Origin of the sequence: Streptomyces aureoversilis, from assembly GCF_042657885.1 — a bacterium.
Taxonomy (GTDB): Bacteria; Actinomycetota; Actinomycetes; order Streptomycetales; family Streptomycetaceae; genus Streptomyces; species Streptomyces aureoversilis.
In genome coordinates this window covers 1-55,480 of record NZ_JBHSKJ010000009.1, presented here as the reverse complement: position 1 = coordinate 55,480, position 55,480 = coordinate 1, and the positions used below count along the sequence as shown (strand labels likewise).

Here is a 55,480-nt window from a genome sequence, read left to right as displayed (position 1 = left end):
GCGGATCGACAGCGTCTCCCGGCTGCCCACCGGCCTGCTGATGCTCCAGGACCGGGTGCCCTACGTCCTGGGCTCGCGCCCCCGCTTCGTCCTCGACCGGATCGAGCCCGGCGGGCGGCGCGAGGTCTCCTACCGCGTCCGCTCCGATCTGCGCGGCCGCTATCCGCTCGGCCCGCTGCAGCTGCGGCTGACGGACCCCTTCGGCATGTGCGAGCTGACCCGCGGCTTCAGCGCGTACGACACGCTTACGGTCGTGCCCCACACCGAGCCGCTGCCCCCGGTGCGCCTGGGCGGCCCGGGCGCCGGCCAGGGCGACGGTCTGCGGCGCTCCCCCGCCCTGGCCGGCGAGGACGACGTCATCCCCCGCGGCTACCGCCACGGGGACGACCTGCGCCGCGTGCACTGGCGCTCCACCGCGCGCCACGGCGAGCTCATGGTGCGCCGCGAGGAGCAGCCGCGCCGGGCCCGCTGCACGGTGCTGCTGGACACGCGCCGCACCGCCCACGAGGGCAGGGGCCCCGGCTCGTCCTTCGAGTGGGCGGTCTCGGCGGCCGCCTCCGCCGCGCTGCACCTGCTGGGGCGTGGCTTCTCCGTGCAGCTGCTCACCGACACCGGGGCCGCGATCCCCGGTCCGGGCGCCCCCGGCGAGCACGTCGGGCTCCCCAACGAATCCGCGGACGCGGCGGGCCTGCTGCTGGAGACCCTCGCGGCCGTGGAGCACTCGGAGGGCACCTGCCTCTCCCCCGCCCTCGGTTCCCTGCGCGGCGAGGGCGGGCTGCTCGTGGCGTTCTTCGGCGGCCTCGACGAGCAGCAGGCGGCCCTGGCCGCCCGGATGCGCGGGCGCGGCGGCACCGCCGTCGGCTTCGTCCTCGACCCGGCGGCCTGGCGGGGGGACCCCCGGGCCCACGGCGCGGCCGAGCTGCGGCTGCAGGTGCTGCGCGCCGCGGGCTGGACGGCGCTGCCCGCCGGCCCCGGGGCCTCGCTGCCCGAGCTGTGGCGGCTGGCGGCCGGGCCCGGCCCCGCCGCCCCTGCGGGCGCCCCCGGCTTCCCCGGGGCGGGCGCGGCGGGAGGGCGGGCATGACCGGGCGCACCCGGCTCGCGGTGACCGCCGCGGTGGCCACGCTCGCCGCCTCCTGCGCGATGCTGCCGCTGGTGGACAAGTCCGCCTGGATACTGCAGGCGGCCTTCCTGCTGGCCCTGCAGAGCGTGGTGGGCGCCCTCGCCCGCCGGGTGCCGCTGGCCAGGCCGGTGACCGTGGCCGCACAGGCCCTGGTGACCCTGCTCCTGCTCACCGTGGCCTTCGCCGGCGACCAGGCGGTCGCCGGGCTGCTGCCGGGCCCCGACGTCTTCCGCGAGTTCGGCCAGCTGGTGCAGGAGGGCACCGAGGACGTCGGCCGGTACGCCATCCCCGCGCCCGCGACGGCCGGCATCCGGCTGCTGCTCGTCGGCGGCGTGCTGGTCGTGGGCCTGACGGTGGACGCCGTCGCGGTCACGTACCGCAGCGCCGCCCCCGCCGGGCTGCCGCTGCTCGCCCTGTACTCCGTGGCCGCCGGGCTCGGCCAGGGCGGTTCGGGGTGGCTGTGGTTCCTCGCGGCGGCGAGCGGCTATCTGCTGCTCCTCCTGGCCGAGGGCAGGGAGCGGCTCGCCGAGTGGGGCCGGGTCTTCGCCGGCCGCCGGACGGCTCCCCCGGCTCCCGGGCCCCCGCCGGGCCGCGCCTCCACCGGCCCCGTCCGTACGGGCCGGCGCATCGGCGCGCTGGCCCTCGGCATCGCCCTGGTGGTCCCGGCCGTGCTGCCCGCCATGGACAGCGGGCTCTTCGAGCCCCGGGGCCGGAGCGAGGCCGCGGGCTCCGGCCGCGGCGGGCTCACCTCCGTCAAGCCGCTGGTCGCCCTCCAGGACAACCTCAACCAGCCGGCCAACCGCGAGCTGCTGCGCCTGCGCTCCTCCGCCGAGAACACCCGCGACCTCTACCTGCGCATCGTCGCCCTCGACCGCTTCGACGGCGCGTCGTGGCAGACCACCGAGCGCGCCCTGACGGCGCTGCCCGCGGTCCTGCCCGCCCCGGCGGGGCTGGCCCCCGGCGTGCGCACCACACGCGTCGACACCACCGTCACGGCCTCCGGCACCTACGCGCAGAACTACCTGCCGCTGCCCTACCCCGCCGAGGAGGTGCGCACCGAGGGCCGCTGGCGGTACGAGCCGGAGGGCCGGATCCTCGCCGGCGAGCGCGGCCAGACCACCCGGGGCGTCCGCTACCAGGTCGCCAGCCTGCAGGTGGAGCCCACGGCGGCGCAGCTCGCGAGCGCCCCCGCTCCCCCGGAGCAGGTGCTGCGGGCCTACACCCAGGTGCCCCGGTCGCTGCCGCCGGTGGTGGCGCAGACGGCCCGGAAGGTGACGGCGGGCTCGGCGAACGCCTATCAGCAGGCGGTCATGCTGCAGGACTGGTTCTCGGTCGGCGGGGGCTTCCAGTACGACACCCAGGTCGCCTCGGGCACCGGCACGGACGCCGTCGCCCGCTTCCTGCAGGCCAAGCGGGGCTTCTGCATCCACTTCTCCTTCTCGATGGCGGCGATGGCGCGGACGCTGGGCATCCCCGCGCGCGTGGCGGTCGGCTTCATGCCGGGCACGCCCCTGGCGGACGGCTCGGTGTCCGTCGGGACCAAGGACGCCCACGCCTGGCCCGAGCTGTACTTCGAGGGCGCCGGCTGGACGCGCTTCGAGCCCACCCCCAGCCGCGGCACCACGCCCGAGTACGCGGTCGCCGAGCCGGCCGGCGGCGGTGAGGCGGGCGCCGCGCCGGCCCCGGCCCCGGAGCGGAGCGCCGCGGCCCCGGCGGCCCCGCGGGACACGGACGCCTGCCCGCCGGGGCAGAGGAAGCTCGGCGAGTGCCCGCCCGCCGACCGGCAGGCCGAGGGCGGCGGGCAGGCCTCCGGCGGCCCCTCCGCGGGCGCGGTGGCGGGCATCGCCGTGGCGGCGCTGGCGGCCCTGGGGCTTCCCCTGCTGCCGATGCTGTGGCGCCGGCGGGTGCGCGCCCGCCGCCTCGGCGGGCCGGGCCTGCACGCGGAGCCCTCCCGTCCGGCGGAGCCGGGCGGGGGCCCGCCGGATGCCGCCGCGGGTGCCCCGACGGCGGAGCGCACGCTGGCGGCCTGGCGCGAACTGACGGACTCCGCCTGGGACTACGGCATCCCGCCCGACGATTCCCGCACCCCGCGCGCCGCCGCCGAGCGGATCGTCGCCGCCGGGGCGCTGGAAGGGCCCGCCGCCGCGTCCGCGGCCCGCGTGGCCACCGCGGTCGAGCAGGTGCTGTACGCCCCGCGGCCACGGCCCGCGGCGGGCCTCGCGGGCGACGTCGAGTGCGTACGGGCCGGGCTGCACGCCGCCGCGGGGCGGGGCGCCCGGCTGCGCGCCGTGCTGCTGCCGCGCTCGGCGGCACAGCTGCTGTGGGGCCTCGCCCGGCGCCGCTCGGCCGCGGCCCGGCGGATCCGCGCCCTCCGGCTCAGGGCCTCCCCCAGAGCCTGAACGGCGCCCGCCGGAGACGGACATGGCGTGGGGTCAGGAGACCTGCTCCTGACCCCACGCCATGGACGAAGAAACGGATGAAGAAATCGGGAGGGCTCTCAGTGGCCCTGCTCGTCGCGGCGGCGCTGCCAGCGCTGCTCGATGCGGTCCATCATGCTGCGGCGAGCGCGCACCTGGCCGCGGCCGCCCAGGGGCCCCGCCGGGCCCGTCCCCTGCTGCGCACCGGGCCTGGGCGCCTTGCGCCAGCCGGTGACGGCGAGCGCCGCGCAGCCCAGCATGACGAGGAAGCCGACCACACTGATCCAGTACTGCCCCTGAATCATCACGCCGGTCATCAAGAGCGCGATACCCACCAGAAACCCGGCGACCGCCTGGTAGACCCGTCGCCGGGTGTACGTGCGCAGGCCGCTGCCCTCGAGCGCTGTCGCGAACTTGGGATCTTCGGCGTACAGCGCTCGCTCCATCTGCTCGAGCATGCGCTGCTCGTGCTCCGAGAGCGGCACGGAGTCCTCCTACTCGTCGGTCGCGGGGGGCGACCGGGTGCGACCCTTTCAGGATAGGCAGGGAATCGCCCCCGTGAAACCCGCCCCTCTGCGCCAATCCGCCCACCGATGTCCGTGTGGCGATCGGTGGTGTCGGGACGTACATTCCCGGTTCGCCGATCGGCCATGCCGGACGGCGTCCCCCGATCATACGGGGCGAACCAGCTGATCGGGTGGTGTGTGACCTACAGCGCGCAGTCAGCCACGCTCGGCCAGTACATGCAGTTGGGTGGCCACCGAGTGGAAGGCCGGCAGCGCGGCCGCGGCGGCCTCCAGCTGGGCGAGCGCCTCCCGGGCCCCGGGCTCCGCGTCGAGCAGCACGCCGGGCACCAGATCGGCGAAGACGCGCACGCCGTGCACGGCCCCCGCCTCCAGGCCCGCGGCGGTCACGAGCTCCGTCAGCTGCTCGGCGGTGAACCGGCGCGGCATCGGGTCGCCCGCGCCCCAGTGACCGGCCGGGTCGGTGAGGACCTGGCGGGCCTCGGTGAAGTGCCCGGCGAGCGCACGGGACAGGACGGCGCCGCCGAGGCCCGCGGCCAGCAGGCTCAGGGTGCCTGCGGGGCGGAGCGCCTCGATGACGTTGCGCACGCCCTCGGCGGGGTCGTCCACGTACTCCAGGACGCCGTGGCACAGCACCACGTCGTAGGCGCCGCGGTCCACCACGTCGAACAGGCCGTGGGCGTCGCCCTGGACGCCGCGCACCCGCTCGGCGACGCCGGCCTCGGCGGCCCGGCGCTCCAGCGCGAAGAGGGCGTTGGGGCTGGGGTCGACGACGGTGACGCGGTGACCGAGGGCCGCGACGGGCACCGCGAAGTGGCCGGAGCCGCCGCCGGTGTCGAGCACCTCCAGCACGCCGCCGGCCGGGCCGGCGGCCTTCACCCGGCGGTCCAGGGCGTCGCGCAGGACCTCCCAGACCACGGCGGTACGCAGGGACGCCCGGGGGCGCAGCGGGTCTGACACGGCGGGTGGCTCCTCGGCGGTGGCGAACGATTGCGTCCGCCCCAGCCTAATGGGCCGTGCCCGGGGCCGGGACGACACGGCCGCCCGGCCCGGCGCGGCGCCGTGCGGGGTGCTCCGGGCAAGGGCTCCGGCCTGCGCGAATACCCGTGCGGCCACGCGAGGTTGACGCGGGCGCGGGGACCGCCGGGCGGGCAGGGAGAATCACTCCATGGACAGCAGCAGTACGCGCCGTCAGAACACCCGGCGAAAGCTCTTCGACGCCGCGGTGACCCTCATCGCCGAACAGGGCTTCTCCTCCACCACCGTGGACGAGATAGCGGAACGGGCCGGGGTGGCCAAGGGCACCGTCTATTACAACTTCGCGAGCAAGACCGATCTGTTCGAGGAGCTGCTGCGGCACGGCATGGAGCTGCTGACCGGGGCGCTGCGGGCCGCGGCCGACGAGACGGCCGAGCGCGGCGGCGGCGCGGCCGAGGCGCTGGACGCGATGATCCGCGCCGGGCTGGACTTCGTGGCGCGCCGGCCGGCGCTGGCCCAGCTCTACGTCGCCGAGCTGTGGCGCACCAACCGGGCCTGGCGCCCGACGCTGACGCGGGTGCGGCAGCAGGCGGTCGAGGTGATCGAGTCCGTGCTGCGGGATGCGGCCGCGGAGGACGATCCGGCGGCGGGGTCCGACGTCGCCCTGACGGCGTCCGCGCTGTTCGGGATGGTGCTCGTGACGGCGCTGGACTGGCAGTCGTTCCAGCCGGAGCGGTCGGTGGACGAGGTCCACGCGTCGCTGGCGCGGGTGTTACAGGGACGGCTGGGCGGCGTGGTCCGCTGACGCGGCGGTGCCGTCCCGGCGGCGGCCGAATCCCCCTCGGCCGCCCCCGGAACGGCGTTCCCCCGTGTGCTCCCCCGAACCCCCTGCGGGGCCCCCGCCCCCCGGTCACGTCGGGGGTGCCGCGCCGTTCCGCAGCCCCGTGCCGGCGGTACCGGCGCCGCGCCCCTTCCGTGGGCACCACTCTTCCGCCCGGCGGGCCCCCGGCCCATCCGTGCGCCTACTCATCTCCTCCTCTGAGTACGGGTACTCACGCCTGGGCGTTCGGCCCCAAGCAAGCCCCGTCCGGAACCCGGCGTCCGGGCCCTGCGGACCGGTGCCGCCCGGTGCTGCCGGTGCCGCCGGATAAAGTCGCCCCCATGGCACGGATTGCGGTGATCGGCGCCGGGATGGGCGCGATGGCTGCCGCCGCCCGGCTGGCCGTCGCGGGCCACCGGGTGACGGTGTACGAGAAGGCGGCGACGCACGGCGGAGGCGTCGGGCGCATGACCCGGGACGGCTTCGCCTTCGACACGGGGCCGGGGCTGCTGCACCTGCCGGCCGTGTACCGCGACCTGTTCGTCAAGACGGGCAAGGAGTCGCTGGAGCAGAGCGTCGGCCTGGTCCAGGTGGACCCGGCGAGCGCGCACGTCTTCGCCGGCGGCACCTCCGTCTCCCTGCCCAACGCCTCCCGGGCCGGGGTGGTCCAGGCCCTCGACGAGGCCGTGGGCGCGGGCGCCGGCGAGCGCTGGAGCGAGCTCGTGAACCGGGCGCGCGCGGTGTGGGACGCCACGCGCCGCCCGCTGCTGGAGGAGCCCCTGCTCGACGACCCCGAGTATCTGGAGGCCCTGGGCCACGACCCCTACCCGGGGCTGCGCAAGCGCGGCCTGTTCCGGCGGAGCACCCCGCCCGTGCTCGCGGCCGTCGCCGGGCGCGAGCTGAAGGACCCCCGGCTCGTGGCCCTGCTGGAGAGCCACGCCCTGGCGTACGGGCTCGATCCGCGCCGCGCCCCCGCGAGCGCGACGGTCCTGCCGTACATGGAGCAGACCTTCGGCAGCTGGTACGTGCGCGGCGGGATGCGCGGCCTGGCCGACGCCGTCCACGAGCGGTGCCTGGCGCGCCGGGTGGAGTTCGCCCTGGGCACGGAGGTCACGGCGGTCGTCGAGAAGGACGGCCGCGCGGCCGGAGTGGAGCTGGCGGACGGGCGCACGGCCGAGGCCGACACGGTGGTCGCCGGCGTCTCGCCCGGAGTGCTGCGGCGCCTGGCCCCGGCGGCCTGCGGGCCCGCCGTGCGGCCCGGCCCGCCGGTGCCGCCCGGGCGCTTCACGCTCTTCCTCGCGCTGCGCGGGGCGCGGCCCGCCGCGACCGCCCACCGCACGGTGGTCCACGCGCCGGACCGCGGCGCGGAGTTGGAGGGGATCTTCGGCGAGGGTGCGCGCGGCCCCGCCGCGCTGCACTACCGGCCGACGGTGACCGTGCTGCGCCCGGACGATCCTGACGTCCGCCCGGACGACGGGCACGAGGCCGTCACGCTGACCGCCACGGTCGCCCCGCACGGCCGGGTGGACTGGAGCGACGAGGCGACGGCGGCGGCCTTCGCCGAGCGCGTGCTCGACGCCGCGGAAGGCGTGCTGCCGGGCCTGCGGGAGCGCCTGCTGTGGCACGAGGTGCGCACGCCCGCCGACACCGAGCGCGCGACGGGCGCCGAGGGCGGGGGCGTTCCGGCGCCGGTGCTGGCCGGTGGCGGGGGCGCGTTCCTCCGGGCCGCCAATGCGACGTCGCTGCCGGGCCTGTACCTGGCGGGCGGATTCGCCCACCCCGGCGGCGGGCTGGCGCACGCGGGGATGGCCGGGACGATGGCCGCGGGCCTGATCGTCTCCGGGGCGGACTGGCGCGGCTCCCAGTAGGAGGCGGTTCCCCGCGTGGGGCCCCGCCGCTTCGGCGGCGGGGCCCCACGGTCAGTAGCGGGGCTGCTCGTTGTGGTGCTCGGTGTACTGCTCGCCGTAGCCCGGCCCCTGGCCCTGTCCCTGTCCCTGTGCGGGGAGTTGCTGGGGGTAGCCGGGGTAGGGCTGCTGGGCGTAGCCCTGCGGGACGGGCGGGTAGTCGCCGTCGCGCTGCTGCGGCACCCAGACGCCGCCGGGCGGGGTGTCCGTGTCGTACTGCGGGGCGGGTGCGTAGGCGTCGGCGGGGTGGCCGCCCATGCCGTAGGGCTGCGGGGCGGATTGCTGGTACTGCCCGTAGGAGTCGTACGGCTCGTAGGCCTGCTGCCGGCTGCCGATGTAGGGGTCGGAGTACGCGGCGTACTGTCCCTGCCCGTAGTCGAATTGGCCGGGCTCGGCGGGCGCGCCGGGCGCCGCCGGGACCTGGGTGCCGTAGGGGTCGGCGTACGGGGCGGGGCCGTGGTCCGGTGCGGGAGCGGAGGCGGCGCCGTAGCCGCTGTCGCCGTAGCCGCCGTAGGCCGCGTCGCCCGTGGCGCCGGGGGCGGGGACGTCGTGCGGCTGGTGGCCGGTGCCGGGCAGGCCGGGGTCGCTCGCGGGCTCCGCGAGCGGGGGGACGGCGGGCATGGCCGCGGTCTCGTCGAGCGGCGGGGCCTCCGCCCGCTCCGTCCTGCGGCGGCGGCCGGCGCGCGGCTCCTTCGGGGCGTCGTCCTCAACGGCCGGCTTCCCGGCACGCCTACCGGACTTGACACCTCTTCCGGACCTACCGCCCGTACCGGACTTCTCCTCCGTACCGGACTTGCCGAACTCGCCTGCGTTGTCGATGTTGCCGCCCTTGTCCCGGCGGAGCGCCCAGCCGCGGGAGAAGCCCCGGCGGAAGGAGAGCGTCACGTACGTCTGCCCGACGGCGAAGGCCACCGCGCCCGCCCCGATGACCGCGACGGACGGGATGACGACTCCCGCGACGACGCCGAGGAAGCCGGCGAAGGCGAGGAGGCGCCAGCGCAGTCGCGCCTTGTACTGCAGCAGCACTTCGCCGAGCAGCCAGAGCGCGACGACGCCGAACGCGATGTAGAGGACCGTCCAGCCCATTTACGCCCCTCTCGTGGCCGCCGCCTTCGAGGGGCCGGCCGTCAGGACCGCTGGTGCAGTCCCAGATTCTCGTAGATTTCCAGCGTCGCCGTGGAGTGGTTCAGGGTAATGAAGTGCAGCCCGGGAATCTCCTCGGCCATCAACCGAGCGCACAGCTCCGTGGCGTACTCGATCCCGATCGAGCGTACAGCGGCCCGGTCGTCCTTGACCGCGAGGATCCGCTCGGCCAGCGCCGGGGGGAACGCGGCATTGCTGAGCTGCGCGAACCGCTCGATCTGACGGACGTTGGTGACGGGCATGATCTCAGGGATGATCGGGGTGTCGCAGCCGGCGGCGGCCACCCGGTCGCGCAGCCGGAGGTAGTCCTCCGGGTAGAAGAACATCTGGGTGATGGCGAAGTCCGCACCCGCGCGGCACTTGTCCACGAAGTACCGGATGTCGGTGTCCCAGTCGGTGGAGCGCGGGTGCATCTCCGGGAAGGCGGCGACGCCGACGCAGAAGTCGCCGGACTCCTTGATGAGGCTCACGAGGTCGGCGGCGTAGTGCAGGCCGTCGGGGTGACGCACCCACTCGCCCATGGGGTCGCCGGGCGGATCGCCGCGCAGGGCGAGCATGTTGCGGATGCCGACGTCGGCGTACTGGCCGATGATGTTGCGCAGCTCGGCCTTGGAGTGGTTGACGGCTGTCAGGTGGGCGACGGGCGTGAGCGTCGTGTCGGTCGCCATGCGCTCGGTCACCCGCACGGTGCCCTCGCGGGAGGAGCCCCCCGCGCCGTAGGTGACGGACACGAAGGTCGGGCCGACGGCCTCGATCCGGCGGATGGCGTCCCAGAGGGTGCGTTCCCCCTTCTCGGACCTCGGGGCGGCGAACTCGAAGGAATACGACCGCTCGCCTGAGGCGAGCAGCTCACGCACCGTGCGCGCGTGGTCTGTCCTGGTGGAGGCGGTGCCAAGGGCCATACCGGCAAGTTAACCAGCGCTCCCCGCGGCCCCCAACCCACTTCTGCGATTTGCCCGATAGGCCAGTATCCCGTCCGGCATGCGGACGGATCTTCATGTTCCGTTGATGCTCCGTTGACGTTCCCGGGCCGCCGAAAGGGACCGGGCGTGGCCTCAGAGGCGCTCGCGGACCCGCTCGGCCAGCTCCGCGGCGGCCGCTCCGGGGTCGTCCGCCTCGGTGATCGCGCGGACCACGACGACCCGGCGGGCGCCCGCGTCGAGCACCTGCTCCAGATTGCCCAGATCGATGCCGCCGATCGCGAACCAGGGGCGCTCGGTGCCCAGGGCCGCCGCGTGGCGGACCAGGGGCAGGCCGGGGGCGTGGCGGCCCGGCTTGGTGGGGGTGGGCCAGCAGGGGCCGGTGCAGAAGTAGTCCACACCGGGCTCGGCGGCCGCGGCGTCCACCTCGGACCCGGCGTGCGTCGACCGGCCGATCAGGACGTCCGCGCCGAGGATGGCGCGGGCGGCGGGTACCGGCAGGTCGCCCTGGCCGAGGTGCAGCACGCCGGAACCGGCGGCGTGGGCGACGTCGGCACGGTCGTTGACCGCGAAGAGCTTGCCGTGGCGCCGGGCGGCGTCGGCGAAGACCGCGAGGTGCTCCAGCTCCTCGCCCGCCTCCATGCCCTTGTCGCGCAGCTGGACGATGTCGACACCGGAGGCGAGGACCGCGTCGAGGAATTCCGGCAGGTCGCCCTGGCGCTTGCGGGCGTCGGTGCACAGGTACAGCCGGGCGTCGGCGAGCGCGTCGCGGGCGGTGGCGGACATCGGGTGGTTCCCCCCGGGTCGGCGGTGTGCGGGCGGGGGCGGGCCCCGCCCGCACACCGGACGGTTCTGACGGGCGCGGTCACCGCGCCCTGAAACGGATCGGGCCCCGGAACGGACCGGGCCCGCGGGCTTCCCGGCGGCTCAGACGGCGAGCGCCTGGGCGCGCCGCTTCACCTCCGTGCCGCGGTTCTCCCGCAGGGCGTCCGCCGGGGTGCCCGGCAGGGTCTCGTCGGCGGTGAACAGCCACTCCAGCATTTCCTCGTCGCTGAAGCCGTCGTCCCGCAGCAGCGTCAGGGTCCCGGCCAGGCCCTTGACGACCTTGCCCTCGCCGATGAAGGCGGCGGGCACCATGAGCACCCGGTTCTCACCTCGGCGCACGGCGATCAGCTGGCCCTCCTTCACCAGCTGCCGCACGCGCGTCACCTCCACGCCGAGCTTCTCGGCGATGTCGGGGAGGTTGAGCCAGGCGGGAACAAGCGCGTCGATCTTTGCGTCAATCTCGGTCACGGGACAAGCCTGCCATCTGGCGCTGACAGCCGGTAGCCGGGTTGACCCGACCCGGGCGCGTCACAGCGCCGCGGCCTTCAGCGGCACCGACGCGTCGGCGGCCTTGGCGCGGTCCAGCAGGGCGCCCTTCTCGATGAGCTTGCGGCCCTGGGCCAGGTCCCTGGGACGGCCGACGGCCAGCAGGGCGACCAGGACGCCGGCGCGCAGCCAGCACACGCTCCAGGCGGCGCTCGCGGGGTCGCCGCGCCACAGCAGCTCGTCGGCGGCGGCGTGGTGGCCGACGTACTGCACGAACCGCCCGAACTGCTCGGACCAGAAGTACGGCACCGGGTCGTACGACGGCCCCTCGGCCGGGCCCAGCACGATGTTCGCCGCAACGGTCCGCGGGCCCTGCATGGCGTTGTCCCAGTGGTGCACGAGCAGCCGCTCGCCGTAGCGGGCGGAGGGGAACGACGCGCAGTCGCCGACCGCGTAGACGCCGGGCAGGGAGGTGCGCAGCCGCTCGTCGGCGAGGACGGCGCGGTCCTCGCCGAGCGCGATGCCGGAGCCCTCCAGCCAGCCGGTCGCGGCCCGCGCCCCGACGCCGACGACCACGGCGCCGGCCGTCAGCCGGGTGCCGTCGGCCAGCACGACCGCGTCGTGCTCCACGGCGGTCACCCGCGCGCCGAGCATCAGCCGGGCGCCGCTCTCCTCGTACCAGGGGGCCATCCGGGCGGCGACCTCGGCGGGCACGGCGCCGGCGAGGACGCGGTCCGCGGCCTCGACCACGGTCACCGCGCAGCCCGCCTCCCGGGCGGCCGTGGCGACCTCGGCGCCGATCCAGCCCGCGCCGACGGCCACGACGTCGTGCTGCGCGGCCAGGACCGGGCGCAGCCGCACGGCGTCGTCGAGGGTGCGCAGCAGGTGGACGTTGGGCAGGCCCTCGCTGCCGGGCAGCCGGACGGGCTCGGCGCCGGTGGCGATGACCAGGACGTCATAGGGGACCGGCCCGGCGGCGGTGTCCACCAGGTGCTCGGCCGGGCGCAGGCCGGTGGCCTCCCGGCCGAGCCGGAGGTCTATCCCGAGCAGGTCGAAGTCCACCTCGAACGCGGAGCCGTCGGCCTTGCCCAGCAGGACGGCCTTGGAGAGCGGGGGCCTGTCGTACGGAGGGTGCGGCTCGGCGCCCAGCACGGTGACGGTGCCGGCCCAGCCGAGCTCGCGCAGGGCGACCGCGGTCTGCACGCCGGCCATTCCGGCGCCCACGATGACGACGCGCCGCTCACGGGCGGCAAGTGGTTCTTCCCGGTGCTCGCTCACCCGATCACTGTAGGACGACGGCCGTGCGCGACCGGGGCCAGGGCCTGCCCGGCGGGTCTCCTCCCGCGCCGCGGAGCGCCTCGGTCCGGCCTTCCGGTGGGTTCGCGGCCCGTACTAGGGTGGCCGGTGCACGCACTCGCGGGAGCCCGGACGACCGGGCTGAGAGGGAGGCTGGACGGCCTCCGACCGTACGAACCTGATCCGGGTCATGCCGGCGAAGGGAGGGGCTGGACACCTCATGGCCGCGTCGACGACCACACCGGGCGCACCGACCGCGCCGACCGTTCCCGCCTGCGACGTCCTCGTCGTGGGCGGCGGGCTCATCGGGCTCGTCACCGCCTGGCGCGCCGCGCAGCGCGGGCTGCGGACCGCCGTCGCCGACCCCGCGCCGGGCGGCGGCGCGGCGCGCGTCGCCGCCGGGATGCTGGCGGCGGTGACCGAGCTGCACTACGGCGAGGAGGCGCTGCTCGCCCTCAACCTGGCCTCCGCGCGCCGCTATCCGGACTTCACGGCGGAGCTGGAGGAGGCCAGCGGCGTCGCCACCGGCTACCGGGCGTGCGGCACGCTGGCCGTCGCCCTCGACGCCGACGACCGCGAGCACCTGCGCGAACTGCACGCTCTGCAGCAGCGCTCCGGCCTGGACTCGCAGTGGCTCACGGGCCGCGAGTGCCGCCGCCTGGAGCCGATGCTCGCGCCCGGCGTACGCGGGGGGCTGCGGGTGGACGGGGACCACCAGACCGATCCCCGCAGGCTCGCGCGGGCGCTGCTCACGGCCTGCGAGCGGGCCGGGGTCGCCTTCCACCGCTCGGGGGCCGCCCGGCTGCTGCTCTCCGGGGACCGCGCCACGGGCGCCGAGCTCGCGGACGGCCGCCGCGTCGCCGCGGAGCAGGTGGTGCTCGCCGCGGGCAGCCGCAGCGGGACGCTCGCGGGCGTCCCCGCCGATGTCCTGCCGCCCGTGCGCCCCGTCAAGGGCCAGGTGCTGCGGCTGCGCGTCCCGGACGCGTACGCGCCCTTCCTCTCCCGCACCGTGCGCGCGGTCGTCCGCGGCGGGCCGGTGTACCTGGTGCCGCGCGAGAACGGCGAGCTCGTCCTCGGCGCGACCACCGAGGAGCTCGGCTGGGACACCACGGTCACCGCCGGCGGCGTCTACGAGCTGCTGCGCGACGCCCACGAACTGGTGCCCGGCATCACCGAGCTGCCCCTGGTGGAGACCTCCGCCGGGCTGCGCCCCGGCTCCCCCGACAACGCCCCCCTCCTCGGCCCGACCGCCCTGCCCGGGCTGCACGCCGCCACCGGCCACCACCGCAACGGCGTCCTCCTCGCCCCGCTGACCGGCGACGTGATGGCCGAGGTGCTGACCACCGGGCGCCTCCCCGAGGAGGCCCGCCCCTTCACCCCCCGACGCTTCTCGAACGCGCTGCAGGAGCTGCCCGTATGAACCCCAGCGACCCCACCGACAACCCCGAGGCCCACATGGGCATCAGCGTCAACGGCGAGCACCGCGAGGTGCCGCACGGCCTGACCCTGGGCGGTCTCGTGGCGAGCATGACCACCGCGCCCGGCGGCGTGGCCGCCGCCGTCAACGAGGCCGTCGTGCCGCGCGGCCAGTGGGCCGCCACCCGGCTCGGCGCGGGCGACCGCGTCGAGGTCCTCACCGCAGTGCAGGGGGGCTGATCAGCGCTGATGGCGGACGATCTGCTCACCATCGCCGACACCACCCTCGGCTCCCGGCTGATCATGGGCACCGGCGGGGCGCCCAGCCTCGACGTCCTGGAGCGCGCGCTGCTCGCCTCCGGCACCGAGCTGACCACCGTCGCGATGCGCCGCCTGGACGCGAGCGTCCGGGGCTCGGTGCTGTCCGTGCTGGAGCGGCACTCCATCCGGGTGCTGCCGAACACGGCCGGCTGCTACACCGCCGGCGAGGCCGTCCTGACCGCCCGGCTGGCCCGGGAGGCGCTCGGCACGGACTGGGTCAAGCTCGAAGTGATCGCCGACGAGCGCACGCTGCTGCCGGACCCGATCGAGCTGCTCGACGCCGCGGAGATCCTCGTGGACGACGGCTTCACGGTGCTGCCGTACACCAACGACGACCCGGTCCTCGCCCGCAAGCTGGAGGACGCCGGCTGCGCGGCGATCATGCCGCTGGGCTCGCCCATCGGCTCCGGCCTCGGCATCCGCAACCCGCACAACTTCCAGCTGATCACCGAGCGGGCCGGGGTCCCCGTGATCCTCGACGCGGGCGCCGGCACGGCCTCCGACGCGGCGCTCGCCATGGAGCTGGGCTGCGCCGCGGTGATGCTCGCCTCCGCGGTGACCCGCGCGCAGGAGCCGGTGCTGATGGCGGAGGCGATGCGGCACGCCGTGGAGGCGGGGCGGCTGGCGTACCGGGCGGGACGGATACCGCGGCGGCACTTCGCCGAGGCGTCCTCTCCTGCGGAGGGCTTGGCACGTCTCGATCCGGAACGTCCGGAGTTCGCTCAGTAGCGGGGGCTCCGCCCCTGACCCCTTTTGTCCTCAATCGCCGGAAGGGCCGATTTTTACCGGGTCAGGGCTTCGTCCCGGCCCCTTTTAGACTCGTCGCGTGGATACGACGCTAGGGGACCCGTTGGTCGGGCACACGCTCGACGGCCGCTACCGGGTCGAGGCCCGCATCGCCGTGGGCGGGATGGCCACGGTCTACCGTGCCCTCGACACCCGGCTCGACCGGGTGCTCGCGGTCAAGGTGATGCACCCCGGCCTCGCCGCCGACACCGCGTTCGTGGAGCGCTTCATCCGCGAGGCCAAGTCGGTCGCGCGCCTGGACCACCCCAACGTGGTGGGCGTCCACGACCAGGGCACCGACGGCCCGTACGTCTATCTGGCGATGGAGTACGTGCCCGGGTGCACCCTGCGCGACGTGCTGCGCGAGCGCGGGGCTCTCCAGCCCCGCGCCGCCCTCGACATCCTGGAGCCGGTGCTGGCCGCGCTGGGCGCGGCCCACCTCGCGGGCCTGGTGCACCGCGACATGAAGCCCGAGAACGTGCTGATCGGCGACGACGGCCGGGTGAAGGTCGCCGACTTCGGGCTCGTCCGGGCCGTGGACACCGACACCACCGCGTCCACCGGATCCGTCCTCGGCACCGTGTCGTACCTGGCCCCCGAGCAGCTGGAGCACGGCACCGCCGATCCGCGCGTGGACGTCTACGCGTGCGGCGTCGTCCTCTACGAAATGCTGACCGGCGCCAAGCCGCACACGGGCAGCACCCCGGCCCAGGTCCTCTACCAGCACCTCCACGCGGACGTCCCGCCGCCGTCGGCGGCCGTGCCGGGCCTGGCCGCCGGGCTGGACGGCCTCGTGGCCGACGCCACGGCCCGCGACCCGCGGCTGCGCCCGGCGGACGCCGTCGCGCTGCTCGGCCTGGCCCGGGCGGCGCGCGCGGAGCTGAGCGACGAGCAGCTGGACGCGGCGCCCCCGCAGGCGCTGACCGACGCGGTCACGGGCCGCGCGACGGGCCCGGAGGACCGTACGAGCGTGCTGCCCCGGCCGGCCGCGCGCCCGCTGCCCGCCGAGGACGGCGATCAGCTGAACCGCACGACGCGGCTGGAGCAGCCGCCCGCTCCCCCGGTCCCGCCCGCTCCTCCCGCGGGCCCGCGCGGCCGGTTCCGGCAGGCGCCGCGGCGCGGGGTCCTCGTGGCGGTCGCCGCGCTGCTGGCGGTCCTGATCGGCACGGGTGTCTGGTACGTCAACTCGGGCCAGTTCACGACCGTCCCCGCCGTCCTGGACATGACCCGGGACAAGGCGGAGAAGACGCTGGACGACGCCGGGCTCGGGGTGCGCACGAAGGAGGACTTCAGCGACACCGTCGAGCGCGGCCACGTCATCGCCGCCGACCCGGCGCCCGGCAAGCGCATCCGCAACACCGGCAAGGTGACGATCACCCTCTCGCGCGGCCCCGCCCGGGCCGAGGTGCCCAACGTCGCCGGCATGCCCTTCGACGAGGCGAAGAAGAAGATCGAGGGCGCCGGCCTGACCGTCGGCGAGATCGCCAAGCAGTTCAGCAGCGAGACCCCGCAGGGCTCGGTGCTGGCCACCGACCCGAAGCCGGGCGAGCAGCGCCGCCCGGAGGCGCCGGTCGCGCTGACCGTCAGCAAGGGCGCGCCGCTGGACGTGCCGGACGTGCGGGGCATGTCCGTGGACGCCGCGACCGCCGCCCTGCGCGACAAGGGCTTCGAGGCGAAGGTGTCGGACGCCCAGGTCTTCTCCGACCGCGCCAAGGGCTCCGTGGCCGAGCAGTCCCCCGGTACGGGCGACAAGGCCGCCAAGGGCGACACGGTCACCCTCACCGTCTCCAAGGGCAAGGAGATGGTGCCCGTCCCGGACGTCACGGGCAGGAACGAGGCCGAGGCCAAGCGGCTGCTGACCGAGGCGGGCTTCAAGGTGAAGGTCGACAAGCCGTTCTTCTTCCCGCAGGACTCGGTGGAGAGCCAGTCGGTCAAGGGCGGCGAGCAGGCCGCCAAGGGCGACACGGTCACCATCAAGCTCAAGGGCGGTCTGTAGCGGTGGAGGAGCTGATCCCGGGGCGGCTGCGCAACCCCGTAGGCGGCCACGTGCCGGTGGCGGGCGGGCTGGCCAAGGTGGGCCTGGCCTACGCGCGCGAGATGGGCGCGGAGACCCTGCAGGTCTTCGTCGCCAACCCGCGCGGCTGGGCGACGCCCGCGGGCAACCCACGGCAGGACGAGGAGTTCCGCGCCGCGTGCGCGCAGGAGTCCCTGCCGGTCTGGGTGCACGCCCCCTATCTGATCAACTTCGGCTCGCACACGGAGGCGACGGTCGAGCTGTCCGCGGAGTCGATGCGGCACTCGCTGCGCCGCGGCCGTGCCATCGGCGCGCAGGGCGTGGTCGTGCACACCGGCTCCGCGACGGGCGGCCGGCCGCGCCGGGCGGCGCTGGAGCAGGTCCACGAGCGGCTGCTGCCGCTGCTGGACGAGCTGACCCACGACGACGACCCCTGGCTGCTGCTGGAGCCCACGGCCGGCCAGGGCGCGTCCCTGTGCTCGCTGGTCGAGGACCTCGGCCCCTACTTCGAGGCACTGGAGCACCACCCGAAGCTGGGCGTGTGCCTGGACACCTGCCACGTCTTCGCGGCGGGCCACGACCTCGCCGGGCCGGGCGGGATGAAGAGCACGCTGGACGAGCTGGTCTCGGTGGTGGGCGAGGGACGGCTGCGCCTGATCCACGCCAACGATTCGAAGGCGGCCGTCGGCGCGCACCTCGACCGGCACGAGAACATCGGTTCCGGCCACATCGGCGCCGACCCCTTCGCGGAGCTCTTCCGCCACCCGGCCACGGCCGGGGTGCCGCTGACGATCGAGACACCGGGCGGCCCCACGGGCCACGCCGCGGACGTGGCCCGGCTGAAGGAACTGCGCGACGGCGTGCTGTAGGCGAAGGCGGGCTGCCGCGGCGGCGGAGGACGGCTGCGGCGACGGCCCGGCGGTACGCACGCAGCCGGCGGAACCGGCGCACGTCGCGGTCCGCCGCCCGCGGGGCTAGAGCTCCGGGCCCTCGCCCGGCTGCTCCTGGTAGGAGTAGCGCTGCTCGCGCCAGGGGTCCCCGACGTTGTGGTAGCCCCGCTCCTCCCAGAACCCGCGCCGGTCGGCGGTCATGTACTCCACGCCGCGCACCCATTTGGGCCCCTTCCAGGCGTAGAGGTGCGGCACGACGAGGCGGACGGGGAAGCCGTGCTCGGCGGTGAGCGGCTCGTCGTCCTTGTGCGTGGCGAAAATCGTCTTTTCGGAGGCGAAGTCCGCCAGTCGCAGATTGGAACTGAAGCCGTATTCCGCCCACACCATCACATGGGTGACCTCGGGTGCGGGCGGTGCGAGTTCGAGCACCGTACGGGCCGACACCCCGCCCCATTCGGCGTCGAGCATGCTGTATTTCGTGACGCAGTGCAGATCGGCCACGACCGTCGCATACGGCAGGGCGGAGAATTCCTCGTGCGTCCAGCAGTGCTTGTCGCCGTCGGCGGTGGATCCGAAGACCCGGAACTCCCACCGGTCCGGCTTGAACCGCGGCACGGGGCCGTAGTGCGTCACCGGCCACCCGCGCTGAAGACGCTGCCCCGGCGGCAGCTGGGGGAGCTCCCCTTTGCGGCTTTCGGTGTTTTTCGAGGGCCCCATGCCCCCATGGTGTCAGACCTTTCACGGCGCCGATGACCAGGGGTTCCACTATTGGGACAACTCCCACTAAGTGTGCACTTACTGGACGGTTTCGAAGGGCGGTGCGAGGATGCGCGCAACCTGCCATTCATCCTTGCTTGGAAGGAGCCTCTGCAATGCAGGGCGACCCCGAGGTCATCGAGTTCCTCAATGAACAGCTGACTGCCGAGCTGACCGCCATCAATCAGTACTTCCTGCACGCGAAGCTGCAGGAGCACCACGGGTGGACCAAGATCGCGTCGCATACGCGCGCCGAGTCGTTCGACGAGATGCGGCACGCGGAGACCCTCACCGACCGGATCATCTTCCTGGAGGGGCTGCCCAACTACCAGCGGCTCTTCCACGTCCGGATCGGCCAGACCATCACGGAGATGTTCCAGGCCGACCGGCAGGTGGAGGTCGAGGCCATCGACCGCCTCCGGCGCGGGGTGGAGGTCATGCGGGCCAAGGGCGACATCACCTCGGCCAACATCTTCGAGGCGATCCTCGCGGACGAAGAGGATCACATCGACTATCTGGACACCCAGCTGGAGCTGCTCGAGAAGCTCGGCGAGGCGCTGTACATCGCGCAGTTCATCGAGCAGGAGAACGGCGGGGCGGACTAGCCGGGGCCGCCGGGGGCGCTAGGCCGCCTGGGGCTGGCGCAGCGCGGGTATCTCGGCGCTGAGCACGCCGGACTCCCCCTTGTCGGCCAGCTCGCGGCGCGGGCACGTACCACGGCCGAGGAGCGCCTGGATGCGGCGCACGCAGCTGCCGCAGTCGGTGCCGGCCTTGCTGGCGGAGGCTATCTGCCGGGGCGTGCACGCCCCCTTGTCCGCGTGCTCACGCACCTGCTGCTCCGTGATGCCGAAGCACGAGCAGACGTACACGCGGTTCACCGCCAACCGGGTTGATCAATAAGGTAACCCTTACCTTACCTGGCCCGGTGGCGGAATAACAACGCCGTGGGGCGGGGATCACAGATTCCCGCCCCACGGCGCGCTCGTTCCACCGGCTCCTACTGGTCGCGGTACATCTCCGCGACGAGGAACGCCAGGTCCAGGGACTGGCTGCGGTTGAGGCGGGGGTCACAGGCCGTCTCGTAGCGCTGGTGCAGGTCGTCGACGAAGATCTCGTCGCCGCCGCCCACGCACTCGGTGACGTCGTCACCGGTGAGCTCGACGTGGATGCCGCCGGGGTGCGTGCCGAGGCTCTTGTGGACCTCGAAGAAGCCCTTGACCTCGTCCAGCACGTCGTCGAAGCGGCGGGTCTTGTGACCCGAGGCCGCCTCGAAGGTGTTGCCGTGCATCGGGTCGCAGATCCACGCCACCTGGGCACCGGAGGCGGTGACCTTCTCCACCAGCTCGGGGAGGTGGTCACGGATCTTGCCCGCACCCATCCGGGTGATGAACGTGAGCCGGCCGGGCTCGCGCTCCGGGTCGAGGCGCTCGATCAGGGTGAGCGCGTCCTCGGCCGAGGTGGTCGGGCCGAGCTTCACGCCGATCGGGTTGCGGATCTTCGAGGCGAACTCGATGTGCGCGCCGTCCAGCTGACGGGTGCGCTCGCCGATCCAGACCATGTGGCCGGAGACGTCGTACAGGTTCCCGGTGCGGGAGTCCGTACGGGTCAGGGCCGACTCGTAGTCGAGGATCAGGGCCTCGTGCGAGGAGTAGAACTCGACCGTCTTGAACTCCTCCGGGTCCGTCCCGCAGGCGTTCATGAAGTTCAGCGCACGGTCGATCTCGCGGGCCAGGGCCTCGTAGCGCTGCCCGGACGGGGAGGACTTCACGAAGTCCTGGTTCCAGGCGTGCACCTGGCGCAGGTCGGCGTAACCACCGGTGGTGAAGGCGCGCACCAGGTTCAGCGTGGCCGAGGAGGCGTGGTACATGCGCTTCAGCCGCTGCGGGTCCGGCGTGCGGGCCTCGGGCGTGAAGGCGAAGCCGTTGACGGAGTCGCCGCGGTAGGTCGGCAGGGTCACGCCGTCGCGGGTCTCGGTCGGCTTCGAGCGGGGCTTGCTGTACTGACCGGCGATGCGGCCGACCTTGACGACGGGCACCTGGCCCGCGTAGGTCAGCACGGCGCCCATCTGGAGCAGCGTCTTGAGCTTGTTACGGATCTGATCGGCACCGACGGCATCGAAGGCCTCGGCGCAGTCGCCGCCCTGGAGCAGGAACGCCTCTCCACGGGCGACCGCTCCCAGGCGCTGGCGCAGCTGGTCGCACTCGCCCGCGAAGACGAGAGGCGGATAGGACTCGAGCTCGGCGATCACATCGCGCAGAGCCTCTTGGTCCGGCCATTCGGGCTGCTGCGCCGCGGGAAGGGAGCGCCAGGTGTTGCCACCGGCGTGGAGTTCAGCGTTCACGGTCACGCTCCAACCCTACGGGGTCGCGGCGGCTGCCCCGTCGCCGGACCGCACTTTGAGACATTTGCCGATACGGGGGCGAGACGCGCCCAAGACACGCCAGAGTCACCGCTCAATACCGGCCACCTCCGTACCGCTTCGCGACCGCACGGGACACGGGCGCCCCCGCGCCCTCGCCCCGCACCGCGGAAGCTTCCATTCCGACGCTCTGGCCTCGGCTGATACCCGCCGGTAGGGATCGTGCTTCGGGTAGGGTGCCCAGCATGTTCGCGCTGCAGACCCAGAACTGGTGGTGGACCGCTCATCCGGCGGCCCACTGACTGCGCGTACCACCGACGCATCGCGAAGGCCGCCCGAGGGGCGGCCTTCCGCGTTTCCCGGGCCGTTCCTCTCCGCACCGGAAGGAACCCTCCCCATGCCCAGCGACACCGCCCGGCCCACCGGCACCGCCGCCCTGCTCGCCCGGCTCACCGGCCCCGTCTGCCCGCCCTTCGCCCTCCTCCACCGCCGCACGCCCGGCCTCCCCCGGGGCGCCGGGGACACTGCGGGCGCGCCCGCCGGCACCGTCGAGCTGCTCCTCGGCCCCGTCGAGGAGGTCGAGCGCCTCGCCGGCATCCCGCTGCCCGCCGGCCGGCCCGGCGGCGGCCGCCCCGTCCACGACGCCCTCGCCCTGGTGCCCTTCCGCCAGATCCGCGAGCGCGGCTTCGACGTCCGCGACGACGGCACCCCGCTGGCCGTCCTGCTCCCCGAGGAGAGCCACGAGCTGCCCGTCGACGACGTCCTCGCCGCCCTGCCCGCCCACACCGTCCGCGTCGAGGGCGGCGCCTTCGACGTGAGCGACGACGCCTACGCCGACATCGTCCGGCGCGTGATCGAGGACGAGATCGGCACCGGCGAAGGCGCCAACTTCGTCATCCGGCGGACCTTCGAGGGCGAGATCCACGGCTTCACCCCCGCCGACGCCCTCGCCCTCTTCCGCCGCCTGCTGGCCGGCGAGCGCGGCGCCTACTGGACGTACGTCGTGCACACCGGCGACCGCACGCTCGTCGGGGCCAGCCCGGAGGTGCACGTGCGCATGTCCGGCGGGACGGTCGTGATGAACCCCATCAGCGGCACCTACCGCTACCCCGCCTCCGGCCCCGACAAGGACGGCCTGCTGGCCTTCCTCCACGACCGCAAGGAGGTCGAGGAGCTGTCCATGGTCGTGGACGAGGAGCTGAAGATGATGTGCACCGTCGGCGACATGGGCGGCGTCGTCGTCGGACCGCGGCTGAAGGAGATGGCCCACCTCGCCCACACCGAGTACGAACTGCGCGGCCGCTCCTCCCTGGACGTGCGCGACGTGCTGCGCGAGACCATGTTCGCGGCGACCGTCACCGGCTCCCCCGTGCAGAACGCCTGCCGCGTCATCGAGCGCCACGAGCCCGGCGGGCGCGGCTACTACTCGGGCGCCCTCGCCCTCATCGGCCGCGACGCCGGCGGCGCCCGCACCCTGGACTCGCCCATCCTCATCCGCACCGCCGACATCGACCGCCGCGGGCGGCTGCGCGTCGGGGTCGGCGCCACGCTCGTGCGGCGCTCCGACCCGTACGCCGAGGTCGCCGAGACCCACGCCAAGGCGGCCGGCGTCCTCGCCGCCCTCGGCGTCCGCACCCCGCGGCCGGAGCGGCCCGCGGCGCCGGCCCCGCGGCTCGCCGACGACCCGCAGGTACGGGCCGCGCTCGACGCCCGCCGCGCGGACCTCGCCCCGTTCTGGCTGCGCATGCAGGCCGTGGAGACCGCCGCCACCGCCGCCGCTTCCACCGCCGCCACCGCCGCCCGGCTGAGCGGGCACGCCCTGGTGATCGACGGCGAGGACACCTTCACGGCCATGCTGGCCCACCTGCTGCGCACGTCCGGCCTGGAGGTGACCGTACGGCGCTACGACGAGCCCGGCCTGCGCGCGGCCGCCCTCGCCCATGAGGGGCCCGTCGTGCTGGGCCCCGGCCCCGGCAACCCCTCCGACGCGGCCGACCCGAAGATGCGGCTGCTCCGCGCCCTCGCGGCGGAGCTCCTGCGCGGCCACCGGCACGGCCTCCTGGGCGTGTGCCTGGGGCACGAGCTGATCGCGGCGGAGCTGGGGCTGGAGATCGTCCGCAAGGACGTGCCGTACCAGGGGGCGCAGGAGCGGATCGACTTCTTCGGCCGGCCCGAGACGGTCGGGTTCTACAACACGTTCACGGCGCGGTGCGAGGCGGAGGCCGAGGGAGAGCTGGCGCTCCACCGGGTGGAGCTGAGCCGGGATCCCCGGAGCGGGGATGTGCACGCCTTGCGCGGGCCCGGCTTCGCGGGCGTGCAGTTCCACCCGGAGTCGGTCCTGACGCTGGACGGCGCGACGATCGTGGCGGAGCTCCTGGCGGGCGTCCTGGTCTGACCACCCACTGTCGATCTGTTGCCTGGAAGCGTCATGACGCTTCCAGGCAACAGATCAATGTGCCGGCAGGCGCCGTCAGCCGAAGAAGACCTTCACCTCCTCGTAGCGCTCGACCGGCACCGTCTTCAAGCGAGCCGTGGCCTCGGCCAGAGGCACACGCACGATGTCCGTGCCCCGAAGGGCCACCATCCGCCCGAAGTCCCGCTCCCGCACCGCATCGATCGCGTGCAACCCGAACCGCGTCGCCAGCCACCGGTCGAACGCGCTGGGCGTGCCGCCCCGCTGGACGTGGCCCAGCACGGTGGTCCGCGCCTCCTTGCCGGTGCGCCGTTCGATCTCCTTCGCGAGCCACTCCCCGACGCCGGAGAGCCGCACGTGCCCGAAGGCGTCGTGGGAGGAGCCGTCCTTGAGGACGAGGTCGCCGTCCTTGGGCATGGCGCCCTCCGCGACCACCACGATGGGCGCGTAGCTGGCGCGGAAGCGGGAGGTGACCCAGCCGCAGATCTCGTCGAGGTCGAAGCGCTGCTCGGGGATGAGGATGACGTTGGCCCCGCCGGCGAGGCCGGAGTGCAGGGCGATCCAGCCCGCGTGCCGGCCCATGACCTCCACGACCAGGACGCGCATGTGGGACTCGGCGGTGGTGTGGAGCCGGTCGATGGCCTCGGTGGCGACGCCGACGGCGGTGTCGAAGCCGAAGGTGTAGTCGGTGGCCGAGAGGTCGTTGTCGATGGTCTTGGGGACGCCGACGCACGGGATGCCGTGCTCGGCCCAGAGGAGCGCGGCGACGCCGAGGGTGTCCTCGCCGCCGATGGCGACGAGGGCGTCCACCTCGTCCGCGGCGAGGTTCTCGCGGATGCGCCGGATGCCGCCGGGTTCCTTGAAGGGGTTGGTGCGCGAGGAGCCGAGCACGGTGCCGCCGCGCGGGAGGATGCCGCGCACGGCGGGGATGTCGAGCCGGGACGTGGCGCCGTGGAGGAGGCCGCGCCAGCCGTCCCGGTAGCCGATGAAGTCGTAGGAATGGTCCTGGACGCCCTTGCGGACGACGGCGCGGATGACCGCGTTGAGCCCGGGGCAGTCACCGCCGCCGGTCAGCACTCCGATCCGCATGACACTCTCCTTCAGCCGGAGGACGCCCGGCCGGGTCAAGGTCAGGCGTCGTCGAGACCTCGCTCTATCGCGTAGCGCACGAGCTCCACGCGGTTGTGCAACTGGAGCTTGCCCAAGGTGTTCTGCACATGGTTCTGCACCGTGCGGTGGGAAATAACCAGCCGCTCGGCAATCTGCTTGTACGACAGACCCTTGGCGACGAGGCGCAGCACCTCGGTCTCGCGGTCGGTCAGCCGGGGCGCCTTGGGCTCGTCGGGCGCGGCCGGGGCGGGGTCGGCGGCCAGCCGCCGGTACTCGCCGAGGACCAGTCCGGCGAGGCCGGGGGTGAAGACGGGGTCGCCCGCGGCGGTGCGCCGCACGGCGTCCACGAGCTCCTGCGTGCTGGCCGACTTCAGCAGGTAGCCGGTGGCTCCGGACTTCACGGCCTCCAGCACGTCGGCGTGCTCGCCGCTGGCGGAGAGGACGAGGACGCGCAGCGCGGGGTTCTCCCCCACGAGCTCCTTGCAGACGGCCACGCCGGGCAGGCCGGGCAGGTTGAGGTCGAGGACCAGGACATCGGGGCCGGCGGCCTTCGCGCGGCGCACGGCCTCGGGGCCGTCCCCGGCGGTCGCCACGATGTCGTACCCGGCGGCGGCCAGGTCGCGGGCGACGGCGTCGCGCCACATGGGGTGGTCGTCGACGACCATGACCTTTACGGTGCGCTCGGCGGGTGCTTCGGCTTGCGTTTCGCTCATCGCTGTTCTTTCCCGTTCCCCCGTGGAACCTTCAGTTCGACTTCCGTGCCCTGGCCGGGGACGGACAGCAGCTCGGCGCTGCCGCCCAGGTCCCTCAGCCGCCCGCGGATCGACAGGGCGACGCCCATCCGCCCCTCCCGCTCGGCGTCCGCGAGCCGGCCCTCGGGGATGCCGGGGCCGTCGTCCCGCACGGTGACGATCACCGCGTCGGGCTCGTCCTCCAGCAGGATCCAGGCCTGCGCCCCCTCGCCCGCGTGCTTGCGCACATTGTCCAGGGCGGCGCCCACGGCGGCGGCGAGTTCGGCTGCGGCGGCCGCCTCCAGCAGGACGGGGGTGCCGGGCCCGGCGAAGGAGACGTCGGCGCCCGCGTGCGGGGCGAGCAGCGCCCCCACGTCGATGGGGCCGGTGGGGACCGGCGGGGCGGCCGCCACGGCGCCGACCAGCTCCGCGTCCCCGGCGAGCTCCTCGGCGGAGCGCTGCGGGGGCAGCAGGCCCCCGGCGACCAGGGTGCGCAGGGCGATCTCCTGCTCGCCGGCCATCCGGCCGAGCTCGGCCGCCTCGCCGCCGAGCGCGGCGCCGCGCCGCTGCACCATGGCCAGCACCTGCAGGACGCCGTCGTGGATGTCGCGGGCGAGCCGCTCGCGCTCGCGGGTGGCGGCCTCGATCCGCAGGGCGCGGGCGAGGGTGCGCTCACTGGCGCGGGCGACCTCGACGATGTAGCCGATGGCGATGCTGGAGACCCACACCAGGAGCACGTTGTGGACGGTGTCCCGGGCGGGGCTGCCGCGCTCGGCGAGGTTGGCGACGGCCACGAGGGTCGAGCCGACGGCCGCCCAGCGCCAGCCGCCCTTGATGGCCAGGCCCAGTACGGCGCCGCCGGTCCATATGGACGGCAGGGTGGCCGCGCCGCCGTCGATGCGGGCCGGGGAGTCGACGACGGCGGTGACGAGGATTCCGGCGAGTGCGAGGGCCAGGTCGGCGATGAGGAACCGTTTCGTGCAGCGCTCCGGCGCCGAGGTCCGGTTCCACGTGAGCGCCATCCACCCGGTGAGTACGCCCATGTAGAGGGCGCCGCCGAGCGGATGGGCGTACTCGCGGTAGTTGATGGCGAAGATCGCCAGGGCGTAGCAGAGCGTCAGAATGCGGTAGCCGGTCAGCGCGCGCCACAGCGGCAGCTCCACCGACATCCGTACGACGCGCGGCTTCCTGCTGCGCGGTGTCATCGACCAACCCCCGGGCCGGGCGCGCTGCGCCGCCGGCCGCCGCTCCCCTTTACTTTCCGCCCTGATCGGTCTTGCCGAGCCCGGCAGCCTTCGCCGCCTTCTCCTCCTCGGCCTTCCGCTTCGCCTCGTCCGCGATCTGCCGCTTGGCGGCGGTCGCGTAGATGTCCACGTACTCCTGGCCCGAGAGCTCCATGATCTTGTACATGACCTCGTCGGTGACCGAGCGCAGGATGAAGCGGTCGCCGTCCATGCCGTGGTAGCGGCTGAAGTCCAGCGGCTCGCCGATGCGGATGCCCGGGCGCACCATCTTGGGCAGCACCTTGCCCGGGGGCTGCACCTTCTCGGTGTCGATCATGGCCACGGGGATCACCGGGGCCCCGGACAGCAGGGCCACCCGGGCGAGCCCGCCCGGCTTGCCCCGGTAGAGGCGGCCGTCGGGGGAACGGGTGCCCTCGGGGTAGATGCCGAACAGCTCGCCGCGCGCCAGCACGTCCAGGCCGCTCTTGACCGCGGCCTCGCCCGCTCCGCGGGCACCCGAACGGTCGACGGGCAGCTGGCCCACGCCCTTGAAGAACGCGGCCGTCAGCTTCCCCTTGACTCCGGGGGAGGTGAAGTATTCCTGCTTCGCGATGAACGTGACCTTACGGTCGAGCACCGCGGGCAGGAAGAACGAATCCGAGAACGACAGGTGGTTGCTCGCGAGGATCGCGGGCCCTTCGGCCGGGATGTTCTCCAGGCCCTCCACCCACGGCCGGAAGGCAAGCTTCAGCGACCCGCCGATGGACACCTTCATAGCGCCGTAGAACAACCGAGAACCTCCTGTGTGTGACGAGGAGACCTTAACCTGCCTACCCGCCGTGCGGCGCTCCGCGTACGCTGAGGACCGGACCCTCTGTGTCCTCCCTTGCCCCCGTTCCACCGATCGGAGATCCCGGTGCCGCTCCTCCCCGGAGCCGAGCCGTTCCGCCATGAAGGCGGAGAGGTAGGCGTCCTCGTGTGTCACGGCTTCACCGGTTCCCCGCAGTCCGTGCGGCCCTGGGCGGACGATCTGGCCGGGCGCGGCCTGAGCGTCTCGCTGCCGCTGCTGCCCGGGCACGGCACCCGCTGGCAGGACATGCAGCTCACCGGCTGGCAGGACTGGTACGCGGAGGTCGACCACGCGCTGCGGGAGCTGAGCGAGCGCTGCTCGCAGGTGTTCGTGTGCGGCCTGTCGATGGGCGGGGCGCTCGCCCTGCGCCTCGCGGCCCGCCACGGGGACGCGGTCAGCGGCATCGTCCTCGTCAACCCGGGCAACAAGGTCCATGGCCTGGCCGCGCGGGCCCTGCCCGTCGTGCGCCACTTCGTGCCCTCCACCAAGGGCATCGCGAGCGACATCGCCAAGCCCGGCGCCCAGGAGGTCGGCTACGACCGGGTGCCGCTGCACGCCGCGCACTCGGTGCGCCGCTTCTTCCAGCTGGTCGACGCCGAACTGCCCCAGGTCACCCAGCCCTTGCTGCTGATGCACAGCCCCGAGGACCACGTCGTCCCGCCGGCCGACTCCGCCCGCATCCTCGCCCGCGTCTCCTCCCGGGACGTCACCGAGCGCCTGCTGGAGCGCAGCTACCACGTGGCCACCCTGGACCACGACGCCGAGCGCATCTTCGAGGACACCTACGCGTTCATCGGCCGGCTCTCCGGCGTCGGCTCCCAGGAGGGGGCGGCCGCCCGTGGCTGAGCGTGACGCGGGCCGCGACGAGAGCCGCGACCCGCTCGACGAGGACGCGGCCTGGGCGGAGCTCGTCGCCGCGTACGGGGAACAGCCCGACCCCGCGACCGGCCGCTGGCCTGCCACGGGCGACGACACCGGCACCCCTGCGGGGGCCGGGAAGGACACCAAGGACTCCAAGGACACCGCGGAGAAGGACGTCCCCGGGAAGGACGCCTCCCCCGGGCCCTCTCCGGCACGGGAGGAGCCCCCGGGCAGCTTCATCGTCTACGCGCCCGGCGTCGGCCCCCGCGACTGGAGCACGCCGGAGACCCCGGGGGACGGCACGGACGATGCGGACGACGCGGACGACGAGGGCCACTTCATCCCGCCCGAGCCGCCGCCCCTGCCCACCGGGGACGTCACCGCCCGCTTCGCCTGGATCGCCGTGCTGGGCGGCCCGCTGCTGCTCCTGATCATGGTGCTGCTGCAGCAGCAGCTCACCTGGTGGGTGACGACGCTCGGGGTCGGCGGCTTCCTGGGCGGCTTCGCCACGCTCGTCCTGCGGATGAAGGACAGCGACGACGAGGACGACGACCCGGGGCGCGGCGCGGTGGTGTGAACCGCCCGCCCTACGCCGCCGGCACCCGCAGGGCGGCCAGCACCGGCAGGTGGTCCGTGGCTGCCCGGAGATCGCCTTCGGCGATGCCGGGCAGCCCCATGGGCACCCCGCACCCCAGCACCTCCACCCCCTCCGTCGCGAAGACCGCGTCGATCCGCTGCAGCGGATCGCCCAGCCGGGTGGTGTGCTCCCTGCCCCACGGCTTCGTCGCCCAGCCGTCCTGCAGGGCGTCCGCCAGCAGGCCGAAGGTGCGGCCGTCGGGGCGGTCGTTGAGATCGCCCGCGGCGACGGCGTGCGGCACGTCCATGGCGGCCAGCCGGTCGAGGAGCAGCCGGCCCTGTTCGTAGCGCTCCCAGTCCTTGATGCTCAGGTGACAGCTGAGGACGCCGAGCCGGGCCCGGCCGAAGCGGAGCACCGCGGTCGAGAAGCCCCGCTGGTGGAGGCCGGGGGTACGGGGCAGCAGGACGTCCTCGGTGCGCTCCACGTGGGCGCGGAGCGAGGAGAGGATCATGGGCCCCGAGGCGGTGGCGCCGCCCGAGACGTGGACGAGGCCGGAGGTGCGGGCGAGCCGGGCGGCGGCCTTGCGCCAGCGGAAGAAGCGGGGCGCCTCCTGAACGCAGACGACGTCGGGCCGGCAGGCCCGGATGACCCGGGCGAGGGCCACGACGTCGTCGCGCATGGAGCGGATGTTGTAACTGAGCACGCGGATGACGACCGAGCCGTCCGGCTCGGTACGCGATGCCGGGAGGTCCGCCAGGACGTCTGCACTCATGCGCTCGCCGATCCCTTCCGCCGCAACGGCGCGATGCGAGACGGCGGTGTCCGGCGGTGCCGAATCCACTTGAGCCGAGTTCGGCACCGCCGGCATGCGCCGTCGTGGTTGATGTCCGCCGCGGCGGAGGGAAATGCCCGGCGGCGGACGGGAACGGGGGGGGACCCCGGACCGCGGAACTACCCCTGCCGGGCCAGGTCGGCCGCGCCGACGAGCCCCGCCTTGCCGCCCAGCTGCGCGGCCAGCACCTGCGCGTGCGGGCGCCACTGGCCGCCGATCAGCCAGCGCTTGAAGGACTTGCGGATGGGGTCGAGCACGAGGTCGCCCTCGTCCGAGACGCCGCCGCCGACGATGAACGCGGAGGGGTCGAAGAGCGAGGCCAGGTCGGCCAGGCCCGCGCCCGCCCAGCGGGCCAGCTCGCGGAAGGAGTCGATGGCGACCGGGTCGCCCTGCCGGGCGGCGGCGCTGATGTGCTTGCCCTCGATGCCCTCGACCGTGCCGTCGCCGAGGCCCAGCAGGATCGTGGCGTTCTCGGGGGTGGCGTTGGCGCGCTGCTTGGCGTAGCGGACGAGCGCGCGCCCGGAGGCGTACTGCTCCCAGCAGCCCTGGCTGCCGCAGCCGCACAGCAGGCCGTCGGGGACGACCCGGATGTGGCCGAACTCGGCGGCCACGCCGAAGCGGCCGCGGCGGAGCTTGTTGCCGATGATGATGCCGCCGCCCAGGCCGGTGCCCAGGGTGATGCAGATGACGTCGTCGTGGCCCTGGCCGGCGCCGAAGCGGTACTCGCCCCAGGCCGCGGCGTTGGCGTCGTTCTCGACGACGACGGGGAGGCCGACGCGCTGCTCGACCTTGTCCTTCAGCGCCTCGTGGCGCCAGTTGATGTTCGGGGCGAAGAGGACGGTGGCCCGCTTGTCGTCCACGTAGCCGGCGGCGCCGATGCCGACGGCCTCCACGTCGTGGTCGGCGCTGACCGTGCGCACCGCGTCCGCGATGGCGTCGATGACGCCCTCGGGGGTCGACGGGGTAGGCACTTTGCACGTCGCGAGGATGTTGCCCGCTTCGTCGACCACACCGGCCGCGATCTTCGTGCCGCCGATGTCGACGCCGATGGTGAGTCCCATGTGTCCCTCAGTTTTTCGCTCGAACCCCGCCGCGACCCACCGTACCGGAGCCGGGGATCAGTCGAGGTCGATGCGCTCGCTCCCGCCCTTGCCTCCGTCATCTTCGCCGGGTCCGGCGGGCTTTCCGGGGCGCTGCGCGGGCTCGTCGCGCACCCAGCGGGCCTCCTGGCCCCGGACCGCAGCGCGGTAGGCGGCCAGGAGTTCGGAGCCGGCGGAGGCGAGGTGGTCGAAAACGTCGGGGTTGCGCTCGATGACGGGCTCGACGACGGCCTTCGCCTGGGCGACGACCTGCTGGACGACGCCCTGGGCGGTGCCGCCCCCGAGCGGCAGCTGCATGCCGGAGACCTTGTCGGCGACGGCGTCGACGAGCTTGCGCAGCTCCTCGGCGGCGGTGCCGGGCGGCGGGCCCTGCTGCGCGCGCCGGCGGGCGCGCTCGGCCGCGAGGTCCTCGGCGCAGGCCTGCCCCCAGGCATCGGGGTCGGGCGCCTCGGGTGCGGGGCGCTCGGTGTGATCGCTCATGGCAGCGCCTCCTGGCTCCTGCAAACAGGGGTTTTCTCCGACGTTACCCGAAGGGCGGGATGCCGTTCGGGCAGTGCCGTTCACGACGGCCTCGGCCACAGGTCGGGGTCGGGGGTGAAGCGTACGCACAGCGCTCCGTCCCGCAGGCCCGCGCCCGAGACGGTGCAGCGGCGCAGCGCGGAGGGCAGGGTCAGGACGCGGCGGAACGGGCCGACGCCGACGATGAGTTCGTCGCCGCGGCGCAGGAGGTCGAGGTCGCCGCGGTCGGCGCCGGGCAGCGGGAGCCGCCACAGCAGGACGCCGTCGGCAGCGAGGCGGTCCTCGACGGCCGGGTCCCCGGCGCCGCCGGTGCCGTTCCAGCCGTCGAGCTCGTCGGTGAGGCCGCCGCCGGGTATGACGCCGAAGCCGCCGGCCGAACCGTTTCCTCCCGTTCGTCCCGCCGCGGCGACGCCGATGGTGGTCGAGCGCGCCCGCCCGGCGAGCTCGGCGAGGTCCCGCGGGCCGCGCGGGCCGCGGCCGAGGTGCGGCAGCTCGCAGACGGTGACGCCGTCGACGAGGAACTCCTCGTGCAGGGCCTTGTGGGAGGCGAGCTGCTCGGCGACGAGGCCGGCGAGCCACGGGTCGGCGGTGACCCCGTCGCCCGTCGGTCCGTCGCCGGTGACGCCGGGCAGCAGGCGGTTGGCGACGAGGGCGTCGACGCGGCAGCCCTGGAGGGAGAGGGCGGCGCGGGCCAGGCGCAGCTCGCCCGCGGCGAGCGGGCCGGGTTCGGCGACGAGCCGCACCGTCGTGCCCTCGGCTTCGAGGACGTCCTGGACGGCGGCGAGCTCGGCCTCCCAGCGCCCTGCGGTCTCGTAGAGCCGCTGCGTGGGCATGGGCACGCCGGCGAGCTGGGCGAGCACGGGGCGCAGGGCGCGGGCGGCCTGCCGCTCGGCGGGCAGCAGCCTGCGCAGGTAGCGGCGCAGCTGCTCGGGCAGGGCCAGCAGCCTCACGGTGGCGTGCAGGGGCGGCATGTCGGCGACGAGCAGGTCGTAGCCCCCCTCCGCATGGGCGGAGCGCAGGGCGGTGAGGAGCGCGAGGGGCTCGGCGCCGGGGAGTTCGGTGAGCTCCTCGGGGTCGAGGGGGCTCGCGCCGAGCAGGTCGAAGAGGGAGGCGCCGCGGTCCTGCAGGTCGCGGGCGCGGTCCTGGAAGTGCTCGCCGGTGGCGATGCGGGCGGCGTGGAGCCCGGGGGCCGCCTCGGCGGGCGGGCCCCAGAGCGCGCCGCCGCCCGCCTCGGGGGCGGGCAGGGCGGTGCCGAGCACGGCCTCGGGTGCGGGACCGCGGTCGGCGGTCAGGAGCAGGACGCGCCGCCCCTCGCGGGCCGCGGCGAGGGCCGTGGCCGCCGCGGCGGTGGTGCGGCCCGCGCCGCCGGGGCCGGTGACGAGGACCGTGCGCAAGGGGGGAGCCTCCAGCGGTGACGTACGTAGGGCGGTCAGCGGCCGGGGCTCAGGAGGCCGCGCCGCTCTCGACGCGCTTCTTGAGGCCGTCGAGGGCGCGGTCGATGATGACCTTCTCCGCCTTGCGCTTGATCATCCCGAGCATGGGGATCTTGACGTCGACCGTGAGCTGGTAGGTGACCTCGGTGTGCTTGCCGCCCGCGGTCGGCGCGAGGCTGTAGGAGCCGTCGATCTGGCGCAGCATCTGCGACTTCACCAGCGACCAGCTGACAGAGCTTTCCCCGTTCGGGGCGGTCCCCTCGGACCAGCTGTATGCCAGCACGTGGTCGTCCTTGATGGCGCCCGCGTCGAGCACGAGGCGCACCTGCGTGGCGCGGCCCTGCTCGTCCTTCTCCAACACCTCGGCCTGCTTGACCTCGCCGGTCCACTCCGCGTAGCGGCCGAAGTCGGCGATCACGGCCATCACCTCGGCAGGGGTCGCCTCGATCGTGATGCTCGAGCTGGTGTGTTCCGCCATCTCCGTGGCTCCTCCGTACCGGTCCGCCGCCTGGGGTCTTGCCGCTGAAGGCTACCTCGCGGCGCCCGTCACCACTCCAGCACCCAGGGTGTGCCCGTGGAGGCGAAGTGGCCGACGTTGACGCATTCCGTCCCCCCGATCCGCATCCGGCGGGCGAGCGGCTGGTGGACGTGGCCGAAGAGCGCGTAGCGGGGGCGGGTGGCGCGGATGGCGTCGAGGAGGACGGAGCTGCCGCGCTCGAAGCGCCGGGCGACGGTGTCGTAGCAGAGTTCGGGCACGTCGGGCGGGATGTGCGAGCAGAGGACGTCGACTTCGCCGAGGGCCGCGACCTTCGCCGCGTACTCCTCCTCGGAGACCTCGTAGGGGGTGCGCATGGGCGAGGGGAGGCCGCCGCCGACGAATCCGAAGACGAGTCCGCCGATCTCGGCCCGCTCCCCGTCCAGGACGGTCGTGCCCTCCTGGGCGAATTCCGGCCAGAGACGGGGGATGTCGACATTTCCGTACGTGGCGTACGTGGGCGCGGGGAAGGCGGCGAAGAGCTCGGTGTACTGCTTGCGGACGGCGCTCTCGATGGCGGAGTCCCGGTCCATGCCGTGCCACAGGCTCCGCGCCAGCGCGCGGGCGTCGTCGAAGCGGCGCGCGGTGCGCAGCGCGACGATCCGGTCGGCGTTCTCCACGCCGAAGAGCTCGGGGAAGATGCCGCGCGAGTGGTCCGCGTAGTCGAGGAAGAGGACCAGGTCGCCCAGACAGATCAAGGCGTCGGCGCCGTCGCCCGCCCGGGCGAGGGCCGTGCTGTTGCCGTGCACGTCGCTGACCACATGAACCCTCATACCGCCTCCATGCCGATCACCCTAGGCGCTGCGGCGCGGCCTTCGGAAGGGCTGCGACCTGCGGTTACTTCTGTGGTTACTTCCGGGTCACCAAACGGACCGGCTAGGGTGCGGGGAGCAGTCCCGCGGCATGTGACGCAGAGAACATCTGGGCGCAGCCCCCTATTCGAAAGCCGTACTGGTGGGTAACGTCCGGGCAGTCCACTACCCCCCTTGCCTGATCATGGACCGCAGCCGACGCAGCGCCCCTCGAAGACGCGGCGGCGCCGGCGCCCGACGAGGAGCAGCAGTCTTGCGCGAGTTCAGCCTTCCGGCCCTCTATGAGGTCCCTGCGGACGGAAACCTGACGGATCTGATCCGCCGCAACGCCGCGCAGCGCCCCGACGTCGCCGTCATAGGCCGCAAGGCCGGCAACCGGTGGGAGGACGTCAGTGCGGCGCAGTTCCTCGCCGAGGTCCGGGCGGCCGCCAAGGGTCTGATCGCCTCCGGTGTGCGGCCGGGCGACCGGGTCGGGCTGATGTCCCGCACCCGCTACGAGTGGACGCTGCTGGACTTCGCGATCTGGAGCGCCGGCGGCGTCACCGTGCCGGTGTACGAGACGAGCTCGCCCGAGCAGATCCAGTGGATCCTCAGCGACTCCGGCGCCGTCGCCTGCCTGGTCGAGACCGCCGCCCACGAGGAGGCCGTCGAGTCCGTCAAGGACCGGCTGCCCGCGCTCTCCCACGTCTGGCAGATCGAGGCCGACGGCGTGGCGGAGCTGCGCGAGGCCGGCGCCGGCGTCACGGACGAGGAGGTCGACGAGCGCAGCGGCCTCGCGAACGCCGACTCGCCCGCGACCATCGTCTACACCTCGGGCACCACGGGCCGCCCCAAGGGCTGCGTGCTCACCCACCGCGCCTTCTTCGCGGAGTGCGGCAATGCGGTGGAGCGGCTCAAGCCGCTGTTCAACACGGGCGAGTCGTCCGTGCTGCTCTTCCTCCCCACCGCCCACGTCTTCGGGCGCCTGGTGGAGATCTCCGCGATGCTGGCGCCGATCCGCCTCGGCTGCGTGCCCGACATCCGCAACCTCACCGACGAGCTCGCGTCCTTCCGCCCCACGCTGATCCTGGGCGTGCCGCGCGTCTTCGAGAAGGTCTACAACGGCGCCCGCGCCAAGGCCCAGGCCGACGGCAAGGGCAAGATCTTCGACAAGGCCGCGGACACCGCCATCGCCTACAGCCGGGCCCTCGACACCCCGTCCGGGCCGGGCCTGGGCCTGCGCATCAAGCACGCCGTCTTCGACAAGCTCGTCTACGGCAAGCTGCGCGCCGTCCTCGGCGGCCGGGCCACCCACGCCATCTCCGGCGGCGCGCCGCTGGGCGAGCGCCTCGGCCACTTCTACCGGGGCATCGGCTTCACGGTCCTGGAGGGCTACGGCCTGACCGAGTCCTGTGCGGCGACCGCGTTCAACCCGTGGGACCGGCCGAAGATCGGCACCGTCGGGCAGCCGCTGCCCGGCTCCGTCGTGCGCATCGCCGACGACGGCGAGGTCCTGCTGCACGGCGAGCACCTCTTCCAGGGCTACTGGAACAACGAGGCGGCCACCGAGGAGGCGCTGTCCGACGCCTGGTTCCACACCGGCGACCTCGGCACCCTCGACGAGGACGGCTACCTCACGATCACCGGCCGCAAGAAGGAGATCATCGTCACCGCGGGCGGCAAGAACGTCGCCCCGGCCGTGATCGAGGACCGCATCCGGGCCCACGCCCTGATCGCCGAGTGCATGGTCGTCGGCGACGGCCGCCCGTTCGTCGGCGCGCTCGTCACCCTCGACGAGGACTTCCTGCCGCGCTGGCTCGCCGACCACGGCAAGCCCGCCGGGATGACGCCGGCCGAACTGGCCGAGGACGCCGACCTGCTGGCGGACGTGCAGAAGGCCGTCGACGACGGCAACGCGGCCGTCTCCAAGGCGGAGTCGGTGCGCAAGTTCCGCATCCTGCCCGCGCAGTTCACGGAGGCGTCCGGGCACGTGACGCCGTCGCTGAAGCTGAAGCGGAACGTCGTCGCGAAGGACTTCGCGGACGAGATCGAGGCGATCTACCGCGGCTAGCCCGCCCTTTTCTCCCGCACGTGCCGGAGGGGCCGGATGCGAGAGCGTCCGGCCCCTCCGGCACGTGGCGGCACATGACGGCACATCCGAGAAGGCTTGTCAGAGCAGGGTCTTGAGGCGCTCGGCCAGGAGGTCCCAGCGCCACTTCTCCTCCACCCACTGCCGCCCCCGCGCGCCCATGCGCGCGCGCAGCTCCGGGTCCCGCAGCAGCGCGACGATGCGGTCCGCGGCCTGGGCCGGCGAGCCGCCCTTCACCACGTACCCCGTCTCGCCCCCCAGGACCGCGTCCGGCGCCCCGCCCGAGTCCCCGGCGACCACCGGCAGGCCCGTCGCCGAGGCCTCCAGGTAGACGATGCCGAGGCCTTCGACGTCGAGGCCGCCGCGGCGCGTGCGGCAGGGCATGGCGAAGACGTCGCCCGCCCCGTAGTGCGCGGGCAGCTCCTCCCACGGCACGGCGCCCGTGAAGCGGACGGCGTGGGCGACGCCCGTCTCCTCGGCCAGCCGCCGCAGGTCGTCCCCGTACGGTCCGCCGCCGACTATGAGCAGCACCGCGTCCGGAACGGCCGCCAGGATCCGCGGCATGGCCAGGATCAGCGTGTCCTGGCCCTTGCGCGGCACCAGCCGCGAGACGCACACCACCACCGGGCGGTCCGCGAGCCCGAGCCGGGCGCGGACCTCGTCTCCGCCGGAGCCGGGGTGGAAGGTCTTCTCGTCCACGCCGGGCGGCAGTTGCACCATCCGCGCCGCCGCCTCGTCCGTCAGCGCGGAGGCGATCCGCGAGCGGGTGTACTCCCCCAGGTAGGTGAGGGTGTCGGTGCCCTCGCCGATCCGCCGCAGCAGCTGCCGCGACGCGGGCAGCTGCGCCCAGCCGGCCTCGTGCCCGTGCGTGGTGCCGACCAGCCTGCGGGCGCCCGCCCGGCGCAGCGCCGGGGCCATGAGCCCGAGCGGGGCCGCGGCCCCGAACCACACCGAGGTGCAGCCGTGTTCGCGCAGCAGGCCGGTGGCGCGCCGGGTCACCCGGGGCGTCGGCAGCAGCATGGTGGTGCGGTCGCGGACGACCGTGAACGGCTGCTCGGCGTCGAAGCGGGCGGTGGCCTCCGCGCCCTCCTGGCCGCGCTTCCAGGTGGAGGCGTAGACGACGATGCCCGACGGGTCCAGGCGCAGCGCCATGTTGTGCAGGAACGCCTGGATGCCGCCGGGGCGGGGCGGGAAGTCGTTGGTGACGACGAGAGTCTTGTCCATCGCCGTCCGACAGTACCGGGTGCGATCGGGGGCAGTCGGGGCCCCGTCCCGCCACGTCACGGCGTATGGACCGGCCGGAACGGCATCATGCCTTGCAGTAGCGGCGCGCGTACAGCGTGTAGTGACCGTGAAGGGCGAGGTGAGTGATGGCGGGCAGGGGTTTGCGGCTCTCGTTCGCGGCGTGGGCCGTCACCCGGGCCGTGCTGCTGATGTGCGTGCTGCGGGTGTGGGTGATGCCGGGGTCGGACGTCTCCGTCGACATCGAGGTGATCTACCAGGGCTGGTACGGGGTGCTGAGCACCGGCACCTTCCCCTACGACGACGTCACCTGGCAGTACCCGCCCGCCGCGGCCCTCGCCGTGCTCGCCCCCGGCCTGCTCCCCTTCCTCGACTACGCCCCCGCCTTCTTCGTGGTGTGCCTCCTCGCCGACGCGGTCGTCTACGCGCTGCTGCTGTACGCGGTGCGGGGCGGGCGGCGCGCCGCCGCCGGGGTGTGGGTGTGGGTGGCCGGGGTCCCGCTGCTCGGCCCGATCGTCTACGCCCGCTACGACGTGATGGTGACGGCCGTCGCGGTGGCCGCCCTCCTCGCGGCCGGGCGCCGGGCCCGCCTCTCGGGGGCGCTCACGGCCTTCGGGGCACTGCTGAAGGTGTGGCCGGTGCTGCTGCTGGTCGGCACGCCGCGCGGGGCCCGTACGCGGGAGGCGTGGGGCGCGGCGGTGGTGACGGCCGCCGTGCTCGGGCTGGCGTTCGCGGCGACCATGCCGGGGGCGCTGGCGTTCCTGACCTTCCAGCGGGACCGGGGCACGGAGGTGGAGTCCCTGGGCTCGCTCGTCTTCCACCTGGGGCGGCACGTCGGCTGGCACGGCCACGCGCGGCTGCACTACGGCTCGGTGGAGTTCCTCGGCCCCTACGTCCACACGGTGAGCCGGCTCGCGCTCGTGCTGAGCGTGGTGGCGTTCGCCTGGCTGCTCCTGTGGCGCGTGCGGGCGCGCAGGTTCACGGCCTGCACGCCGTACGAGGCGGCGTTCGCGTCGGTGCTGCTGTTCACCACGACCAGCCGGGTCATCAGCCCGCAGTACGTCGTCTGGCTGCTCGGGCTGGCGGCGGTCTGCCTCACGATGGGCACGACGCGCCAGCGCCTGCCCATCGCCCTGGTCCTGCTGGCCGCCCCGCTGACCCAGCTGGAGTTCCCGATCTGGTTCTCGCACGTGGTGGCCAGCGACAAGCTGGGCGTGGCGACGCTGACGCTGCGGAACGGGCTGCTGGTCGTGGCGACGCTGGTGTCGTGCGCGCGCCTGTGGCGGGAAACGGTGTCCCTGCCGGAGGCGCCCGACACACCGGACGACCCTCCCACGGAGAAGGAACCGGCCTTGCTGGCCGGTTAGGCCGCGGGTGCCGCTCCGCGGGGGCGAGGCCTCCCGGCTTCCCGGGCAGCCACCAGGCGTCCTGCCGCAGGCAAGAAGGAACCGCCGCAACGGCGATCAGCCCCCGCGGCGGTGACCGGCGGTGCCGTACCGGCCCGCCCCGGCGTGGTCCCGGCGCCCCGGCCCGCCTCCCCCGCGGAGCGGGCCCGTCAGCCCGGGCGCAGCTGCTCCACGACGTACGCGCGCCACCGTTCCGTGAACTCCTGCGTCGAGACGCCCAGAACGTCACGCAGCGCAGTCTCGACGGCCCCGTCGCGGCGGGCGTGGGAGCCCACCGCGCGGTAGAACGCGACCAGCTTCTCCTCGCTCCAGCGGTCGGCGATCAGCCGGCAGGCCAGCCACCCCTCCTCGTACGCGCGGGCGAGCCGCCCCGCCTCCCCGGTGAAGCCGAACTCGGGGTCCCCGGGCAGCCGGTCGGGGAGGGTGCCGGCGGCGGCCGCGCGGGAGAGCTCGGGGGCGGCCTGGCGGACGGTGCGGCCGGTGCCGCGGTACGCGGCCCAGTCGGCGAAGCCCTCGGACAGCCACAGCGGCGTGGCCTTCGTCGTCCTGGCCCGGGTGGCCACGTGGGCGGTCTCGTGGGTGAGCACGATGCGCCGCCCGAACGCGCCGAGCACGCCGTACGCCTCGGGGTTGACGATGATGCGGTCCGCGGGCGCGGCGGCGCCGGAGCCGCCCGCCTCGCCCGTGGTCACGGCGGCGATGCCCCGGTAGTTGGAGACGGGCGAGTCCAGGAGCGCGGCCATCCGGTCCAGCGAGGCGGGCATCTCGACCACGACCCGGCCGGGCCATTCGCGCGACCCGGCCCGCCAGGCCGCGCCCACGGCCGGGACGGCCTTGTCGGCGAGGTCGGCGAGGGCGCGCAGCCGCTCGCGGTCCTGGCCGACGCCGAGGACGAGGCTGCGCTCGCCGCGGACGACGCTCACGGGCCCCTGCTCCCACAGCTGATGCCCGCCGCGCCGGGAGCCGGCGGCCACGTACCAGCGCCCGTCGCGCTCGACGAGGGTCAGCCGGCTGCGGGCGGTGACGGGGGCGCTGTCGTAGCCGGCCAGGCGGTAGCGCAGCTCGGCCTCGGCGGCGACCCGCCGGCCGTCCCCGGGCGCCGGGGTGAAGCCGCCCGTGCGCACGAGGCGGTAGTCCCAGGAGGCGAGCGGGACGGCCGCGAGGTTGGCGAAGAGGCGGCGCTGCTCCTCCCGGTAGCTCCCGGCGGCCGGGTCCACGGCCGCCAGGAAGGCGCTCTCGTCGCGGTCGCGGACCGCGGCGGCCCACCGGTCCAGGAGCCCCTGCAGGGCCCGCTCGCGGGCGTCAGGGCCCCCGGAGAGCCCTCCGGAGCAGCCGGTCAGGCCTGCCTGGAGAGCCATGAGGAGGGCCGCCAGGCAGCACGCCGCCCGGCGGGCCGGCCCGCGGCCGCCCGCTCGTGTGCCCCCGCGTCCGCTCCACCACCACCGGCCCGTCACGTCCCGCATCGTACGAGCCGTGCGCCCCCGGGGGCGCGTTCAGGACGTGATCACGGCCGGGTCACCGACGAAATCGGCATCATGTTGGCCGGGTCGTAGCGCACCCGGGCGCCCGGGTAGGGCGCGTGGACGACCTGGCCGTTGCCGACGTACATACCGACGTGGCTGGCGTCGTCGCGGTAGATGACGAGGTCCCCGGGGCGCGCCTCGGACAGCGGGACGTGCCGTCCGGCGTTGCGCTGCGCCTGGGAGGTGCGCGGCAGACCGACCCCGGCCCGCCCGTACGCCCACTGCATGAGCCCGGAGCAGTCGAAGGCGCCGGGCCCGGTCGCGCCCCAGGCGTAGGGCGAGCCGACGGCGGAGCGGACGGCCATGGCGGCCGCGGCGCCGCGGGCGGAGGCGGCGGCGAGGTCCTGCAGCCCGCCGAGGGCGCCCGCGCCCCCGTCCGAGCGCTCCAGCTGCCGGGTGCCGCCCGATCGCGAGGCGCGGGCGTAGGCCTCCCGGTCGGCCGTCGGCAGGGCGTTCAGCAGGCGGCGGGCGGTGGCGAGCTTCCCCTCGACCTCCCGCTTGTGCTGTTCGACGGCCTTGCGCGTCCGCTCCAGCTCGCCGAGCATCCGCGCCGCCTCGCTGCGCTCCTGGCGCAGGGCGCGCTGGGCCTCCGTGAGGGCCTTGAGCTGCTCGCTCTGCCGGTCGGAGACGCGGTCGAGGGTGGCGGCGCGGTCCAGGTAGCCGTCGGGGTCGGAGGACAGGAGCAGCTGGAGGGCGGGGTCGACGGCGCCGCTGCGGTACTGGGCGGCGGCGACCATGCCGAGGGCGGTGCGCATGTGGTTGACACGCTCCTGGCCGCGGGCGACGCGGTCGGTGGCCTCGGCGACCTTCCGGCGGAGCTCGCCGGCGCGCTCGCCCGCTTCGTTGAACTTCTCGGTGGCCCGCTCGGCCTGCTCGTAGAGCCGGTCGACCTGCGACTTGACGGTCCCGCGGGACCGGTCGTCGCGGGCGGTGTCGCTGGGCCGTGCTCCGGCCGGGGGCGCCATCGCGGCCGCGGCCGTGGCCACGGCGGCGGACAGGACGGTGACCCGGACGGTCTGGGTGAGACCGGACTGCGAAGAACGGCGATGGGACGCCACGGGCTGCCGCACTCCCTTCCTTGCTGCACTGTGGGCGCGGTCTGCCCGGCGCGCCGGTACCGCAGCGCCAGACAGTAGCGGCGCGCTCACCCCGTGTTCAAAGACCTCGCGGGGTGGGAATGGGACGGGAATGCGGACGCCCCGCCGGAGACGCAGGTCACCGGCGGGGCGTGATGTCAGCGAGGGCCACCGCGATTCGCCCGAACGGGCGGCGGGTCAGCCATTCGGCCCAGTCGTCAGCCTATGCGGACGCCGAACTGGAAGGGCATGTTGCCCATCGACTCGTAGCGTACGTTGGCGCCCGGCTTGGGGGCGTGCAGGGTCTGGCCGTTGCCCGCGTAGAGGCCGATGTGGTGCAGGTCGCCGTAGAAGAGCACCAGGTCGCCGGGCTTGAGCTGGCTCTGGTCGTAGATGCGGGTGCCGGCGTTGGCCTGGTCCTGGGAGATGCGCGGCAGGGTGACGCCGGCCTGCGCGTACGCCCAGCCGGTCAGCCCGGAGCAGTCGAAGGAGCCCGGGCCGGTCGCGCCCCAGACGTAGGGGGCGCCGATCTTGCCCTGGGCGGCGGCGAGCGCGGCGGCGGCGCGGCCGGAGGTGGGCACGTCCTTGCCGAGGTCGGGGCGGCTGCTGCCGCCACCGCCGCGCCCGGCGCGCTCCTCGCCGCCCTTGGCGCCGTCGGCCTTCTCCTTCTCGCCGAGGACCTCGGCGCGCTCCGCGGCGGTGAGGGTGTTGAGCTGCTCCTTGGCGGCGGCGAGCTTCTCCTGGACGGCTTCCTTCTGCTCGCCCAGCACCTTGCGGGTCTCCGCGAGGTCCTTGAGCTTGCCGGTCGCCTCCTGGCGCTGCTGCTTGAGCGCGCGCTGCTTCTCGGATATCTGCTTGAGGGTGTCGGCCTGCTTGGCGCTCACCTGGTTGAGCGTGGAGGCCTTCTCCAGGTAGCTCTCCGGGTCGGAGGAGAGCAGCAGCTGCAGCGAGGGGTCGACGGCGCCGCTGCGGTACTGCGCGGTGGCCAGCGAACCGAGGCCGTTGCGCAGCTTGTTGATCTCCTCCTGGCCGCGGGCGACCTTGTCCTGGAGATCGGTGACCTGCTTGTCGAGCTTGTCCTGCTTCTCCTTGGCCCCGTTGTACTTCTCCGTGGCCTGCTCGGCCTCTTCGTAGTACTTGTCGACCTTCTCCTTGACCTCCGCCTTGGAGGCCTTCGGATCGGCGTGCGCGGCCTGCGAGGTGAGGGCGACGGCCGCGGCCGCGGTCGCGGTCAGCACGGTCACCCGGGCGCGGCCCGGCTGCTTGGGTCGACGGTGGGACGCCACGGAGACGGGCTCCTTCTTCCTCGGCCGCCACCGCACGCCGGAAGGCACGGTTCGGGCGGGACCTTCACCGTCACCCCGAATGGATGATCGACCGGGCGAAGGTTCGAGGCCCGACCTTAGTGACCCCCGACTGATCCGTTCAAATCCTCATCAGAAAAATCTCCTGCCTCAACAGAAGCTTTACCAACGTGACACAGCCGGTGATGGCGGCTTGACGGTCAGGTACGGGCAAGTCGCTTGAGGAGCAGGGCCGATGCCACCGGCCGGGCGCCCGCCTTCGCGACGCCGTCGGCGACCTCGCGGTCGGTGGAGACCACCACGACCGGACGGCCCGGCGGCTCGGCCCGCACCAGCTGGCGGATGAGCTCGTCCGCGGTCACCCCGGGCTTGCTGAAGAGCACCCGCACCCCGCGCGGCGGCGCGAGCAGCACGGGCGCGGCCAGCTCGGCCCCGTCGAAGACGCAGGTCACCTCGGCGCCCGTCTGTGCGGCCAGCATCGCGAGCCCGCCCAGCAGCCGCAGCCGCTGCTTGTCCAGCGGCATGGTCGGATAGCCGGTCTTGGTGACGTTGTAGCCGTCGACCACGAGGTGCGCCTGAGGCAGCGCCAGCAGCTGGTCCAGCAGTGCCGGATCGGTCTCGGACAGGGCGCGCGTGGCGATGTCCTTCGGGGTCATCCGGCCCGGCTCCACGGCGTCCACCGTGTCCGCGGGGTGCACGGAGGCGGGCGGCAGCGCCAGTTCGCGGCGCAGCCCCTGCGCCGCATCCAGCACCGTGTCCAGCAGCAGCCGCAGGCGCATGTCCTCCACGCTGCGGCCCTCGCGCACCGCCCGGCGGCTCGCCTCCAGCGCGGCCTCGGCCTCCGACAGCCGCGTCTTGAGCCGGCGGGTCTCCCCCAGCGCGGCGGCCTTCTCGGCCGCACCGGCCGCCCGCACGGACTCCAGCTCGGCCTCCGCCTTGCGCAGGGCGGCCTCGCCGCGCCGCACGTCGGCGACGGCGCTGCGCAGCTTGCGCTGCAGCGAATCGGTTTCCCTGCGGGCCGCCTCCAGCTCGGCGCGGACCCGCTCGGCCTCGGCCCGCGCCGCGGCCCGGGCATCCGCCAGCTCCTCGCGCAGCCGCCGCAGTTCGCGCTGGGCCTCCTCGCCGGCGCGCTCCGCGGTCGCCCGCAGGGCCTCCTCGCCGGCCGCCGTCACGAGCTTGACCCAGCCCGTGGGCCGCAGCACGTAGGCCATGGCGGCCACGTCCTCCGGATCGGCGGCCGCCGGCGGCGAACCCGCGTCCAGCGCCTCGGCGAGCTCGGAGCCCGTCTCGCGCAGCCGGGCCGAGATGCGCTGGCGGAACGCGGCGTCGTTCTCCACCGCCGCCGCCATCGCGTTGCCCGCGAACTTGGCCCGCCGGCTCGGCGTGAACCGGGCGTACTGCCGCAGCGCCGCCGGGAGTTCGGCCACGGTCAGGCCGCCGAACGCCTCCGCCACCAGGCCGATGACCCGGCGCCGCACGCCTTCCGGCAACGGACGGTCGAGCACCTCGGCAGCGCCGTCGGTCCCACCGGTGTCACCAGGCTCACCGGCCGCCTCCGCGCCACCCGTGTGCTCCACCACCGCTCACCGCTCCCGTTCTTCAGGCCTTCGCGCCCGGCCGGTCCACCAGCTCGACCTGGTCGACCGCGTTGCACCAGCGGCAACGCACGGACTCGATCGTCTCACTGACCACCTCGCGTTCCTCCACGCTCGGCTCGCCGGAGAGGTCGAGATGAACGAATTCCACGGCTTTGGTCGTACGCGTCACATCGAACCGGGTGAGATTGCCGCACAGAGCGCAGCGCCACCGGGTCCCGGCTGTCGGCTGGGGAACGCCCATCGTGTCGTCCGTCCTCATCAAGTCCATCGAACTGCGGGTGTGCTTCCCGTAACCCTACGGCCTGATGGTCATGCGGCGCGGAGTGCGGGCCCGCTTCACCGGCCCGGCGAGGCACTCTGTGCGCTTTGCTGCCGGTACGTCATGATCTGCTCATGTTGGGAAAGGCCGGAAAGGCAGCCGGGACGGCGGCGCACGGAGGTCACGACGGGATCCGCCCACCGGTCCCCCTCGTCACCTACGCCCTCATCGGCGCCTGCTGCGCGGTGTTCCTCCTGGGCCCCGCGGCGGAGCTCACCGCGCCCCTGGCCGGCCACGGCAGCGGCAGCAACCTCCTCGCCGCCCAGACCGCCTACTTCGAGCGCTGGGGCGTGGTGCCCGAGAAGCTCTGGCACGGGCCGCCGGCGGAGCTGATCACCCCGCTCACCGCGCTCTTCGTGCACGGCAACTGGCTGCATCTGCTCGGGAACATGCTCTTCCTCTACGTCTTCGGCGCCATGGCCGAAAACCGGATGGGACGCGGCCCCTTCGTCCTCTTCTACCTCGCCGCCGGAGTGCTCGCCCTGCTCGGCTACGCGGCCGCGCACGCCGCCTCCGACCGCACGCTCGTCGGCGCCTCCGGCGCGATCTCCGGGGTCCTCGGAGCCTTCCTCTACCTCTTCCCCCGGGCCCGCGTCACCAGTCTCTTCCCGTTCCTCTTCTTCCTGCCGCTGCGGTTCCCCGCCTGGGCCGTGCTGCTCTTCTGGTTCGCCCTGCAGTGGGTGGCCGCCCGCGCGGCCGGCGACCGCCCCGGCGTCGCCTACCTCGCCCACGTCGTGGGCTTCGCGCTGGGCTTCCTGTACGCGTGGGCGAGGTATGGACGTGCGACTAGAGTGAAGGCGGGGCTGCCCCCCGACCCCCGATAGGAGCCCGCAGTGATCACTTCGATCGTGCTGATCAAGACCGACGTCGACCGGATCCCCGAGATCGCCGAGCAGATCGCCGCGATCGAGGGCGTGAGCGAGGTGTACTCGGTGACGGGTGCGCACGATCTGATCGCCATGGTGCGGGTGGCCCGGCACGACGACCTCGCGGACGTCATCCCGGGCAGGATCAGCAAGGTCCCGGGCGTCGCCTCGACGGAGACGCACATCGCGTTCCGCACGTACTCCCAGCACGACCTGGAGGCGGCGTTCGCGATCGGCCTGGATGCCTGACGGCACGTCGCAGAAACCACGGATTGCGCCCGCTCGGCACCGCCGGTCACCACCGTCGTCGTGGCTGATCGGCGGTGCCGGAACCGGCGCAACCTGCGATCAAACGTCCCGCCGTCAGGCGACCGGAACGCAGCGCCCGCCCTCGGTCCGGTAGGACCACTTCGCTCCATGGCGGACGAGTTCGCCCACCGCCGTCACGAAGCGCTCCACGTGCTCGTCCGGCGTGCCGGCGCCGAAGCTGACGCGGATCGCGTTCAGGGGCGCGCCCTCGTCGGGCGCACCGCACTCCCCCTCGGCGGTGGAGTCCGCGCCCACCAGCGTCCGGACCAGCGGGTGCGCGCAGAAGAGGCCGTCGCGGACGCCGATCCCGTACTCCGCGGAGAGCGCCGCCGCGAAGTGCGAGCTGTTCCAGCCGTCGACGGTGAAGGACAGGACGCCCACGCTCGGGGCGCCGGGCCCGAAGAGCGAGAGCACCCGTACCCCCGGCACCGCCGCCAGCCCCTCCCGCACCGCGGTGATCAGCTGCCGCTCCCGCTCCGCGAGCCGGTCGAAGCCCGCCTCGGTGAGCGCCTTGCACGCGGACGCGATGGCGTAGGCCCCGATGACGTTGGGCGAGCCGGCCTCGTGCCGGGCGACGCCCTCGTGCCAGTCGACCTCCACCTCGCCGGAGGCGCCCCGCGCGACGCGCCGGCTCGCGCCCCCGCCCGCCAGGTAGGGCTCGGCGTCCCGGAGCCAGTCCGCCCGCCCCGCCAGTACGCCGGCGCCGAAGGGCGCGTAGAGCTTGTGCCCGGAGAAGGCGACCCAGTCGGCGTCCAGTTCCGCGATGTCCACCCGCTGATGGGGGACGAGCTGGGCCGCGTCCACGACGATCCGCGCGCCGTGGGCGTGCGCCGCGGCGGCCAGCTCCCGTACGGGCCACAGCTCGCCGGTCACGTTGGACGCACCGGTCACGCACACGAGCGCGGGACCGTAGGGCTCGCGGGCCGCGAGCGCCTGCTCGAGCGTGTCGACCGCCTGCCCGGGGGTGCGGGGCGCGTCGAGGTAGGTCACCTCGACGTCCGCGCGCCGCTCCCAGGGCAGCAGCGCCGCGTGGTGCTCGGTCTCGAAGACGAACACCCGCGTCCCGGCGGGGAGTACGGCCGCGAGCAGGTTGAGCGAGTCGGTGGTCGAGCGGGTGAAGAGCACCTGGTCGCCGTCCCGGCAGCCGAGGAACGCGGCGACGTCCGCCCGGCTGTTCTCGAAGAGCTCCGTCGACAGCCGGGAGAGGTAGCCCGCGCCGCGGTGCACGCTGCCGTAGTAGGGCGCGTACGCCGCCACGTCGTCCCACACCCGCTGCAGGGCGGGGGCGCTGGCCGCGTAGTCCAGCGCCGCGTAGGTCACCTCTCCGCCGGTCACCAGCGGGACCCGGACATCACACCCGAGAACGGGCAGAGGGGTGCAAACGGACCGGTCGGAGGCAAGGGTGGGGACAGACATGGCGAACTCCCGTAAAAAGGCAGGCGAATTCCACCGCGCGACGGGCGCGGGAAAGGGAAGGAGGGTGCGGGAAAAGGGGCTCTTCGAGCCCTAACGCATTCGCTGAACCACGGAAGGAACTCCCTCGACAACCAGGATCCCTGGCGAGGGACCCGCGCTTGCCGCAGACCTCGCTGCCTGCGACCTGGTCATCACCCGGGGCACCCCGCCACGGAAGGAGGGTTGCCGGACAGCGGGCCGGGGCCGTGTCGCTGTCACTCGTGACCTTGGCCGAGAGTATGGCACAACTGATCGCCGACCGTGAAGGGGCGTCCGTATCACGGACGCCCCTTCACGGCACTACGGCTTCACGGCGCTACGCGTTGCTCGCCAGAGCCCACCGCTCCAGCACCCGCCGGGCCGCCCCGGAGTCGATGGACTCCGCGGCCCGGACCAGCCCGCCCCGGATCTGCTCCGCCAGCGGCTCCTGCGTGGGCGCCAACGCCACCAGCGCCGCGGCGGAGTTGAGGAGCACGGCGTCCCGCACCGGGCCCGTCTCGCCCGCGAGCAGACGCCGCGCGACATCCGCGTTGTACGACGCGTCGGCCCCCCGCAGCGCCTCCACCGGCACCAGGCCGATCCCCACGTCCCGCGGGTCGAAGGACTCCTCGCGGACCCGCCCGCCGGAGACCACCCACACCCGCGACGTGGCGGTCGTGGTCAGCTCGTCGAGGCCGTCGTCGCCGCGGAAGACCAGCGCCGAGGAGCCGCGCTCGGCGAGCACCCCGGCGAGGATCGGGGCCATCCGGGCGTCTGCGACGCCCGTGGCCTGGGCCCGTACCTTCGCGGGGTTGGTCAGCGGGCCGAGCACGTTGAAGGTGGTCCGGATGCCGAGCTCGCGCCGGGCCGCGGCCACGTGCCGCAGGGCCGGGTGGAACTTCACCGCGAAGCAGAGGGTGATGCCGGCCTCCTCGGCCACCTCGGCCACCCGCTTCGGGCTGAGGTCGAGGTTCACGCCCAGCTTCTCCAGTACGTCCGAGGCGCCGCTGGCCGAGGACGCCGCCCGGTTGCCGTGCTTGACGACCTTCACGCCGGTGCCGGCGACGACGATCGAGGACATGGTGGAGATGTTGACGGTCTTGGCGCCGTCGCCGCCGGTGCCGACGATGTCCACGCAGGGGCCGGGCACCTCGATCAGCCGGGCGTGCTCGTACATCGTGCGCACCAGGCCGGAGATCTCGGCGACCGTCTCGCCCTTGGCGCGCAGGGCGACCAGGAAGCCCGCGATCTGCGCGTCGGTGGCCTCGCCGCGCATGATCCGGTCCATGGCCCAGGCGGCGTCGTCGGCGGTGAGGTCACGGCCGGCGAGCAGGGCGTCCAGGAGGCCCGGCCAGGAGGGAGCCACCGCGCTGTCGCCGCCTGCCGGGGTCACAACGTTCATGGTCCACGCTCCTGGTGGTCGGTCCGGAGAGCCGGGTTCGTCCCGGGGTCTGCCCGCCCAGCCTATCCACCCCCGGAGACAGCGAAGAGCCCCGTCCATGCGCTGGACGGGGCTCTCGCTGTGGCGATCAGCGATCAGGGTGGATCGGAGGCGATCCGGGGGATCAGTGGTGGCCGTGGCCGCTCGTGATCTCCTCGTACTCCTCCACGGTGGCCTTGGGGATCTGGGTCCCCTCGCCGTAGAAGCCCTTCGAGAGCTTCACCCGGAGGCGCTGCCCGGCGCCGGCCTTGCGGGCCACGCCGTTCTCGTCGTACTCCGGCTCCAGCTCCAGCGGCTGCGGCTGGTGGTGCGCCGTGAGGGTGTGCATCTGCTCCTGCGAGAGCGGCTCGTGGACCTCGACGAACTCACCGTGCGGCAGGCGCTTGATGATGCCGGACTCGCGTCCGTGCAGCACCTTGTCCCGGTCGCGGCGCTGCAGGCCCATGCAGATCCGGCGGGTGGCGATGAACACCAGGACCGGGATCACGAAGAAGCCGATGCGGACGAACCAGGTGATGGCGTTGATCGACAGGTGGAAGTGGGTGGCCCACAGGTCGTTTCCACCACCGACCAGCATCACGAAGTACGCGGCGATCCAGGCGGCACCGAACGCGGTGCGCGTCGGGGCGTTGCGCGGGCGGTCCAGCAGGTGGTGCTCGCGCTTGTCACCGGTGACCCAGGACTCGATGAACGGCCAGACCGCGATCGCACCGAGCACCAGCGGGAAGATGACCAGCGGGATGAACACGCCCAGGACGAGCGTGTGGCCCCACAGGTTGATCTCCCAGCCCGGCATGACACGGATCAGACCCTCGGCGAAGCCCATGTACCAGTCGGGCTGGGCGCCGGTGGACACCTGGTCCGGGCGGTACGGGCCGATGGCCCAGATCGGGTTGATCGAGGCGATCGCCGCGATGGCCGCGATGATGCCGAAGACCAGGAAGAAGAAGCCACCGGCCTTGGCCATGTAGACCGGCATCAGCGGGAGGCCGACGACGTTCTTGTTGGTCCGGCCCGGGCCGGGGAACTGCGTGTGCTTGTGGTAGATCACCAGGATCAGGTGGGCCACCAGCAGACCGAGCATGATGCCCGGCAGCAGCAGGACGTGGATGGAGAAGAACCGCGGCACGAAGTCCGAGCCGGGGAACTCGCCACCGAAGAGGAACATCGAGATGTACGTGCCGACGATCGGCACGGACAGGATCGCGCCCTCCATGAAGCGGACACCGGTGCCGGAGAGCAGGTCGTCCGGGAGCGAGTAACCGGTGAAGCCGGTGAACATGCCGAGGACGAACAGCAGGAAGCCGAACAGCCAGTTGACCTCACGCGGCTTGCGGAACGCACCGGTGAAGAACACGCGCATCATGTGCACGAACATGCCCGCGAGGAAGATCAGCGCGGCCCAGTGGTGGATCTGCCGGATGAGCAGACCGCCACGGACGTCGAAGCTGATGTCGAGGGTCGACTTGAACGCCTCGGACATGTGCATGCCCTGCATGGGCACGTACGAGCCGTGGTAGACGACCTCGTTCATGCTCGGGTGGAAGAACAGCGTCAGATACACACCCGTGAGGATGATGATCACGAAGCTGTAGAGGCAGACCTCGCCCAGCATGAAGGACCAGTGGTCCGGGAAGATCTTCCGCATATTGGCCTTGGCCAGGGTGTAGATACCCAGACGGCCGTCGGCCCAGTCGGCGACCCGCTCGCCTGCGGGCGCCTTGCGGCGATTGTCAGTCGTAGTGCTCATCCGCGCTCCCAGTAGGCAGGACCGACGGGCTCGGCGAAGTCGCCCATGGCCTCAAGGTAGCCCTTGTCGTTGACCTTGATCCGCAGCTGCGGAAGGGCGTGGCCGGCCGGGCCGAAGATCACGCGTCCGCCGTCGGAGAGGTCGAAGGTGGACTGGTGGCAGGGGCACAGCACGTGGTGCGTCTGCTGCTCGTAGAGGCTGATCGGGCAGCCGACGTGGGTGCAGATCTTGGAGAACGCGACGATGCCGTCGGCGGACCAGTCGAGCTCGCGCTTGTCCTTGATGTTCTCCGGGCGGAGCCGGACGATCATCAGGGCGGCCTTGGCGATCTCCTTCTGGAAGTCGTGGTCCTCCTCCTTCATGCCCTCGGGCATGGCGAAGGTGAGGGAGCCGACCTGGATGTCCTCGGGACGCAGCGGCTGCAGCGTGTTCTGGTTGATCAGCATCTTGCCCTCGGACCAGGCGGTCTTCCGGAGCTTGGTGCCCGGAAGCGGTCCGAGGTCGCGCAGCAGCACCACACCGGAGAGCGGCACCAGGGCCAGCGCGCCGAACATGGTGTTGCGGATCAGCTTGCGGCGGCCGAAGGCCGACTCCTCCGCGCCCTGCTTGAAGTCGGCCATGACCTTGGCCTTGACGTCGGGCTCGGCGGCGATGGCGTGCCGCTCGTCGGCGACCTCCACGTCGGACATCAGGGTGCGGGCCCAGTGGACCGCGCCCGCGCCGATGCAGAACAGCGCCACCGCGAGGGTCATGCCCAGCGCGAAGTTCAGGGCGCTGATGTGACCGATCGGGAAGACGTAGATGCTCTTGTCGACCGGGAGGGTCACGTAGGAGGCGATGAAGCCGACCGTGGCCAGCATCGAGAGCAGGAACAGGAAGGCGACCACGCGCTCGGAGCGCTTGGCGGCCTGCTCGTCGATGTCCTGGATGCGGGGCTCGTGCGGCGGCAGGCCGGGGTCGGCGAACGGGTCGCCGGCCGTCTTCGTCACGGCACCGCCGTGCGCGTCCTGCGTGCTCGGCAGGTTCTCTTCTGGAATGTCTTGGCTACTCATGACTTCTTGGCCTTAGCGGTGTGGGCCGCGACCCAGATGGCTACTGCGATCAGCGCGCCCAGTCCGAAGATCCACGCGAACAGACCCTCGCTGACGGGGCCGAGCCCGCCCAGCTCGAGGCCGCCCGGGCTCTCCGACTTGCTGCTGTTGACCGTGTCGAGGTACGCGATGATGTCCTTCTTGTTCTTCTCCGTCATCGTCGTGTCGGGGAAGGAAGGCATGTTCTGCGGGCCGGTCTGCATGGCCTCGTAGATGTGCTTGGGGTCTACGTCCTCAAGCGTGGGGGCGTACTTGCCGTTGGAGAGCGCGCCGCCCTTACCGGTGAAGTTGTGGCACTGGGCGCAGTTGGTGCGGAAGAGCTCCCCGCCCTTGGCGATGTCCGCGCCGTCCGGGCTGTACTGATCCTTGGTCGGGATCGCGGGACCGGCGCCCAGCGAGGCGATGTACGCGGCGAGCTGGTCGCGCTCGGCCTGCGAGTAGATCGCCTTCTTGCGGGGGGCCTGGGCACCCTGCTGCTGGAGCGGCATGCGACCGGTGCCGACCTGGAAGTCGACGGCCGCGGCGCCCACGCCGACGAGGCTCGGGCCGTCGGTGGTGCCCTGACCGCCGGTGCCGTGGCAGCTTGCGCAGCCCACGGCATAGAGCTTCTTGCCCTCCTCGATGGCGAGGGACTGGGCGGTTTCATCGGCCTTGGCCGTGTCCGCCGGCGCGAACGCGGCGTACAGCCCCCCAGTTACCGCCAGCGCGAAGAGTAGGACGACGACCGCCGCCAGCGGATGGCGTCGTCGTGCGGAGAGCTTTTTCACGGATTACCCCGGTGTCAGGATCTTCTGCGTCGATCTGGACTGTTGGTCCGGTGCGGGACGGGACCGATTACTTGATCAAGTAGATCGTGGCGAAGAGGCCGATCCACACCACGTCGACGAAGTGCCAGTAGTAGGACACGACGATGGCCGCCGTCGCCTGGTGGTGGGTGAACCTCTTGGCCGCGTACGTCCTGCCCAGAACCAGCAGGAAGGCGATCAGACCGCCCGTCACGTGCAGGCCGTGGAAGCCGGTCGTCAGGTAGAACACCGAGCCGTACGGGTCGGAGGAGAGCGAGAGCCCGTCGTTCTTCACGAGCTCGGTGTACTCGAAGACCTGGCCGCCGATGAAGATGGCACCCATCACGAAGGTGATCACGAACCAGGTGCGCAGCTTCTTCACGTCGCCGCGCTCGGCGGCGAAGACGCCGAGCTGGCAGGTGAGGGAGGAGAGCACCAGGATCGTGGTGTTGGTCGCCGAGAACGGCAGGTTCAGCGCGGACGCCTTTTCCGACCAGAACTCGGTGCCCGTCACCGATCGCAGGGTGAAGTACATCGCGAAGAGGGCCGCGAAGAACATCAGCTCGGAACTCAACCAGATGATGGTCCCGACGCTGGTGAGGTTCGGTCGATTGACCGACGGGTGTGCGTGCCCGGTATCTGTTGCTGTTGCAGTCGCCACGACCGACATTATGTCGGTCGCTTATCTCGTGCTCACTCCGGGGGGTGCCGTTCGGTGTGTCAAGAGCATGTGCGCTGCTCGTACGGCCCAGTGCCGGGGTCCCCCAAAGGGGGGAACCGGACGTTCCGGGGCACCTCGCGGGCCTGACGGACCCTCCTCCGGAAGGGTGTTCGCGGAGTAGAGTCCGGCCATCGATCAGCTCCACGTCAGATCCACAGCTGTGCCGAACACAAGCCTGGAGGAACGATGCAGCCGACGGCCACCGTGCTGGTCTACAGCGACAACGCGGACACCCGCGAGCAGGTCCGGCTGGCCGCCGGGCGCAGGCCCGCCCCCGACGTGCCGCCGGTCGTGTACGTGGAGTGCGCGACGCTCCCGGGCGTGCTCGCGGCCCTGGAGGAGCACCACGTGGACGTGTGCGTCCTGGACGGCGAGACGGCGCCCGCGGGCGGCATGGGGGTGTGCCGGCAGCTGAAGGACGAGGTGTTCCGCTGCCCGCCCGTGCTGCTGCTCATGGGGCGCCCGCAGGACGCCTGGCTGGCCACCTGGAGCCGCGCCGACGCGGCCGTGACGCACCCGCTGGACCCGGCGGCCTTCGCCGACGCCCTGGCGGGCCTGCTGCGCGCCCGGAAGGCCGTGGACGCCTGAGGCGGCGCCCGGGGGGGGCGGCTAGAGCTCGGGGCGCAGGCGGGCCGCGTCGGCGGGGCTGCTCCCCTCGGTCTTCCCTCCGACGAGGGCACTGCCCTTGCGCCATTCGTCCCAGGCCATGTTCCAGTCGCCGAAGCCGTTGTCGAACGGGGTCATGGTCGCGCCGGCGCTGCCCACGACCTTGACGATGTCGCCGACGTGCACGGTGTCGAAGAACCACTTGGCGTTGGCGGTGCTCATGCCGGTGCAGCCGTGGCTGACGTTCTCGGCGCCCTGGGACCCCTCGGACCAGGGCGCGGCGTGCACGTACTCGCCGCTCCAGGTGACCCGGGTGGCCCAGTGGACGGGCAGGTCGTAGGAGTCCGCGCTGCCCTCGGCGATGCCGATGCTGGTGCCGCGCATGCGTACGAAGGATTCCCGGCCCAGGATCACCTTGACCCCGTTGCGGGTGGCGTAGCCGGGCTTCCCGGTGGTCACCGGGATGGACCGGACCTCCTTGCCGTTCACGAACACGGTCATGCTGTGCGCGCTCGCGTCGGTGACGGCCTCGATGCGGTCGCCCGTCGTCATCCGCACGGCCCTGGAGGGGCCTCCGTAGAGGCCGCCGCCGACCTTGATGCCGTCGAGGTTGGCGTGCACGTCGACGGTGGTGTGGGCGGGCCAGTACTCCTTCGGGCGGTAGTGCAGGGTGCGGTTGTCCACCCAGTGCCAGGCGCCCTCCACGGCGGGCCGGGACTCGACCCTGAAGGTGCGCTCCACGGTCGCGCGGGCGGCCGGGTCCTGGACGGGGGTGCTCAGCTCCGCGGTGATGGGCTGTCCCACGCCGTAGGTGCCGCTCTGCGGGCCGAAACTGACGCGCAGGAGGCGGTCGGCCGGGTTGGTGTCGAAGCCGATCGTGCGGCGCCCCTGGGAGCCGTTCTCGTCCTCCGTGGTGACGCGCACGGTGTAGTGGGCGCCGGCGGCGAGGGCGCCGGTGCTGTGCCAGCGGGAGCCGTCGGCGGAGAGTTCGCCCTTGACGTAGCGCCCCGCCGCGTCCGTCGCCGTGACGTCCGTGATCCGGTCCTCGCCCCTGGCGACCACCTCCAGGGGCTTGCTGGGGTCCGCCTTCTGCCCGTCGCGGGCAGAGGTGAGCTCGACCTGGCCGCTGGCGTCGTAGGGCTTGTCGGCCAGCGGGTTGGACGAGCCGGCGCAGGCGGTGACCCCCACCACCAGCGCGGTCAGCAGCACCGCCCCGGTGAGCGCCAGACGGTGTCGACGTGACTGGGTCATGGTCACACCGTAGGAAGGATCGGGGCGTACGGCCTGCCGGGTGACTGCAAACGGGTGGAATGCACCGGGCCCCGCACACCGGATGGTGTGCGGGGCCCGGGACGGCAGCGGCCGCTCGTTACTGGTTCTGGTTCTCGCCTCGGTAGAACTCGAACACCCAGCCGAAGAGGCCGACCGCGATGACCGGGGCCGAGAAGTACATCAGCCACCAGCCGAAGCAGATGCTCATGAAGGCCAGGGCGCCACCGATCGCCAGGGAGAGCGGCTGCCAGCTGTGCGGGGCGAAGAAGCCCAGCTCGCCGGCGTCGTCGGCGACGTCCGCCTCCTTGTTGTCACCGGCGCCGGTGTCCACCCGGCGTGCGGTGAACGCCAGGTAGTAGCCGACCATGATGCACAGGCCGAAGGCCAGGAAGAGCGCCGTCGTACCGGCCGGCTCCTTCGACCACACGCCATAGACGCACGCCATGGCGAGGATGAAGACGGAGAGCCAGATGAACATCTTGCCCTGGATCTTCACTTGCCGGCCTCCTTGCCACCCGCGAGGGCCTTCTCAGCCGCGAGGTTCTCTTCGAGCTCCAGGGCCGCGATCTCCGGGTGGTGCAGGTCGAACGCCGGGGATTCGGAGCGGATGCGCGGCAGCGTGAGGAAGTTGTGCCGCGGCGGCGGGCAGGAGGTCGCCCACTCCAGCGAGCGGCCGTAGCCCCACGGGTCGTCGACCT

53 protein-coding genes, 1 pseudogene and 2 riboswitches (1 of these 56 cut by a window edge) are annotated in these 55,480 nt (G+C 73.4%); of the genes and pseudogenes, 19 read left to right on the top strand and 35 right to left on the bottom strand.

The annotated features are described in order from the left end of the window. A protein-coding gene (locus ACFPP6_RS17325; protein WP_382042735.1) for a DUF58 domain-containing protein crosses the window boundary here: on the top strand, positions 1–1,081 show its 3' portion. It extends 302 nt beyond the left edge of the window; 1,081 of the gene's 1,383 nt are visible here — the last part of the coding sequence; its start codon lies off the left edge, out of view; the stop codon is at positions 1,079–1,081. Next, positions 1,078–3,519 (top strand): transglutaminase TgpA family protein, encoded by a 2,442-nt coding sequence (locus ACFPP6_RS17320; protein WP_382042732.1) that lies wholly within the window; start codon positions 1,078–1,080, stop codon positions 3,517–3,519. The genes ACFPP6_RS17325 and ACFPP6_RS17320 overlap by 4 nt, the downstream gene beginning before the upstream one ends. A gap of 98 nt (positions 3,520–3,617) precedes the next feature. Here the strand turns inward: ACFPP6_RS17320 and ACFPP6_RS17315 are convergent, their stop codons facing one another. Both ACFPP6_RS17315 and ACFPP6_RS17310 read right to left on the bottom strand, forming a co-directional pair. Then, complete coding sequence (locus tag ACFPP6_RS17315) at positions 3,618–4,022, bottom strand: DUF3040 domain-containing protein (RefSeq protein ID WP_382042729.1); 405 nt, start codon at positions 4,020–4,022, stop codon at positions 3,618–3,620. A gap of 237 nt (positions 4,023–4,259) precedes the next feature. Next, positions 4,260–5,021 (bottom strand): methyltransferase, encoded by a 762-nt coding sequence (locus tag ACFPP6_RS17310; RefSeq protein ID WP_382042726.1) that lies wholly within the window; start codon positions 5,019–5,021, stop codon positions 4,260–4,262. Positions 5,022–5,229: 208 nt separating this feature from the next. Here ACFPP6_RS17310 and ACFPP6_RS17305 point away from each other — a divergent pair, with 208 nt between their 5' ends. Together ACFPP6_RS17305 and ACFPP6_RS17300 are read left to right on the top strand one after the other, a co-directional pair. Continuing rightward, positions 5,230–5,844 carry a TetR/AcrR family transcriptional regulator gene (locus ACFPP6_RS17305; RefSeq protein WP_382042723.1) on the top strand — a complete coding sequence of 205 codons (615 nt, stop codon included), beginning with the start codon at positions 5,230–5,232 and terminating at the stop codon, positions 5,842–5,844. A 356-nt stretch (positions 5,845–6,200) separates the two neighbouring features. Continuing rightward, on the top strand, positions 6,201–7,727 hold the full coding sequence (locus ACFPP6_RS17300; RefSeq protein WP_382042721.1) for a phytoene desaturase family protein: 1,527 nt from the start codon (positions 6,201–6,203) through the stop codon (positions 7,725–7,727). Between the two features lie 51 nt (positions 7,728–7,778). Here the strand turns inward: ACFPP6_RS17300 and ACFPP6_RS17295 are convergent, their stop codons facing one another. The 5 genes from ACFPP6_RS17295 to ACFPP6_RS17275 all read right to left on the bottom strand — a co-directional run bounded on the left by ACFPP6_RS17295 (position 7,779) and on the right by ACFPP6_RS17275 (position 12,349). Continuing rightward, positions 7,779–8,849: a hypothetical protein gene (locus tag ACFPP6_RS17295; RefSeq protein WP_382042718.1), complete on the bottom strand. Its 1,071-nt coding sequence runs from the start codon at positions 8,847–8,849 to the stop codon at positions 7,779–7,781. 41 nt (positions 8,850–8,890) lie between these two features. Then, on the bottom strand, positions 8,891–9,808 hold the full coding sequence (metF, locus tag ACFPP6_RS17290) for a methylenetetrahydrofolate reductase [NAD(P)H] (RefSeq protein ID WP_382042716.1): 918 nt from the start codon (positions 9,806–9,808) through the stop codon (positions 8,891–8,893). A gap of 153 nt (positions 9,809–9,961) precedes the next feature. Next, entirely contained in the window at positions 9,962–10,612 is a 651-nt protein-coding gene (gene thiE / locus ACFPP6_RS17285) for a thiamine phosphate synthase (protein WP_382042713.1), read from the bottom strand. Between the two features lie 141 nt (positions 10,613–10,753). After that, a complete protein-coding gene (locus ACFPP6_RS17280) occupies positions 10,754–11,119 on the bottom strand; it encodes an Rv2175c family DNA-binding protein (RefSeq protein ID WP_058044809.1) in 366 nt (121 codons plus the stop codon). Between the two features lie 60 nt (positions 11,120–11,179). Further along, positions 11,180–12,349 (bottom strand): NAD(P)/FAD-dependent oxidoreductase, encoded by a 1,170-nt coding sequence (locus tag ACFPP6_RS17275; RefSeq protein ID WP_382043280.1) that lies wholly within the window; start codon positions 12,347–12,349, stop codon positions 11,180–11,182. Between the two features lie 194 nt (positions 12,350–12,543). Then, positions 12,544–12,655: riboswitch (TPP riboswitch) on the top strand. Here ACFPP6_RS17275 and thiO point away from each other — a divergent pair. The 5 genes from thiO to ACFPP6_RS17250 all read left to right on the top strand — a co-directional run bounded on the left by thiO (position 12,654) and on the right by ACFPP6_RS17250 (position 17,839). Next, a complete protein-coding gene (gene thiO, locus ACFPP6_RS17270; RefSeq protein ID WP_382042711.1) occupies positions 12,654–13,853 on the top strand; it encodes a glycine oxidase ThiO in 1,200 nt (399 codons plus the stop codon). It overlaps the preceding riboswitch by 2 nt. A gap of 35 nt (positions 13,854–13,888) precedes the next feature. Continuing rightward, positions 13,889–14,089: a sulfur carrier protein ThiS gene (gene thiS, locus ACFPP6_RS17265; protein WP_336013971.1), complete on the top strand. Its 201-nt coding sequence runs from the start codon at positions 13,889–13,891 to the stop codon at positions 14,087–14,089. Positions 14,090–14,098: 9 nt separating this feature from the next. Next, positions 14,099–14,899, top strand: a complete 801-nt coding sequence (locus ACFPP6_RS17260; protein WP_382042708.1) for a thiazole synthase — start codon at positions 14,099–14,101, stop codon at positions 14,897–14,899. 97 nt (positions 14,900–14,996) lie between these two features. Continuing rightward, positions 14,997–16,952: a Stk1 family PASTA domain-containing Ser/Thr kinase gene (pknB, locus tag ACFPP6_RS17255; protein ID WP_382042706.1), complete on the top strand. Its 1,956-nt coding sequence runs from the start codon at positions 14,997–14,999 to the stop codon at positions 16,950–16,952. Positions 16,953–16,954: 2 nt separating this feature from the next. Continuing rightward, positions 16,955–17,839 (top strand): deoxyribonuclease IV, encoded by an 885-nt coding sequence (locus ACFPP6_RS17250; RefSeq protein ID WP_382042703.1) that lies wholly within the window; start codon positions 16,955–16,957, stop codon positions 17,837–17,839. Positions 17,840–17,944: 105 nt separating this feature from the next. Here the strand turns inward: ACFPP6_RS17250 and ACFPP6_RS17245 are convergent, their stop codons facing one another. Beyond that, positions 17,945–18,577, bottom strand: a complete 633-nt coding sequence (locus tag ACFPP6_RS17245) for a sulfite oxidase-like oxidoreductase (RefSeq protein WP_382042701.1) — start codon at positions 18,575–18,577, stop codon at positions 17,945–17,947. A 155-nt stretch (positions 18,578–18,732) separates the two neighbouring features. Between ACFPP6_RS17245 and bfr the strand changes: the two genes are divergently transcribed. Further along, positions 18,733–19,221, top strand: a complete 489-nt coding sequence (gene bfr / locus ACFPP6_RS17240) for a bacterioferritin (protein ID WP_382042699.1) — start codon at positions 18,733–18,735, stop codon at positions 19,219–19,221. An 18-nt stretch (positions 19,222–19,239) separates the two neighbouring features. Here bfr and ACFPP6_RS17235 read toward each other — a convergent pair whose 3' ends face one another. Both ACFPP6_RS17235 and ACFPP6_RS17230 read right to left on the bottom strand, forming a co-directional pair. Further along, positions 19,240–19,494, bottom strand: coding sequence for a (2Fe-2S)-binding protein (locus tag ACFPP6_RS17235; protein ID WP_382042696.1), 255 nt, complete (start codon positions 19,492–19,494; stop codon positions 19,240–19,242). Between the two features lie 119 nt (positions 19,495–19,613). After that, positions 19,614–20,963, bottom strand: a complete 1,350-nt coding sequence (locus ACFPP6_RS17230) for a class II 3-deoxy-7-phosphoheptulonate synthase (protein ID WP_058044801.1) — start codon at positions 20,961–20,963, stop codon at positions 19,614–19,616. Between the two features lie 257 nt (positions 20,964–21,220). On the opposite strand from ACFPP6_RS17230, the gene ACFPP6_RS17225 reads away from it, so the two are divergent. Further along, positions 21,221–21,277, top strand: coding sequence for a trp operon leader peptide (locus ACFPP6_RS17225; RefSeq protein WP_168091012.1), 57 nt, complete (start codon positions 21,221–21,223; stop codon positions 21,275–21,277). 95 nt (positions 21,278–21,372) lie between these two features. After that, complete coding sequence (locus tag ACFPP6_RS17220; protein ID WP_382042693.1) at positions 21,373–23,370, top strand: anthranilate synthase family protein; 1,998 nt, start codon at positions 21,373–21,375, stop codon at positions 23,368–23,370. Positions 23,371–23,445: 75 nt separating this feature from the next. Here ACFPP6_RS17220 and ACFPP6_RS17215 read toward each other — a convergent pair whose 3' ends face one another. Genes ACFPP6_RS17215 through ACFPP6_RS17200 form a run of 4 tightly spaced genes read right to left on the bottom strand, consistent with a single transcriptional unit; the run spans position 23,446 to position 27,242 of the window. After that, on the bottom strand, positions 23,446–24,477 hold the full coding sequence (locus ACFPP6_RS17215; protein WP_382042690.1) for a 6-phosphofructokinase: 1,032 nt from the start codon (positions 24,475–24,477) through the stop codon (positions 23,446–23,448). A 41-nt stretch (positions 24,478–24,518) separates the two neighbouring features. Then, positions 24,519–25,211, bottom strand: a complete 693-nt coding sequence (locus ACFPP6_RS17210) for a response regulator (RefSeq protein ID WP_058044798.1) — start codon at positions 25,209–25,211, stop codon at positions 24,519–24,521. After that, positions 25,208–26,434, bottom strand: coding sequence for a MacS family sensor histidine kinase (gene macS / locus ACFPP6_RS17205; RefSeq protein ID WP_382042686.1), 1,227 nt, complete (start codon positions 26,432–26,434; stop codon positions 25,208–25,210). The genes ACFPP6_RS17210 and macS overlap by 4 nt, the downstream gene beginning before the upstream one ends. A 49-nt stretch (positions 26,435–26,483) precedes the next feature. Further along, positions 26,484–27,242, bottom strand: a complete 759-nt coding sequence (locus ACFPP6_RS17200; protein WP_382042683.1) for a lysophospholipid acyltransferase family protein — start codon at positions 27,240–27,242, stop codon at positions 26,484–26,486. 126 nt (positions 27,243–27,368) lie between these two features. Between ACFPP6_RS17200 and ACFPP6_RS17195 the strand changes: the two genes are divergently transcribed. Next, positions 27,369–28,148, top strand: coding sequence for an alpha/beta hydrolase (locus tag ACFPP6_RS17195; protein WP_382042681.1), 780 nt, complete (start codon positions 27,369–27,371; stop codon positions 28,146–28,148). Then, on the top strand, positions 28,141–28,740 hold the full coding sequence (locus tag ACFPP6_RS17190; RefSeq protein ID WP_382042678.1) for a hypothetical protein: 600 nt from the start codon (positions 28,141–28,143) through the stop codon (positions 28,738–28,740). The genes ACFPP6_RS17195 and ACFPP6_RS17190 overlap by 8 nt, the downstream gene beginning before the upstream one ends. A 10-nt stretch (positions 28,741–28,750) precedes the next feature. On the opposite strand, the gene ACFPP6_RS17185 is transcribed toward ACFPP6_RS17190, so the two are convergent. The 6 genes from ACFPP6_RS17185 to ACFPP6_RS17160 form a co-directional block, all read right to left on the bottom strand. After that, positions 28,751–29,512 (bottom strand): endonuclease/exonuclease/phosphatase family protein, encoded by a 762-nt coding sequence (locus tag ACFPP6_RS17185; protein WP_382042675.1) that lies wholly within the window; start codon positions 29,510–29,512, stop codon positions 28,751–28,753. Between the two features lie 179 nt (positions 29,513–29,691). Continuing rightward, the gene (locus ACFPP6_RS17180) at positions 29,692–30,633 is read right to left on the bottom strand and encodes an ROK family glucokinase (protein ID WP_058044792.1); all 942 of its coding nucleotides are present in this window, start codon (positions 30,631–30,633) and stop codon (positions 29,692–29,694) included. Between the two features lie 57 nt (positions 30,634–30,690). Beyond that, complete coding sequence (locus ACFPP6_RS17175; RefSeq protein ID WP_382042672.1) at positions 30,691–31,152, bottom strand: DUF5304 domain-containing protein; 462 nt, start codon at positions 31,150–31,152, stop codon at positions 30,691–30,693. 80 nt (positions 31,153–31,232) lie between these two features. Next, the gene (locus tag ACFPP6_RS17170) at positions 31,233–32,585 is read right to left on the bottom strand and encodes an ArsA family ATPase (RefSeq protein ID WP_382042670.1); all 1,353 of its coding nucleotides are present in this window, start codon (positions 32,583–32,585) and stop codon (positions 31,233–31,235) included. 49 nt (positions 32,586–32,634) lie between these two features. Then, positions 32,635–33,102: an SRPBCC family protein gene (locus ACFPP6_RS17165; RefSeq protein WP_382042668.1), complete on the bottom strand. Its 468-nt coding sequence runs from the start codon at positions 33,100–33,102 to the stop codon at positions 32,635–32,637. A 68-nt stretch (positions 33,103–33,170) separates the two neighbouring features. Further along, complete coding sequence (locus tag ACFPP6_RS17160; RefSeq protein ID WP_382042665.1) at positions 33,171–33,932, bottom strand: metallophosphoesterase family protein; 762 nt, start codon at positions 33,930–33,932, stop codon at positions 33,171–33,173. A 292-nt stretch (positions 33,933–34,224) separates the two neighbouring features. On the opposite strand from ACFPP6_RS17160, the gene ACFPP6_RS17155 reads away from it, so the two are divergent. After that, a complete protein-coding gene (locus tag ACFPP6_RS17155) occupies positions 34,225–36,021 on the top strand; it encodes an AMP-dependent synthetase/ligase (RefSeq protein WP_382042662.1) in 1,797 nt (598 codons plus the stop codon). A 99-nt stretch (positions 36,022–36,120) separates the two neighbouring features. On the opposite strand, the gene ACFPP6_RS17150 is transcribed toward ACFPP6_RS17155, so the two are convergent. Then, complete coding sequence (locus tag ACFPP6_RS17150) at positions 36,121–37,263, bottom strand: glycosyltransferase family 4 protein (protein ID WP_382042660.1); 1,143 nt, start codon at positions 37,261–37,263, stop codon at positions 36,121–36,123. A gap of 146 nt (positions 37,264–37,409) precedes the next feature. On the opposite strand from ACFPP6_RS17150, the gene ACFPP6_RS17145 reads away from it, so the two are divergent. Next, complete coding sequence (locus ACFPP6_RS17145) at positions 37,410–38,648, top strand: glycosyltransferase 87 family protein (RefSeq protein ID WP_382042658.1); 1,239 nt, start codon at positions 37,410–37,412, stop codon at positions 38,646–38,648. 188 nt (positions 38,649–38,836) lie between these two features. On the opposite strand, the gene ACFPP6_RS17140 is transcribed toward ACFPP6_RS17145, so the two are convergent. The 5 genes from ACFPP6_RS17140 to ACFPP6_RS17120 form a co-directional block, all read right to left on the bottom strand. Next, on the bottom strand, positions 38,837–40,045 hold the full coding sequence (locus tag ACFPP6_RS17140; protein WP_382042655.1) for a hypothetical protein: 1,209 nt from the start codon (positions 40,043–40,045) through the stop codon (positions 38,837–38,839). A gap of 146 nt (positions 40,046–40,191) precedes the next feature. After that, positions 40,192–41,268, bottom strand: a complete 1,077-nt coding sequence (locus ACFPP6_RS17135) for a C40 family peptidase (RefSeq protein ID WP_382042652.1) — start codon at positions 41,266–41,268, stop codon at positions 40,192–40,194. 236 nt (positions 41,269–41,504) lie between these two features. Continuing rightward, a complete protein-coding gene (locus ACFPP6_RS17130; RefSeq protein WP_382042649.1) occupies positions 41,505–42,572 on the bottom strand; it encodes a C40 family peptidase in 1,068 nt (355 codons plus the stop codon). A 218-nt stretch (positions 42,573–42,790) separates the two neighbouring features. Continuing rightward, entirely contained in the window at positions 42,791–44,170 is a 1,380-nt protein-coding gene (locus tag ACFPP6_RS17125; RefSeq protein ID WP_382042646.1) for an NYN domain-containing protein, read from the bottom strand. A 19-nt stretch (positions 44,171–44,189) separates the two neighbouring features. Next, on the bottom strand, positions 44,190–44,429 hold the full coding sequence (locus tag ACFPP6_RS17120) for a hypothetical protein (protein ID WP_106676643.1): 240 nt from the start codon (positions 44,427–44,429) through the stop codon (positions 44,190–44,192). Between the two features lie 152 nt (positions 44,430–44,581). Here ACFPP6_RS17120 and ACFPP6_RS17115 point away from each other — a divergent pair, with 152 nt between their 5' ends. Both ACFPP6_RS17115 and ACFPP6_RS17110 read left to right on the top strand, forming a co-directional pair. Continuing rightward, entirely contained in the window at positions 44,582–45,331 is a 750-nt protein-coding gene (locus ACFPP6_RS17115) for a rhomboid family intramembrane serine protease (RefSeq protein ID WP_382042644.1), read from the top strand. Between the two features lie 9 nt (positions 45,332–45,340). Then, positions 45,341–45,622 carry an Lrp/AsnC family transcriptional regulator gene (locus ACFPP6_RS17110; RefSeq protein ID WP_168090983.1) on the top strand — a complete coding sequence of 94 codons (282 nt, stop codon included), beginning with the start codon at positions 45,341–45,343 and terminating at the stop codon, positions 45,620–45,622. A gap of 114 nt (positions 45,623–45,736) precedes the next feature. Here the strand turns inward: ACFPP6_RS17110 and ACFPP6_RS17105 are convergent, their stop codons facing one another. The 6 genes from ACFPP6_RS17105 to ctaE all read right to left on the bottom strand — a co-directional run bounded on the left by ACFPP6_RS17105 (position 45,737) and on the right by ctaE (position 52,853). Continuing rightward, positions 45,737–47,098 (bottom strand): aminotransferase class V-fold PLP-dependent enzyme, encoded by a 1,362-nt coding sequence (locus ACFPP6_RS17105; protein ID WP_382042641.1) that lies wholly within the window; start codon positions 47,096–47,098, stop codon positions 45,737–45,739. 149 nt (positions 47,099–47,247) lie between these two features. Continuing rightward, a riboswitch (SAM riboswitch) is annotated at positions 47,248–47,364 on the bottom strand. Between the two features lie 89 nt (positions 47,365–47,453). Continuing rightward, complete coding sequence (gene trpD / locus ACFPP6_RS17100; RefSeq protein WP_382042638.1) at positions 47,454–48,518, bottom strand: anthranilate phosphoribosyltransferase; 1,065 nt, start codon at positions 48,516–48,518, stop codon at positions 47,454–47,456. A 163-nt stretch (positions 48,519–48,681) separates the two neighbouring features. Next, positions 48,682–50,307, bottom strand: a complete 1,626-nt coding sequence (gene qcrB, locus ACFPP6_RS17095) for a cytochrome bc1 complex cytochrome b subunit (RefSeq protein ID WP_058044779.1) — start codon at positions 50,305–50,307, stop codon at positions 48,682–48,684. Then, positions 50,304–51,359 (bottom strand): cytochrome bc1 complex Rieske iron-sulfur subunit, encoded by a 1,056-nt coding sequence (gene qcrA, locus ACFPP6_RS17090; RefSeq protein ID WP_382042634.1) that lies wholly within the window; start codon positions 51,357–51,359, stop codon positions 50,304–50,306. The genes qcrB and qcrA overlap by 4 nt, the downstream gene beginning before the upstream one ends. Next, a complete protein-coding gene (gene qcrC, locus ACFPP6_RS17085; protein ID WP_058044777.1) occupies positions 51,356–52,165 on the bottom strand; it encodes a cytochrome bc1 complex diheme cytochrome c subunit in 810 nt (269 codons plus the stop codon). The genes qcrA and qcrC overlap by 4 nt, the downstream gene beginning before the upstream one ends. Before the next feature lie 67 nt (positions 52,166–52,232). After that, complete coding sequence (gene ctaE, locus ACFPP6_RS17080) at positions 52,233–52,853, bottom strand: aa3-type cytochrome oxidase subunit III (protein ID WP_058044776.1); 621 nt, start codon at positions 52,851–52,853, stop codon at positions 52,233–52,235. A 237-nt stretch (positions 52,854–53,090) separates the two neighbouring features. Between ctaE and ACFPP6_RS17075 the strand changes: the two genes are divergently transcribed. Then, a complete protein-coding gene (locus ACFPP6_RS17075) occupies positions 53,091–53,492 on the top strand; it encodes a DNA-binding transcriptional response regulator (RefSeq protein WP_382042630.1) in 402 nt (133 codons plus the stop codon). A 21-nt stretch (positions 53,493–53,513) separates the two neighbouring features. On the opposite strand, the gene ACFPP6_RS17070 is transcribed toward ACFPP6_RS17075, so the two are convergent. From ACFPP6_RS17070 to ACFPP6_RS17060, 3 genes and pseudogenes are all read right to left on the bottom strand, one after another. Then, complete coding sequence (locus ACFPP6_RS17070; RefSeq protein WP_382042627.1) at positions 53,514–54,761, bottom strand: L,D-transpeptidase; 1,248 nt, start codon at positions 54,759–54,761, stop codon at positions 53,514–53,516. Positions 54,762–54,879: 118 nt separating this feature from the next. After that, on the bottom strand, positions 54,880–55,278 hold the full coding sequence (locus ACFPP6_RS17065; protein ID WP_058044773.1) for a cytochrome c oxidase subunit 4: 399 nt from the start codon (positions 55,276–55,278) through the stop codon (positions 54,880–54,882). Beyond that, positions 55,275–55,480 (bottom strand): annotated as a pseudogene (locus ACFPP6_RS17060) (aa3-type cytochrome oxidase subunit I); the annotation flags it as partial. The gene ACFPP6_RS17065 and the pseudogene ACFPP6_RS17060, both read right to left, overlap by 4 nt.

Bases quoted from the DNA above. Each gene is read 5' to 3' on its own strand.
- thiS (WP_336013971.1), top strand. From the start codon at position 13,889: ATGGGCATCAGCGTCAACGGCGAGCACCGCGAGGTGCCGCACGGCCTG.
- macS (WP_382042686.1), bottom strand. From the start codon at position 26,434: ATGACACCGCGCAGCAGGAAGCCGCGCGTCGTACGGATGTCGGTGGAG.
- ACFPP6_RS17105 (WP_382042641.1), bottom strand. From the start codon at position 47,098: ATGTCTGTCCCCACCCTTGCCTCCGACCGGTCCGTTTGCACCCCTCTG.
- ACFPP6_RS17070 (WP_382042627.1), bottom strand. From the start codon at position 54,761: ATGACCCAGTCACGTCGACACCGTCTGGCGCTCACCGGGGCGGTGCTG.
- ACFPP6_RS17220 (WP_382042693.1), top strand. From the start codon at position 21,373: ATGCCCAGCGACACCGCCCGGCCCACCGGCACCGCCGCCCTGCTCGCC.
- ACFPP6_RS17115 (WP_382042644.1), top strand. From the start codon at position 44,582: ATGTTGGGAAAGGCCGGAAAGGCAGCCGGGACGGCGGCGCACGGAGGT.
- bfr (WP_382042699.1), top strand. From the start codon at position 18,733: ATGCAGGGCGACCCCGAGGTCATCGAGTTCCTCAATGAACAGCTGACT.
- ACFPP6_RS17160 (WP_382042665.1), bottom strand. From the start codon at position 33,932: ATGAGGGTTCATGTGGTCAGCGACGTGCACGGCAACAGCACGGCCCTC.
- ACFPP6_RS17245 (WP_382042701.1), bottom strand. From the start codon at position 18,577: ATGGGGCCCTCGAAAAACACCGAAAGCCGCAAAGGGGAGCTCCCCCAG.
- ACFPP6_RS17180 (WP_058044792.1), bottom strand. From the start codon at position 30,633: ATGGGACTCACCATCGGCGTCGACATCGGCGGCACGAAGATCGCGGCC.
- ACFPP6_RS17075 (WP_382042630.1), top strand. From the start codon at position 53,091: ATGCAGCCGACGGCCACCGTGCTGGTCTACAGCGACAACGCGGACACC.
- ACFPP6_RS17215 (WP_382042690.1), bottom strand. From the start codon at position 24,477: ATGCGGATCGGAGTGCTGACCGGCGGCGGTGACTGCCCCGGGCTCAAC.
- ACFPP6_RS17185 (WP_382042675.1), bottom strand. From the start codon at position 29,512: ATGAGTGCAGACGTCCTGGCGGACCTCCCGGCATCGCGTACCGAGCCG.
- thiO (WP_382042711.1), top strand. From the start codon at position 12,654: ATGGCCGCGTCGACGACCACACCGGGCGCACCGACCGCGCCGACCGTT.
- ACFPP6_RS17120 (WP_106676643.1), bottom strand. From the start codon at position 44,429: ATGGGCGTTCCCCAGCCGACAGCCGGGACCCGGTGGCGCTGCGCTCTG.
- metF (WP_382042716.1), bottom strand. From the start codon at position 9,808: ATGGCCCTTGGCACCGCCTCCACCAGGACAGACCACGCGCGCACGGTG.
- qcrB (WP_058044779.1), bottom strand. From the start codon at position 50,307: ATGAGCACTACGACTGACAATCGCCGCAAGGCGCCCGCAGGCGAGCGG.
- ACFPP6_RS17150 (WP_382042660.1), bottom strand. From the start codon at position 37,263: ATGGACAAGACTCTCGTCGTCACCAACGACTTCCCGCCCCGCCCCGGC.
- ACFPP6_RS17320 (WP_382042732.1), top strand. From the start codon at position 1,078: ATGACCGGGCGCACCCGGCTCGCGGTGACCGCCGCGGTGGCCACGCTC.
- ACFPP6_RS17145 (WP_382042658.1), top strand. From the start codon at position 37,410: ATGGCGGGCAGGGGTTTGCGGCTCTCGTTCGCGGCGTGGGCCGTCACC.
- ACFPP6_RS17140 (WP_382042655.1), bottom strand. From the start codon at position 40,045: ATGGCTCTCCAGGCAGGCCTGACCGGCTGCTCCGGAGGGCTCTCCGGG.
- ACFPP6_RS17295 (WP_382042718.1), bottom strand. From the start codon at position 8,849: ATGGGCTGGACGGTCCTCTACATCGCGTTCGGCGTCGTCGCGCTCTGG.
- ACFPP6_RS17300 (WP_382042721.1), top strand. From the start codon at position 6,201: ATGGCACGGATTGCGGTGATCGGCGCCGGGATGGGCGCGATGGCTGCC.
- ACFPP6_RS17165 (WP_382042668.1), bottom strand. From the start codon at position 33,102: ATGGCGGAACACACCAGCTCGAGCATCACGATCGAGGCGACCCCTGCC.
- trpD (WP_382042638.1), bottom strand. From the start codon at position 48,518: ATGAACGTTGTGACCCCGGCAGGCGGCGACAGCGCGGTGGCTCCCTCC.
- thiE (WP_382042713.1), bottom strand. From the start codon at position 10,612: ATGTCCGCCACCGCCCGCGACGCGCTCGCCGACGCCCGGCTGTACCTG.
- ACFPP6_RS17305 (WP_382042723.1), top strand. From the start codon at position 5,230: ATGGACAGCAGCAGTACGCGCCGTCAGAACACCCGGCGAAAGCTCTTC.
- ACFPP6_RS17275 (WP_382043280.1), bottom strand. From the start codon at position 12,349: ATGGCCGGCGTGCAGACCGCGGTCGCCCTGCGCGAGCTCGGCTGGGCC.
- ACFPP6_RS17210 (WP_058044798.1), bottom strand. From the start codon at position 25,211: ATGAGCGAAACGCAAGCCGAAGCACCCGCCGAGCGCACCGTAAAGGTC.
- ACFPP6_RS17175 (WP_382042672.1), bottom strand. From the start codon at position 31,152: ATGAGCGATCACACCGAGCGCCCCGCACCCGAGGCGCCCGACCCCGAT.
- ctaE (WP_058044776.1), bottom strand. From the start codon at position 52,853: ATGTCGGTCGTGGCGACTGCAACAGCAACAGATACCGGGCACGCACAC.
- ACFPP6_RS17260 (WP_382042708.1), top strand. From the start codon at position 14,099: ATGGCGGACGATCTGCTCACCATCGCCGACACCACCCTCGGCTCCCGG.
- qcrA (WP_382042634.1), bottom strand. From the start codon at position 51,359: ATGAGTAGCCAAGACATTCCAGAAGAGAACCTGCCGAGCACGCAGGAC.